This is a genomic window from Aliivibrio logei, assembly GCF_001691055.1.
GTDB lineage: Bacteria > Pseudomonadota > Gammaproteobacteria > Enterobacterales > Vibrionaceae > Aliivibrio > Aliivibrio salmonicida.
Window position 1 is genome coordinate 518,525 of sequence record NZ_MAJU01000004.1, and the last position, 57,671, is coordinate 576,195.

The 57,671-nt window shown below is 41.1% G+C and carries 37 protein-coding genes and 1 pseudogene (2 of these 38 running past the window's edge); 20 read left to right on the top strand and 18 right to left on the bottom strand.

Features of this window, described 5'->3' with window-relative positions; translation table 11 throughout:
* From A6E04_RS02605 to A6E04_RS02630, 6 genes are all read right to left on the bottom strand, one after another.
* On the bottom strand, nucleotides 1-156 hold the beginning of the coding sequence (locus tag A6E04_RS02605) for an energy transducer TonB (protein ID WP_065609779.1). Its footprint begins 456 nt before the window's first position; the window shows 156 of its 612 coding nt (coding positions 1-156); it begins with the start codon at nucleotides 154-156; its stop codon lies off the left edge, out of view.
* Entirely contained in the window at nucleotides 156-560 is a 405-nt protein-coding gene (locus A6E04_RS02610; protein WP_065609781.1) for an ExbD/TolR family protein, read from the bottom strand. Before A6E04_RS02610 ends, A6E04_RS02605 begins: the two co-directional genes overlap by 1 nt.
* Nucleotides 557-1,066, bottom strand: a complete 510-nt coding sequence (locus A6E04_RS02615; RefSeq protein WP_065609783.1) for a MotA/TolQ/ExbB proton channel family protein — start codon at nucleotides 1,064-1,066, stop codon at nucleotides 557-559. Before A6E04_RS02615 ends, A6E04_RS02610 begins: the two co-directional genes overlap by 4 nt.
* Nucleotides 1,066-2,421 carry a MotA/TolQ/ExbB proton channel family protein gene (locus A6E04_RS02620; protein WP_065609785.1) on the bottom strand — a complete coding sequence of 452 codons (1,356 nt, stop codon included), beginning with the start codon at nucleotides 2,419-2,421 and terminating at the stop codon, nucleotides 1,066-1,068. The genes A6E04_RS02615 and A6E04_RS02620 overlap by 1 nt, the downstream gene beginning before the upstream one ends.
* 1 nt (nucleotide 2,422) lies before the next feature.
* A complete protein-coding gene (locus tag A6E04_RS02625; protein WP_017021640.1) occupies nucleotides 2,423-3,190 on the bottom strand; it encodes a DUF3450 domain-containing protein in 768 nt (255 codons plus the stop codon).
* A gap of 100 nt (nucleotides 3,191-3,290) precedes the next feature.
* The gene (locus A6E04_RS02630) at nucleotides 3,291-5,393 is read right to left on the bottom strand and encodes a TonB-dependent siderophore receptor (protein WP_065609787.1); all 2,103 of its coding nucleotides are present in this window, start codon (nucleotides 5,391-5,393) and stop codon (nucleotides 3,291-3,293) included.
* A 351-nt stretch (nucleotides 5,394-5,744) separates the two neighbouring features.
* Here A6E04_RS02630 and A6E04_RS02635 point away from each other — a divergent pair, with 351 nt between their 5' ends.
* Nucleotides 5,745-6,836, top strand: coding sequence for a NapC/NirT family cytochrome c (locus A6E04_RS02635; RefSeq protein WP_065609789.1), 1,092 nt, complete (start codon nucleotides 5,745-5,747; stop codon nucleotides 6,834-6,836).
* A gap of 10 nt (nucleotides 6,837-6,846) precedes the next feature.
* Nucleotides 6,847-9,300 carry a molybdopterin guanine dinucleotide-containing S/N-oxide reductase gene (locus tag A6E04_RS02640; RefSeq protein WP_017021637.1) on the top strand — a complete coding sequence of 818 codons (2,454 nt, stop codon included), beginning with the start codon at nucleotides 6,847-6,849 and terminating at the stop codon, nucleotides 9,298-9,300.
* A gap of 88 nt (nucleotides 9,301-9,388) precedes the next feature.
* On the opposite strand, the gene A6E04_RS02645 is transcribed toward A6E04_RS02640, so the two are convergent.
* Both A6E04_RS02645 and A6E04_RS02650 read right to left on the bottom strand, forming a co-directional pair.
* The gene (locus A6E04_RS02645) at nucleotides 9,389-10,774 is read right to left on the bottom strand and encodes a histidine kinase sensor domain-containing protein (RefSeq protein ID WP_065609791.1); all 1,386 of its coding nucleotides are present in this window, start codon (nucleotides 10,772-10,774) and stop codon (nucleotides 9,389-9,391) included.
* Nucleotides 10,775-10,783: 9 nt separating this feature from the next.
* On the bottom strand, nucleotides 10,784-11,449 hold the full coding sequence (locus A6E04_RS02650; protein ID WP_065609793.1) for a response regulator transcription factor: 666 nt from the start codon (nucleotides 11,447-11,449) through the stop codon (nucleotides 10,784-10,786).
* A gap of 236 nt (nucleotides 11,450-11,685) precedes the next feature.
* Between A6E04_RS02650 and A6E04_RS02655 the strand changes: the two genes are divergently transcribed.
* The 3 genes from A6E04_RS02655 (at nucleotide 11,686) to A6E04_RS02665 (ending at nucleotide 14,185) form a co-directional block, all read left to right on the top strand.
* Nucleotides 11,686-12,045: a DUF3316 domain-containing protein gene (locus A6E04_RS02655; RefSeq protein WP_017021634.1), complete on the top strand. Its 360-nt coding sequence runs from the start codon at nucleotides 11,686-11,688 to the stop codon at nucleotides 12,043-12,045.
* Nucleotides 12,046-12,156: 111 nt separating this feature from the next.
* Complete coding sequence (locus tag A6E04_RS02660; protein ID WP_012551588.1) at nucleotides 12,157-12,840, top strand: heavy metal response regulator transcription factor; 684 nt, start codon at nucleotides 12,157-12,159, stop codon at nucleotides 12,838-12,840.
* A 4-nt stretch (nucleotides 12,841-12,844) separates the two neighbouring features.
* Entirely contained in the window at nucleotides 12,845-14,185 is a 1,341-nt protein-coding gene (locus A6E04_RS02665) for a heavy metal sensor histidine kinase (protein ID WP_017021633.1), read from the top strand.
* A 3-nt stretch (nucleotides 14,186-14,188) separates the two neighbouring features.
* Here A6E04_RS02665 and A6E04_RS02670 read toward each other — a convergent pair whose 3' ends face one another.
* From A6E04_RS02670 to A6E04_RS02680, 3 genes are all read right to left on the bottom strand, one after another.
* A complete protein-coding gene (locus A6E04_RS02670) occupies nucleotides 14,189-15,232 on the bottom strand; it encodes an ion channel (RefSeq protein ID WP_017021632.1) in 1,044 nt (347 codons plus the stop codon).
* A gap of 85 nt (nucleotides 15,233-15,317) precedes the next feature.
* Complete coding sequence (locus A6E04_RS02675) at nucleotides 15,318-15,791, bottom strand: methylated-DNA--[protein]-cysteine S-methyltransferase (RefSeq protein WP_065609797.1); 474 nt, start codon at nucleotides 15,789-15,791, stop codon at nucleotides 15,318-15,320.
* 1 nt (nucleotide 15,792) lies between these two features.
* Nucleotides 15,793-16,101, bottom strand: a complete 309-nt coding sequence (locus A6E04_RS02680; protein ID WP_017021630.1) for an ArsR/SmtB family transcription factor — start codon at nucleotides 16,099-16,101, stop codon at nucleotides 15,793-15,795.
* Nucleotides 16,102-16,208: 107 nt separating this feature from the next.
* Here A6E04_RS02680 and A6E04_RS02685 point away from each other — a divergent pair, with 107 nt between their 5' ends.
* Nucleotides 16,209-17,129, top strand: coding sequence for a permease (locus A6E04_RS02685; RefSeq protein WP_023602847.1), 921 nt, complete (start codon nucleotides 16,209-16,211; stop codon nucleotides 17,127-17,129).
* Between the two features lie 210 nt (nucleotides 17,130-17,339).
* On the opposite strand, the gene rtxA is transcribed toward A6E04_RS02685, so the two are convergent.
* Genes rtxA through rtxH form a run of 3 tightly spaced genes read right to left on the bottom strand, consistent with a single transcriptional unit; the run spans nucleotide 17,340 to nucleotide 31,360 of the window.
* Nucleotides 17,340-30,506, bottom strand: coding sequence for an MARTX multifunctional-autoprocessing repeats-in-toxin holotoxin RtxA (gene rtxA, locus A6E04_RS21645; protein ID WP_065609798.1), 13,167 nt, complete (start codon nucleotides 30,504-30,506; stop codon nucleotides 17,340-17,342).
* Nucleotides 30,507-30,526: 20 nt separating this feature from the next.
* On the bottom strand, nucleotides 30,527-30,988 hold the full coding sequence (gene rtxC, locus A6E04_RS02695) for an RTX toxin-activating lysine-acyltransferase RtxC (RefSeq protein ID WP_023602845.1): 462 nt from the start codon (nucleotides 30,986-30,988) through the stop codon (nucleotides 30,527-30,529).
* 24 nt (nucleotides 30,989-31,012) lie between these two features.
* Nucleotides 31,013-31,360, bottom strand: a complete 348-nt coding sequence (gene rtxH, locus A6E04_RS02700; protein WP_065609800.1) for a protein RtxH — start codon at nucleotides 31,358-31,360, stop codon at nucleotides 31,013-31,015.
* A 597-nt stretch (nucleotides 31,361-31,957) separates the two neighbouring features.
* Here rtxH and A6E04_RS02705 point away from each other — a divergent pair.
* The 3 genes and pseudogenes from A6E04_RS02705 to A6E04_RS02715 all read left to right on the top strand — a co-directional run.
* Nucleotides 31,958-34,063: a peptidase domain-containing ABC transporter gene (locus A6E04_RS02705; protein WP_065609813.1), complete on the top strand. Its 2,106-nt coding sequence runs from the start codon at nucleotides 31,958-31,960 to the stop codon at nucleotides 34,061-34,063.
* Nucleotides 34,060-35,421: an HlyD family type I secretion periplasmic adaptor subunit gene (locus tag A6E04_RS02710; protein WP_023602842.1), complete on the top strand. Its 1,362-nt coding sequence runs from the start codon at nucleotides 34,060-34,062 to the stop codon at nucleotides 35,419-35,421. Before A6E04_RS02705 ends, A6E04_RS02710 begins: the two co-directional genes overlap by 4 nt.
* Before the next feature lie 47 nt (nucleotides 35,422-35,468).
* A pseudogene (locus A6E04_RS02715) lies at nucleotides 35,469-37,565 on the top strand (type I secretion system permease/ATPase); the annotation flags it as partial.
* A 155-nt stretch (nucleotides 37,566-37,720) separates the two neighbouring features.
* Here A6E04_RS02715 and A6E04_RS02720 read toward each other — a convergent pair.
* Nucleotides 37,721-39,742 carry an FUSC family protein gene (locus A6E04_RS02720; RefSeq protein WP_083198882.1) on the bottom strand — a complete coding sequence of 674 codons (2,022 nt, stop codon included), beginning with the start codon at nucleotides 39,740-39,742 and terminating at the stop codon, nucleotides 37,721-37,723.
* A 311-nt stretch (nucleotides 39,743-40,053) separates the two neighbouring features.
* On the opposite strand from A6E04_RS02720, the gene A6E04_RS02725 reads away from it, so the two are divergent.
* From A6E04_RS02725 to A6E04_RS02770, 10 genes are all read left to right on the top strand, one after another.
* Nucleotides 40,054-40,578 (top strand): DUF3087 family protein, encoded by a 525-nt coding sequence (locus tag A6E04_RS02725; RefSeq protein ID WP_065609832.1) that lies wholly within the window; start codon nucleotides 40,054-40,056, stop codon nucleotides 40,576-40,578.
* A 362-nt stretch (nucleotides 40,579-40,940) separates the two neighbouring features.
* Entirely contained in the window at nucleotides 40,941-41,531 is a 591-nt protein-coding gene (locus tag A6E04_RS02730) for a chromosome partitioning protein ParA (protein WP_065609834.1), read from the top strand.
* A gap of 581 nt (nucleotides 41,532-42,112) precedes the next feature.
* Nucleotides 42,113-43,660: a pyridoxal phosphate-dependent decarboxylase family protein gene (locus A6E04_RS02735; RefSeq protein ID WP_065609836.1), complete on the top strand. Its 1,548-nt coding sequence runs from the start codon at nucleotides 42,113-42,115 to the stop codon at nucleotides 43,658-43,660.
* Between the two features lie 16 nt (nucleotides 43,661-43,676).
* Complete coding sequence (locus tag A6E04_RS02740) at nucleotides 43,677-45,002, top strand: lysine N(6)-hydroxylase/L-ornithine N(5)-oxygenase family protein (RefSeq protein ID WP_017021623.1); 1,326 nt, start codon at nucleotides 43,677-43,679, stop codon at nucleotides 45,000-45,002.
* A gap of 13 nt (nucleotides 45,003-45,015) precedes the next feature.
* Complete coding sequence (locus tag A6E04_RS02745) at nucleotides 45,016-47,475, top strand: GNAT family N-acetyltransferase (RefSeq protein ID WP_065609838.1); 2,460 nt, start codon at nucleotides 45,016-45,018, stop codon at nucleotides 47,473-47,475.
* A 23-nt stretch (nucleotides 47,476-47,498) separates the two neighbouring features.
* Nucleotides 47,499-49,664, top strand: a complete 2,166-nt coding sequence (gene bitA / locus A6E04_RS02750) for a TonB-dependent siderophore bisucaberin receptor BitA (protein WP_065609841.1) — start codon at nucleotides 47,499-47,501, stop codon at nucleotides 49,662-49,664.
* 79 nt (nucleotides 49,665-49,743) lie between these two features.
* Entirely contained in the window at nucleotides 49,744-50,733 is a 990-nt protein-coding gene (locus tag A6E04_RS02755; protein ID WP_065609843.1) for an iron-siderophore ABC transporter substrate-binding protein, read from the top strand.
* On the top strand, nucleotides 50,730-51,830 hold the full coding sequence (locus A6E04_RS02760; protein ID WP_065609845.1) for a FecCD family ABC transporter permease: 1,101 nt from the start codon (nucleotides 50,730-50,732) through the stop codon (nucleotides 51,828-51,830). The genes A6E04_RS02755 and A6E04_RS02760 overlap by 4 nt, the downstream gene beginning before the upstream one ends.
* Nucleotides 51,820-52,845 carry a FecCD family ABC transporter permease gene (locus A6E04_RS02765; RefSeq protein WP_065609847.1) on the top strand — a complete coding sequence of 342 codons (1,026 nt, stop codon included), beginning with the start codon at nucleotides 51,820-51,822 and terminating at the stop codon, nucleotides 52,843-52,845. The genes A6E04_RS02760 and A6E04_RS02765 overlap by 11 nt, the downstream gene beginning before the upstream one ends.
* Nucleotides 52,846-52,855: 10 nt before the next feature.
* Nucleotides 52,856-53,683: an ABC transporter ATP-binding protein gene (locus A6E04_RS02770; protein WP_065609849.1), complete on the top strand. Its 828-nt coding sequence runs from the start codon at nucleotides 52,856-52,858 to the stop codon at nucleotides 53,681-53,683.
* 106 nt (nucleotides 53,684-53,789) lie between these two features.
* On the opposite strand, the gene A6E04_RS02775 is transcribed toward A6E04_RS02770, so the two are convergent.
* Together A6E04_RS02775 and A6E04_RS02780 are read right to left on the bottom strand one after the other, a co-directional pair.
* Nucleotides 53,790-55,808, bottom strand: a complete 2,019-nt coding sequence (locus tag A6E04_RS02775; protein WP_422614044.1) for a flavohemoglobin expression-modulating QEGLA motif protein — start codon at nucleotides 55,806-55,808, stop codon at nucleotides 53,790-53,792.
* Nucleotides 55,809-56,030: 222 nt separating this feature from the next.
* Nucleotides 56,031-56,354: a MaoP family protein gene (locus A6E04_RS02780; RefSeq protein ID WP_017021615.1), complete on the bottom strand. Its 324-nt coding sequence runs from the start codon at nucleotides 56,352-56,354 to the stop codon at nucleotides 56,031-56,033.
* Between the two features lie 132 nt (nucleotides 56,355-56,486).
* Between A6E04_RS02780 and hdfR the strand changes: the two genes are divergently transcribed.
* On the top strand, nucleotides 56,487-57,350 hold the full coding sequence (hdfR, locus tag A6E04_RS02785; RefSeq protein ID WP_023602828.1) for an HTH-type transcriptional regulator HdfR: 864 nt from the start codon (nucleotides 56,487-56,489) through the stop codon (nucleotides 57,348-57,350).
* Between the two features lie 70 nt (nucleotides 57,351-57,420).
* On the opposite strand, the gene rsgA is transcribed toward hdfR, so the two are convergent.
* Nucleotides 57,421-57,671 carry the final stretch of a ribosome small subunit-dependent GTPase A gene (gene rsgA, locus A6E04_RS02790; RefSeq protein WP_065609851.1) on the bottom strand. 793 nt of this gene lie beyond the right edge of the window, so the window shows 251 of its 1,044 coding nt (coding positions 794-1,044); the start codon falls outside the window, past its right edge; it ends in the stop codon at nucleotides 57,421-57,423.

A 57,671-nucleotide genomic window follows, 5' to 3' on the forward strand; every position in this document is an offset into this window, starting at 1 on the left:
ATCTTGTTCTTGCTCTACCATCACCATATCAAAGCGAATCGTCTCACCACTTTCTGGTTTACCGTTATGACCGTTGTCTACCATCCACGCCATAAACGTAAACAGCCCAACCGTCATAGAAAGTGCTATCGGAATCGCCAATAATAATCGCCACATTAGCTTTTCTCCGCAGCCAATGCGATGCCTTTAACACCAGCCCCTTTTGCCGCATCCATCACTTTCACAACCGTGCCATTGTAAGCATGTTCATCAGCTTGAATAACGAGCGACGCGTCTGGTTGTTCTAATAATAAATGCTCTAATGTGGCTTGAACTCGCTCTGCATCCACCATGCGTTTATCAATGAAAATATCGTTTGAAGCCGTAATAGCAACAAAGATACCCGCGTCTTTTTGACTCGATACATTGCTTGCTTGAGGGCGATTCACTTCTACCCCTGATTCACGCACAAATGAGCTAGTCACAATAAAAAATATCAGCATGATAAATACGATATCGAGCATTGATGTTAAATCGATCTGTGCTTCTTCTTGATTTGAAGAACGACGGCCAAGTCTCATGACTGACTCCTTAATGCTTTTTCTAAATTATGTTCTTTATGACGACACACTTTGGCTAAACGAGCATGAACAAACATACCTGCTAATGCTGCTACCATTCCTGCCATCGTAGGCAATGTTGCCAATGAAATACCAGACGCCATCAATTTAGGCTGGCTGCTGCCTTGATTTGCCATTACATCAAACACAGAGATCATGCCTGTTACTGTGCCTAGCAAACCGAGCATTGGGCAAATTGCCACAAGAACTTTGATAAAATTCAGATATTGATTTAATTGAAGGTGAGCTTCGCTTACCCAACCATCACGGATCGTTTTCGCATACCACGAATCGTGATCGTCTCGCTGTTGCCATTTCTCTAACCATACTTTTCGTTGTGCAGGAAAAGTGAATAATAAGAAAAACACACGCTCAACCACCAATAACCAACACACGGCAACAACTGCGCCCAACCACCATAAAATGGGACCGCCTTGTGCCATAAAATGAGAGAGAAAAGCCGTCATTACGCTGCCATTCCTACTGGTTTATTTATTGTTTCTTTTTCTGCTTGTTCAGCCACCAAACTCAAACCTTGTTTTTCAAGAATGGTACGAATACTTTCCGCTTGAGAGCTCAAAATATTGTGAGTTAATAACAGAGGCATCGCTGCAACTAAGCCCAATACGGTTGTTACCAATGCCATAGAAATACCACCCGCCATCACTTTAGGATCGCCATTACCAAATTGCGTGATCACTTGGAACGTTTCGATCATGCCGGTAACTGTACCTAACAGACCTAACATCGGTGCTAATGCAGCAAGAAGTTTAAGCATTGATAAGCCTTTTTCTAAGCCTTGCTGCTCATCAACAATCGTTTCTAATAAGCGAAGTTCTAATGCCTCTACCGAACGAGTTTTCTCTGCATCATAAACAGATAAAACACGGCCTAGAGGGTTATTACCTATGTGTGCAGGATCTTTTAATTGAGTGCGGATCTGCTGGCGAATAACCAACAATCTTGCACCATTAAATAACGAAATAAGCAAGCCAATTGCCAATAGAGCGATAATGATTTGTCCAACCACACCACCCGCTTGAAGGCGATCTTTTAGCGTTGGCGAATTTGCAAGTTGCTCTAGCATGATGCCACGCGATGGATCCGCTGCCATCATCATCACTTGTTGCTGTTGCATACCAGATAATGTAGCGACTGATGGCGCAAGGTCAGGCTGTTGTGAATAATACGTTGCTACGCTCTTTTTATTATCCCAACGTAAGAAACCTTCATCACCAACAAGCGCCATATTGCCTAAACGGTAAGCATTGATTTCAGAGCGGTGCCCTGCCCCATTGATTACCGTCACCGGCATTAACGCCAATTCTGAACTCGCCTGCACTTGTTGAGTCATTGTTTGCCATAACCCTGTTAACAGAGTCATTGATGGCAATGATTTAGCCTCTACAATGTCATTAATCACTTGTGTATTATTAGCATCAATTGAACCTGTCACTGAGTTTTTCAATTCAGTATTAAGGTCTTTTGCCGTTTGTCTTACCACGCCAAACAACTCACCTAAACTGCCTGTTTCTAAATGCAATTGTTGCTCTAGCATGGCAAGTGATTGCTCATTACTACTGAATACAGAACTCAGTTCATCGCTCTCTTTTTGCAGTTTTTTACGCTCAGCAATCAAGGCGTTCTTTTGTGCTTTAAATTCTTTCTCTGTCAGCATAAAGCCAGCTTCACGTTCGGCATTGTGTTGTTTTTGAACATGGCTTGCTTGCTTTGTTTCTTGAACTAATTCGCTACTTGCCGCTAACGTGTTTAGGGAAAAACCGAATAAAGACATCGCTAAAATAAGTGGTTTGATTGACATGTTATTTCACCTCTTTCAGTGATAAAGACACGGGTAAAGCCAATAAACTCGGTGCGACTTGTTTGTAAGCCACTGAGTAAGCTTTCGCTAAATCGTCATTGAATGAAGAATCTAATAATGCCCATTCGTTACGGTAAGTATTCCAACTCCAGTACTGCGAAGAATCTAAACGGCGAGCCAATAAAGACACTCGACCTAAATGCAGCATATCCGCATCTATCACTTCGTCATTTCCAACCATAATTTGAGTTTGGTATGACCCTAACTTTGTGCCGTAATCCATCTCAACTTGATACGCTTCCAGAATACGGCGGTACTTCTCAGCATCGCTAACATCAGCTCTTGTCATCATGTGATCAAGTTTTTCGATGCGTTGCTGACGTTCTGCAATCTTGATTGGTTTATCTTGTTCAACTAATACCGTAAGGCCAGATAGCATCTTATACATCAAGGGTACTACGCCTTGACGAGTGTCTTTAATGGTTTCAATTTGAGTGTTTAAGTTGGTCATTTCTTTTTGTTGACTATCGACTAAACCAGTCAAATGATCACGATAAACGGCAAGATTTTTGACTTCTTCTTGTAGCTGCTCAATTTCAGCTTTATACGTTAATGTCGCTTCAGCACTCTTATCTATTTTTGTTTGGCTCACAGCAGAGGCTGCATTCGATTTATTTTCGATAGATAGTGCTTGATCAAGCGTAGAGGCTTGAGCGGTTGTGATCATGGTAGCTAGGGCGATACCAATACTGGTTTTTAAAATATTCATATTGTCGATTTCTTAATTATCATGTTTAAAGGATAAAATTCACATTCAAATAAACGCATTAAAGGGAGACCGAAGTCTCCCTTATATTTGCTACGCTAACTTAGTATTTAACTTGTAGTGTCGCCATGTAGTTTCGGCCTTCACCAATAACAACATTTGACGCACCATCTGTTTCATAACCATTTTTACCTGTTGAACCACCACCTGCTAGATAATCTGTATCCAACACGTTTTCAACATTAAAGCGAGCCACAAACGTTAGATCTTGATCATATTTAACGGTATGAGATAAACCTAAATCAAAACGTGTGTACCCGTCTTTCTTAAAAGTATTCGCAGCATCACCGTAACGTTCACCTACATAAATCGCACCTAGGTTTGCGTCCGTATTATTTGTGAATGCATAGCGAGTCCATACTGTTGCTGAGTACTCAGGAACATCCGCAGGACGATTTCCTTGGTATTTTTCATCTTTTGCATATTCAGCATCCAAATAAGTTGCAGAACCACTCATCGATAACTTCTCAGTGATAAAGCCTTGCAGCGCTAATTCGGCACCACGGTGAACACGTTCACCTGATTGCGTTTTCTCTTTCTGACCATTACCTAAATCAACATCAATCGTTGAATTCTCTTGAGTAATATCAAATACGGCACCAGATACGAACAATTGGTTATCCATTAGCTCCCACTTTGTACCTAATTCGTATAGCTTACCGCGTAAAGGATCTAATTTTTGGCCATCATTTACATATTCACTGCCCGAAACTTCACCTTGCATTTCAAAGCTTTCAGAATAGGTTGCGTAAATTGAACCCGTATCTGTTGGGTGATAAATTACCGCAAATTTTGGAGAAGTCGCCTCTTCAGCTAGGCCCTCTTCAACTTGACGATCAAAACGAACACCAACAAGTGCTTGCCACTGATCATTAAATGTAATCATATCTTGGGCATAGAAACCCCAGTTATTATATTCTGAACTTGTATCGCGAGGATCTTTATTTGGGTTACGTACCGGTGCCTCAGCTGGTTCACCAACCGTTGCAGTAGTACTATTAAATGAGTACTCTAAACGATCGTAGCTATAACCTAACCAGTTACTGCCCAATAACATTTGGTGACTTACACCCAACGCATCGAATTCTCCGATAAGATCAATGCTTGCTGTTTGGAATACCCACTTATCAGTACGATCACTACCACCTTGGGTATAGCTACCCGTTGTAGGGTCATAGGTTTCTTCTTTCGGAAAACTCTCTACATCATGACGATTAAAGTCTTGGTAGTTATAACTCGCATTAATACGCCATGTTTCTGTCAGATTTGCAGCGACATCAATACCGATATTTTCAACGTCATTTTCAATTTTTGACCATTGAGCATCCCAGATATGTTCATCGCCAATCACCGTTTTACCATCTTTGATGTATGCGCCTGAATCCACGCTACCATCATCAATAGTACGGTCATAATGTAGCGAAACAGTCACATCCTCCGTTACATCGTAATCCAGAAATAATCCGCCAACAAAACGTTCCGTTGAAGGAACCGTTCCATCACTGTATTCACGCCATGAGTTGTAAGTTTGTTTTGAAACAATCGCACGACCACGTAATGTTTGGGCATCATTTAATGAACCACTTACATCAGCAGTTGTTCGTGAATTATTATTAGAACCCAGATCTTGGCTGATATTTACTTGAGTTTCATACGTTGGCTTCTTAGCCACCATATTAACGAGACCACCAGGAGCTGATTGACCATACAATAAACCTGATGGGCCTTTCAAAACTTCCACACGTTCTAATAATTCAATAGGTTGACGATAATGAGACCAATGTTGTTTTCCATCACGTAAGAAACCAGAACTACTACTTAGTCCGAAACCACGTAGAGTAAATTGTTCACGGTTACGCGTTGTTGCACCTGCACCAATACTCGCATCATTCTTCAGCACTTCACCTAGTGTACTCGCACGTTGCTCATCAATGATTTGCTCATCAATAACCGTTACTTGCCCAGGAGTTTCTAGTTGAGTTGCCTCCATACGCATTGATGTTGAGTTTGTGTCTGCTTTATAACCGTAATCACGACCAGTAACGACCATGTGCTCATCAGTAGTTGATGCGTCTGTTTCAGCGTAAGCAAGAGGGGTAGACAAAACTGCGCCAATAACAAGAGCCAACTGACTTTTAGAAAACATATTCCATTATCTCCAAATCTTTCATTAATAAAACGGGTGATTAAATTCTGAGATGGAATATAAATGATAATCGTTTCTATTTGTATTAAATTTACATTCTTTGCATTCGTAAAGTTTTGTAAATGAAAAGAAATAGGGTGCAACAAAAAAACGTAACCCAACAACAAATAAAGAAGAAACTAACATTAAAAAAACGCCATAAAATGAAGTCTTATTAATAGAAAGATCAATTTAGAAAACAAAGTTAAACTTATTGACATAAATAGCACTTAATTCATAGAAAAATAATACAAAAGTGGTAGGATTCGTGATTGACCATACAAAGAATATGGCTATATCAAGGATCATATTATGAAAAAACGTTATATCGCTTTAATCGCTGCCGTTGGTATTGCCATCGGTTGGATAACTTTGGGGGGTACGCAGGCCGTACTTCACGCTACATCAACCACTGAATTTTGTGTCTCATGTCATACGATGGAAAAACCGTTACATGAATACCAAGGTTCTGTTCACTTTAGTAACCCAAAAGGCATCCGTGCAGAATGTGCAGATTGCCATATTCCAGAAGAACCTATTGATTACCTAATTACAAAGATTCGTGCGTCTAAAGACATCTATCACGAGTTTGTTACTGGAAAAATAGACACTGACGAAAAGTATGAAGAACATCGTTTAGCGATGGCTGAAACCGTCTGGGCTCAAATGCGTGACAACGATTCTGCTACTTGTCGTTCTTGCCATAGCTTTGATGCAATGGAAACCTACGACCAATCAGCAAGTGCACAAAAAATGCATTTATACGCGAAAGAAAATAACCAAACGTGTATTGATTGCCATAAAGGCGTCGCTCACTTTGCACCACAAGCCACATTAGATACCTCTGCGTTTGACCACCTTTTCGACATGGCTAAAAACACCAAAGCTGATGCAGAAAAAGTTTACCCGATCGAAAGCATCAAAATGGCTGACTTAGCAACAATCAATCCAACGGTTGAACTAATAACGGTTAGTAACGATGAAGGCAAGCGTACGGTGACTGTTTCTGGCTACCAAATGAAGGGCGCCGAATCTGTTATCTATATGGGTGAAGGCCAACGTTCTATCATTGCTAGCCTGACTGATACGGGCATCAAAGCACTGGTATTAGGCAGTGCAAATACCGATGCTTACGGCAACGAATGGCGCAGTGCTGATCTAACAGGCACTATCGATGCACCTGTTCTGGCTTCAAACCAACCATTATGGGATTACGCAGAAGAGCTAGATAATGTCTACTGTGCAACCTGTCACGCCAAAATCCCACCAAATCACTTCACTGTAAATTCTTGGGGACCTGTCGCTAAAAGCATGGGCGCTCGCACCGATATCTCAGAGCTTAACCTTGAGATCTTGACTAAATTCTTCCAAAACCACGCGAAAGACGTGGCAACTCATCAATAAGGGAGTGACTATGACTACTATTACTCGTCGCGGCTTTTTAAAAGGCGCAGGTGCATCAGCGGGTGCATTAGCGATCACGTCTATCGCTCCGTTATCTGTGAACGCCTCTACGCTTGGTCGTACAGATGCATTAATTCTAACCTCAAGTCGTATGGGACCATTACTTTGTGAAGTCAAAGATGGTCAGCTTATCGCGACAAAAAGTGGGTTAGCTCAAACCGTACCAAACAGCTTGCAACAAACAGGACCTTCTCAGGTTCACACTAAAGCACGTGTAAAATACCCAATGGTTCGTAAAGGGTATCTAGAAAACCCAAGTAACCCTCAAGGGGTTCGCGGCAGTGACGAATTTGTTCAAGTATCGTGGGAACAAGCGTATCAACTGATCCATGAGCAACATACACGAATTCGTAACGCGTATGGCCCAGAATCGATCTTCGCAGGTTCTTATGGTTGGCGATCAAGTGGTGTATTGCATAAAGCTCAGACTTTACTTCAACGCTACATGAGCATGTCCGGTGGTTACGCTGGTCACTTAGGTGATTATTCAACAGGTGCTGCTCAAGTAATTATGCCGCACGTGGTTGGTTCTATTGAAGTGTATGAACAACAAACGACTTACCCTGTTATTTTAGAAAGCAGTGATGTGGTTGTTCTATGGGGTTTAAACCCACTTAACACTCTTAAAATTGCGTGGTCTTCAAGTGATGGACAAGGACTTGAGTTCTTCCATCAACTGAAAAAATCTGGAAAAACAGTCATTATTATTGACCCGATGCGCTCAGAAACGGCTGAGTTCTTTGGTGATAAAGCACAATGGATTGCCCCTAACCCGCAATCTGATGTCGCGATGATGATGGGTATTGCTTACCAGTTAATCAAAACAGAACAACACGATACTGAATTCCTTGCTAAGTACACGGTTGGTTTTGATCAATTTGAAGCGTACTTAATGGGTAAAGAAGACGGCATTGAGAAAACCCCACAATGGGCAGAAGCGATCTGTGGTGTTCCGGCAAAACAAATGGAACTACTGGCTAAGATCTTCAAAGAAAACCGCACCATGCTAATGGCTGGTTGGGGTATGCAACGTCAACAACATGGTGAGCAACGTCACTGGATGCTAACAGTTCTTGCTTCTATGTTGGGTCAAGTTGGTTTACCTGGCGGTGGTTTTGGTTATTCCTACCACTATTCAAACGGCGGTAACCCAACGCGTGATGCGGGTGTATTACCTGCGATGTCCCCATCGTTAGGTGGGAGCTCTGCCGGTGGTAACGATTGGGCCGTTCAAGGTTCTGTTACTGCTTTCCCTGTTGCTCGTATTGTTGAATGTTTAGAAAAACCAGGCACAGAATATCAGCACAACGGCCATACACTTACCTACCCTGAATTGAAAATGATCTGGTGGGCGGGCGGTGCAAACTTTACGCATCACCAAGACACGAACCGTTTAATCAAAGCGTGGCAAAAACCTGAAATGATCGTCATTTCTGAACCTTATTGGACTGCCGCGGCGAAGCATTCCGATATCGTTCTACCGATTACGACCTCATTTGAGCGTAATGACTTGACAATGACAGGCGATTACTCTAATCAGCACCTTGTTCCTATGAAGCAAGTGATTGAACCTCAACATGAAGCTCGTAGTGATTTAGATGTGTTCGCCGACCTTGCTGAGTACATTAAACCTGGCGGTAAAAATGTGTATATGGAAAACAAAACGGAGATGGAATGGCTTCGTGATTTCTATAAAACAGCACAAAAAGGCGGTCGTAACGCACGCGTACCTATGATGAATTTCTCTAAATTCTGGGAAGCGAACAAGCTTATTGAAATGAAGTGGAACGCGAAGAACGCAGAGTTCATCCGCTTTAGTGATTTCCGTCAAGACCCAATCATGAACCCATTGGGTACTCCAAGTGGAAAAATTGAAATCTTCTCCAAAACCATTGAAGGTTACAAACTGGATGATTGCCCTCCACACCCAATGTGGATAGAACCAACAGAGTGGATGTTTAATTACACTGATGGTGAGTTGCAGTTAATGACGTCCCACTCAGCTCACCGTTTACACAGCCAATTTAACTACGCGGATCTTCGTGAAGAATATGCTGTGCAAAATCGTGAACCGATTACGATCCACCCAGAAGATGCAAAAGCTCGCGGTATTAAAGATGGTGATTTAGTTCGCGCTTACAACCAACGTGGTCAAGTTCTGGTTGGCGCACATGTTTCTGATGGAATCAAAAAAGGCAGCGTCTGTATCCACGAAGGTGCGTGGCCTGATTTAGATCCTAAGACGGGCATGTGTAAGAATGGTGGACCAAATGTACTGACAATGGATATTCCTACGTCTCGTTTAGCCAATGGGAACTGTGGTAATTCTGGTGTTGTGAAAATTGAAAAATTCACAGGCGTTGCTCCAACATTAACGGCGTTTACTCCCCCTAAAAATGGATAATAGTCTTTAATACATTCTGTTCAATCTAAACCGAGTGCATTTATGTACTCGGTTTTTTTATAAGCGGTGTTAATAGCTTAGATGGCAACTAAAGCGGAAATAACAACGAGATCCTTAACCCACCTTCTTTACGATTTTCTGCGACGACCTTTCCTCTCATCACTGACATTGCTTCTTTTACGATAGCCAGTCCTAAACCATAGCCCCCTGATTGCTTATCTCTGGCTGACTCTAAACGAGCAAATGGCGCAAAAATATCTTTCAGTTGATGGTCAGGAATACCAAGCCCATCATCTTCAACAATAACCGCAATATAATGCAGTTCATTCTCTTGATAACGGGTGATCAATAACCGAATGGTCGCGTTATCTCCCGCGTATTTAATGGCGTTGCTAATGAGGTTATTTACACATCGAGCTAAAAGGCGACGATCAACCATCACAACGTCTGTCCCAAGGGAGAATCGTGTTTCTAAGGTTTGATTTGATTTTAAATCTGAACGTAATTGCGTAATTTGAGCTTCACAATAACTGTCTAAAATCAGTGATTCTAATTTTGTAGAATACCGCGCGTTCTCTAATTGGCTAAACTCTAAAATCTCACCAACCAAATTATTCATTTCTACCGATTCATTTTCTAAACGATCAAGCAAATGCACATGCTCGTTATCTGTTCTCTTTCTTAATAAATGCAGAGCTAAGTTATGTCTAGCCAGTGGGGTTCGTAATTCATGAGAGACATCTCTTATCAACCTCTTTTGCTTTTCAGCAAGAGAGTGTATTTCCCCTGTCATATTATCAAAGTCATGTGCCAACTCACTAAACTCGCGCACTGAATGGCCAATTTCATCCGCCACTTTAATCGTAAAATCACCTTCAGAAAGTCGATGGCTCACCTCTCTTAATTTATCTAATGGCTTTTGCAAATAACGAGCAATAACCCACGAGAATAAGCCTAAAATAAGGCCAGAGATGATGATTTTTATAATACTAAAATACAGGGAGAAATAACGAGCAGGGTGATACTTGTAAGGCATTTGCATCACAATCGTCAACCCATCGTTCAATGGTATTCCAATGATCGGTTGATTCACTTTATTATCAAGCTGCGTATTGAGTGGACGTAAATATTTCAACTTGAACTCAAAATGAGGATGCATGTCTCTGTGTGTAATTGGTCGGTTATTTTTATCTAATACAAATAGATAATATTCTTGTGCGTTTGCCCAATCAGCCAGTTCATCCATGTCCCCTTCATCAATGAGAACATTGGCTTGATAGGCTAAATCCAACATTTTTTCTTGAATAGAAGATGGAATTCGTAACATCGATTTCATTAAGGCAATTTCAGCCAAACTTTGCAGTGAAAGTATCACAACAAGAATGATGGCGAATGAGCTGAATAAACGAAACGCGAGCCCATTGCGGTGCTTACGAATAAAAGAAGGACAAGATTGAAACCAACGCAAAGTCATTATTATCTCCTACCCATTAACCATTTTTATAAAGCTATAACCACGGCCACGAACTGTTTTAATGTGTTGTTTAGATAAGCCAGATTTCAATAATTTACGACGAATATTACTGATGTGCATATCTAAATTGCGATCAAACGGACACAGCTCTTTCTTTAAGATATTCGTTTGTAAATCAGCCTTCGACACGACAACATCGGTATTTTTAATCAAATATTGCAGTAACTCTGATTCTGTTTCAGTTAATGGCAAACGCGAGAACTGCTCAGAGAGATCTTCAATTGCCCCCACATAACTTTGACGCTGACGCTCTAACCCAACTCGGCGCAAGATAGCCGTAATACGCGCTAATAATTCAGGTACATTAAATGGTTTAGCAATAAAATGATCCGCACCGGCTTGTAAGCCATCCAACATAGAGGCTTCATCACCTAAGGCCGTTAGCATAAGAATCGGCGTTGCAAAGCGTTGGCAGATACGTCGTGCCACTTGAAAGCCATCAAGCTTAGGCAGCATCACATCAAGCAACACAAGCTCAACAGAATGGTTTTGAATATACTCTAATGCACTTTCACCACGATGTACGCAATCAACATCGTAGCCTTCCTCTTGCAATACTTCTTGTAATAAATTGCACAACGCAATGTCATCATCAACCACTAAAATACGGGACACGTTCACTCACCAATTAAAATGAAAATCGTTCGCATTCTAATCTCAGCATTACCTCAGTGCAATAAAGAATTTCAAATGGCGACAGTTTCTATCTTCTTAATGATATCAGTCATAAAAACACGGCCTACTCCCCCAAAACTAACATGACAAAAATGTCATATACCAGACCCAGTTATGTCACTTTCACTCCGCTATTATGAACCTACTTAAACAAAACCACTCATTAAGGAATCATCATGAAATCATTAAAAACTCTTGCTCTATCCGCCGTTATTATTCTTGCAAGCTCAAATGCGATGGCTAACCCTGCAGTTATTAGCGGTCACTACCTTAATAAAGCAAGCCACACTATTCTTCATACTGATCAAGTAACCACTAAACAAGCAGCCTACAACCAAGCTTTGACTCAGTTAAATAAACTCGATAACAGTTCACCTTCTGAACTACAGAAAACATTAAAAGTCGATTCACAAAACGTCAAATTAGATAACCAGAGCTATATTACAGTTAAAGAAACCATGAATATGCAAGGACAGATACAATACACTGGATTAATACACGCGAACTATCATTACTTAGAACCGATCTCTAACTAATGGTTAATTTTTTTGACCTATTGTTTATTAATAAAGATATCATATAAGAGATATACAACTATATTGTATTGATACCCACTGATTGTTCTCCATATTTAAAGAAGTAACGTGATGAAACTACTTATAATAGAAGATGAAACGAAAGCTGGAGATTATCTAAAAAAGGGATTAACAGAGTCCGGTTACACTGTTGATCTGTCGCGTGATGGCGTTGATGGTTTGTATAACGCAACGACATATCAATACGATTTAATTATCTTAGATGTCATGCTGCCAAAATTGAATGGGTGGCAAATTTTGCAAACGCTCAGAAACTGCGAAAATAGCACGCCTATTATTATGCTGACGGCAAAAGATCAAGTAGATGACAGAGTAAAAGGGTTTGAACTCGGCGCGAATGATTACCTAATCAAGCCCTTTGCCTTTGCTGAATTAAAAGCTCGTATTGAAAATGCACTGAGATCTCAAACTGCAAACTCGCACACCCAAAAAGTAAACGAGTTAGTCTTGTGTGATTTACAACTCGACCTTTTAAAACACACTGCGACAAGAAATCACGATAATATTACGTTAACAGCAAAAGAATTTTCATTACTCGAATTGTTCATGCGAAAGCAAGGAGAAGTGCTATCAAGAACCACCATCGCTTCTCTCATTTGGGATATGAATTTCGACAGTGACACCAATGTCATTGACGTTGCCGTTAAGCGACTCAGAGCAAAAATCGATAAACCTTACGACACGCCATTGATTCACACGGTGCGAGGAATGGGTTATAAAATGGACGAGGTGTGATGCAATGAAAACTCATTATCTTTCAATGAAATTAAAGCTCACCCTCATGTTTTTCTCCACCTCGGTGTTTGTGTTTATTGGTCTTGGTATCGCCATTCAGTATCTCGTTCAATCCCATTTCTATGAAGAAGATCGTAATCAACTAACCTCCAACCGCACTTCCATTTCCGTCTTACTGCAAAACAAAGGGATTACCAGTACCGAGATATTTGCATCATTAAAAAGCAGAGGCATTAATGTATGGATAACCAAAAATAACGGAGAGCAAACCCAAAACACCAACGTAATCGCAAATGATGACGCATTTTCTCCATCAAAAGACCTTAACGAGTGGACGTATAATAACCACACATTTAGAACCTTATATTATCCTCTAAACGCACATGATGAGTACACTGGCCTTCTCATTGGCATTAATATTGATCATCACATTCAATTTAATAAAAAACTCAAAGTTATTTTAATGTGGTCTATTAGCATCGCGAGTTTATTGTCTTTTCTTTACAGTTTTTTGATCGTAAGTATGGGATTTAAACCGCTTAGGTCACTGCAAAATCGAATCAAAGAAGTTCAACCAAATAAATTGCATATCCGATTATCTGATGAGAGTTTACCCACTGAGCTCATTGAGTTTGCTAGGGTGCAAAACCAAATGCTTGAACGATTAGAATTGGGGTTTCAGCGCTTAAGTGACTTTTCTTCTGATATTGCCCATGAGTTAAAAACCCCATTATCGAACATTGTCACACAAACTCAAGTCACGCTATCGCACCCAAGAGCCACACAAGAATATCAAGACATTTTATCGTCTAATTTAGAAGAATTAGAACGGATCAATAAAACCATTAACGATACTCTTTATCTTGCTAAATCAGAAAATGATTTGCTATTAAAGAGTAATGTTCACTTAGATTTAGTCTCATTATTTGAACCTATTGTAGAATATTACAGCATCATTTCTGAAGAGTCCGACGTTACTATTCGGCTTTCTGGTAAGGGCGTGTTATGGGGGGATAAATCGATGATACAACGAATTGCTAATAATCTCTTATCAAACGCAATTCGTCATTCAGCACCAAACAGTTCTATTTTAATTGATATCAAAGACAGCCCAAATAAAGTGCAATTATCAATTTCAAACACAGGTGACACTATCCAAGAAAAGGATCTGCCTTTTATTTTTGAGCGCTTTTACAGAGCCGATAAATCACGAAGACATTCAAGCAGCACAGGCGCAGGGCTTGGATTAACTATCGTTCGTTCGATTGTAAATGCACATAATGGAAAGATAACGGTGCAGTCAGCCGATACACAAACAACCTTTACCGTTTCTTTCCAAAAATAATGATTAATTCGTGATTTTATCCCAATTAAGATCCGTAATACGCTCATCAGCAATGTAATAAATCACATCGCCTGGTGATAATATAGTTTCCAAACTTGGGTTAATTTTGCACCCTTCATTATTTGTTTGTATGGCAATAATGATGGCTTCATACTGCTTCTTAAATGGCGTATACACCGATTCAATCGTAAATGGCGTGATTTCGCTCGGTATCTCAATTGAGTATTGAGTCTGACCTTCATGCGCACTCACTAACTCAGAATGAATAAAGCTTGAGCCTTTATCCATTACAGACTTCGCCACTAACTCTGTCGATAGTGACGAAATACACTCTGAATTTGGGCAATATTTATGCAGTAAATCTCGTTTGATTGGGTCTTCAAAATGCGCGACTAAGTGTGCTTCGCTGTTTTGCTCTGCAACAAATAAGCTCACCGTTAATGTCACATCGTCTAAATCCGTATCGACAATCACCGCACTGGCTTTTGATAAATTAGAACGCTCCATTTCAACCGCATCAGTAAACGAGTTAACGCGCACAAAATGGATATCAGAATCAAAAGGAGACTCTTCATACTCACAAGAGACAACCACCACTTCTCGTCGGCCTTGCTCTTCTCTTCTTAACATTTGAACAAGGTGAGGCGTTCGCCCACTGTTTATTCCAATAACGATAATGTGATTTTCTAAGTTCAAGTTTCGTCTCCCTCTTCTGTTTGTACGCCAAAAATCGGTAAAAAATACCGCGGCACGTCCCACTGACAACGCAAATAAACCAACACCGCATGGAATAATAAACAGTGCTGAAAATAAACGACCATAATCCGTTGTTGGACTTAAATCTCCATAACCGACGGTACTGCTTGTCGTGACAATGTAGTAAAAAAAACTGGATAAATTGTCGGTTAACTGGGGTTCATTTGCATACGATAACCCTAACCAACTTAATAGTGCGTAACTGATAAGAAGAAACATCAGTGTGTACATATTAATCGCCATAAAATGCTTATTAATCAAGTTATTAATGACTTTTAATATCGCGTGCATATCCATCTCCCTTTTATTTCGTTTCCATGAAAATTTTAAGCCAATACTGACTTAAAAAGACAAGACAGTGTAACTGACTAAAAAATTAACGTACACCTTCCAGTTTCAATAGCGCGTCTTTAATATCTAGGCCACCCGCATAGCCCGTTAAACTGCCATTTTTACCAATAACACGATGGCAAGGCACGATAATTGAAATCGGATTTTTACCATTAGCGCCGCCTACCGCTTGAGAGGCTTTAGGGTTACCAACTGCAATAGCGAGATCTTTATAACACCAGGTTTCACCATAAGGAATGGTCGCTAATGCCTGCCATACCTTGTTTTGAAATTCTGTGCCATTTGCCGCTAATGGGATCGAGAACTCACGACGTTCGCCATTAAAGTATTCTTTTAATTGGCTAACAGTAAGTTGCAAAATTGGATGCTCATCGTCTTGCACTCCAAAGTCACTAAGTGTTCTTGCGTGACTTTCATACCACACACCCAGTAGACCATCATCATTACCATTGACCGTGATCAGGCCTATTGGACTATCAAATTGCGTATATACATTCATTTTATTGTTCCTCTTCTTCACACGCTTCATCAAAACAACATTCATCTTGTAAGAAACCAATCACTGACGTCAGTTTCTCATATTCAGCCACACAAAAAAGGGTACGACCTTCACGGCGTTGTGAAATTAGCCCCGCAGACGCTAAACCTGACACATGATGAGACAACGTAGAGCCCGGAATAGCCAGTTTATCTTGAAGCCCACCAACGGCAATACCTTGGTATCCTGCTCTCACCACACTTTTATAAATAGCCAAACGTGTAGGATGACCTAGCTCTTTCAATGCTTTAGCGACAATCTCGATGTCCATAGTTTGATCCTCTTTAAATTTATATTTCGATAATACTAGAAATAACTTGATCATGCTAATACTCAAGAGTATATTTCGACTATTCCAGAAATATAGAGATTTAAAATATGTTTACAATTACACAAGACATGGTGATGGACACCCTAAATATGTTCGCTTTCTTAGCGGCAGAATTAACCGTACTGTTCCTATTAATTAGCTACCTTGTTGGCGTCTTACAGGAATACATTCCACCTGCAAAGATCCAAAGCATTCTTAGTGGTAAAAATGGTCGAGGTTATATTGTTGCAGGCTTATTAGGAGCGATTACTCCATTCTGCTCATGCTCAACCATTCCTTTCTTGAAAGGCCTATTACGAGCGAAAGCCGGTTTTGGTACAATGATGGTCTTTTTGTTTGCAAGTCCGCTACTAAACCCAATTATTATTGGCCTGTTTGCGGTGACATTCGGACTTAAAGTTACCGTGTTCTACTTTGCGATTGCGATGGGCGTTTCAATCATTGCGGGCTACGCATTAGAAAAACTGGGCTTTGAAAAATACGTAAAAGAAACTGCGTATATAGCACCAGAGCCAAAAAGTTGCGGTTCAACCTGTGGCGGCGCTAAAAAAGCGCCGCAAAGCAAATGGGTCAAAATTTGGCACAGCACATGGACTGATTTTAAAAAAGTATTGCCTTACTTGATTGGTGGTATCGCACTTGGCTCTATGATCTACGGCTTTATGCCAACGGAATTCGTTGCTCGTATCGCAAGTGAAAATAACCCATTTGCAATCCCAGTCGCGGCAGTCATTGGTATTCCACTTTATATTCGTGCTGAAGCGGTAATTCCACTAAGTGCTGCACTTGCTGCAAAAGGCATGAGTTTAGGCGCAGTAATGGCATTAATCATTGGTAGTGCTGGCGCAAGTTTAACCGAAGTGATTTTACTTAAATCTATCTTCAAAAACCAAATGATTATCGCATTCTTAGTTGTCATTTTAGGTATGGCGGTAAGTGCTGGTTACTTATACCAATTCATATTCTAAACAAAAAATAGCGGCTAAGGTTCGCCCTAGCCGCTATTTTCATTTCTAATAAAACCGATTTACACAATGTATCCCGTGCTAGATCATCGCAATAGCCGACACACTAATCCGCATTGATTTTACTAATAACAATATCTAACCCTTTAAATGAAAAAAGCCGTCTTCAAAAAGAAGACGGCTTACATTATTGTTGAAATTTTAGATAATTAGTTAAGCAAAAGCTCTTTTCCCTTGAGATACATCAGACCATGCTGTTGTTATCGCTACACGAGATTTACTATTGAGATTGTCGATAAAACCATTGTCACCAGCCTGAGGCTCAAAACCACTCATGGCTTGCACCAGTGCATCAACCGCATTACCAGACAACGAGGTATATTCTCGTTCACCTTCAATATCTTGCTCGCCCATCGCGATAACGACTTCTGCACGATTATCATTGAAGTAATCACTGAAGGTTACAGAACCGATGTGTTCAAACTTCGCTTGGTCAGTATCGCTCACAGGGTCACGCAAGATAGACAGTTTTAGATCATAGCCACTACGTTCAAGCCACAATTTCTGCCAATCAATACCATTAAAAACAATATTGTCTTCACTGCGAATATCTTCAACGAGATTGTCAATGACGTCACCACTCACAATAAAGCTATCTACGTCCGTGCCACCTTTGAAGGTATTTTGGAATCCACCTAATACCATCAAGTCTCGTCCTTCACCCCCATTAAACTGGCTGAATTTAGAAAGCGCGGCAGCCATCAGATGATCGTCCCCTTCACCACCGTTCAACACTGCGTGATAACCCATTAGTTTAATAACATCGTCACCCATGCTTGCATTAATACGGTTGTCATTGCCGAAGACGTTGGCAAAGTCATTACCAGCACCTAACTCAACTTGATTGTTATTACCAATCGTGACTGAGTAATCTTGATCGTCCCCGCTATCAACACGGTTATAATTACCTGATGTGACTACGTAATCGCGGCCAGTTCCAGTATCAATCTCACCACCTTCTCCAAAGACAAATGATTCATCATCACCCGCGCCCAAGAACACGTGATTGATTCGCCCAGCAACGACGGCAGTATCATTGCCTTCGCCACCGAACATCATATTTTCACGTCCCATTAGCACACCCATATCATTGCCTTCACCGCCGGTGAATATATTAGATGTTCCTGTCGCATAGTAGACATCATCACCTCGGCCACCCCAGAAGTTATTGTTATCTCCTAAATACGCGCCGAGATCTTTACCATCACCACCCCAATTGAAATTGTAATTTCCTAAGGATACATTGATATCCCCATCGCCTTGTAAATGACCACTATTACGAAGAAAATCAAATGTTTTCTCCTTCATATTCAGTAGATCAGCCGTCAGGTTTTCTTTTAAGTTACCCACCAACGATTTCATCTCTGTTTGCTTATTTTGGCTAAAAATAGTCGCAAACAAGTTAGGTAGATTTAAAGAGTTAAATCCAAACGCACGATCTTGCGTAGCAGGGCTATCTGACGTTATTCCATCACCGTTATCCTGAGTTCCACCGACATTGGTGCCGTTAACAGAAACGGATGACTGGTCTTCTTCCTCTTCTGTCGCTTTTTCTTTCAAGCCGTGGGTTTCTGCGAACGTCTTAATGCCATCAGCCCCCATATTAACCCCCGACTCTAGGTTGTCTAGCAACTTAGCTGGGTCAACGAAGGCTTGTAATTGATCGCCACTAAATTCACCAACAACTTCCAGCATTTCTTTTAGGATTGCGACGCCATCTACTAATTCGCCAGTACGAGACACAATATGCCCTGCAGCTGTGTAATCCACACCGAAGATATCACCTAGCGTCGTATCTGCACCTACACCGGCTAGTTGGCCTAGAAGCTTGTTTTTTAACTGACGAGGAAGATCTTCGGGGCTGTAAGTAAACGTTGTTTTCGCTTGCCCCGTTGTGGAAAATTGTTGAGTCATAAGACCAAACAACGAACCCAAATTGGTATCAAGAATCGACTGGATATTATCACCGAACATAAAGTTCCAGTTACCCGTCGTCACTTGAATATCAGCACCTTGGCCACCAACAGCAAAGTTAAACGCTAGCTTCTCATTCGCTTGACGGAACTTATCTGCACGACTCATTTTACTTGAGTCAGAGTTATCACTTCCGCCTAACCACTGGTTGTATTGCTTGTTTAACGTCGCTTCAGCGTCATTTTTCAAGCCGCGGCTACTGCGTTCATTTTGAGAATCCAAGTCAACCAAGCTTGTGTAATCAACAGTGCTACTCTGATCTAAGCCAGACATATCTTTAACGAACTTTTTAGCCCCCGATAATGTCCACTGCTGCTCTTGAGCGGCTAACCAATCTTGACCTTCACCTGAACTCGCTATGCTTTTTAACACACCGGAGATTCGAGAGGCACCATCAAACGGATTAACTAGAGGAGGCGTAGGAATTGATTTATCCATCATCACAATAAGATCGTTGCTTTGCCCTAAATTGAAGCTCACGTTGCGATTACCAATGAACATCTGTGCGCCTTCTAGAGCTTGATACCCGCCAATATCAAAGCTGTGTTTACTTTCCCCGTCACCAACATGAACCATCACGTTGTTGTCACCAAAAGCTAGAGACTTAAAGCCCCCTGTACCGACTTTAATGCCAACGTTCGAAGTACCCCAGTTAATCGCAGTAAACTCACCATCACCAACATTAACTTGAATATTGCCAGAGTAGCTGAGCTTATTATTGCTGCTATCAGATGAAGAGGATTCAGTCTCATTCTTACGTTTTTCTGGGGCATTAAACACATCACTGTTTTCAGCAATTGCACCGCGAGCGGTATCATCAACGTCGCTGGTACCTACGCGAGAAAGATCGATGTCTCCTTCTGCAATACCATTCCTGATACGCTCATCTTTTGTCGTCACTTCACCTTGTTCATTCCAGCTAAGTGTGACTTTATTACTTTCAGCCTTCTGTACCCAATCACCATTTTCATCACGGGTATGTTTACGACCAGTGACGTCAACAGCAATATCTGAGCTGCGTACAGAAACATCACTGCGGATACCGTTCGCATCCATCGATTCAATAAACAGTCTTCCAAAGCCTTTCTGTTTATCATCACTGATTAACGAACAACCCACGACACTAATATGCTCAGGTTTGGTATTCACATTTTCCGCTTCGCTAAACTCTTGGTTGAATTTGGCCAGTTTCACGGCTAACTCATCGGCGCTGTAGCCACTTAAATGCGTATTATTATTTTCAGAACCCTCTCGACCATGTCCAACCAATTGCCAACGTAATTTTCCAGATAACGTAGACGGGTCACCGTAAACCACACGATAATTACCGTCTGAATCGAGTTGTACAACCACGCTGCTATCAGGGTGTTTTCCTGCTAAATTTTCCGCTGCTTTAGCAACCGAAGAATCATTCTCCATTTGAACAATTATTTGGCCATCAAAGCGGGTATCACCCCCATCAGATTGAGGAGATACTGCAATACGTTCCCAACGATTAACGTCTTTATCTTTCGGTGTTTCACCCGATGACGTCTTAATTGGCGCGGTATCAAAAACAGGTAAATCAAAAATTCCCTGCAATGTCGTCTTGTCACCTAATGTAGGCTTGTAAGTTGCTAACGTATTGCCGTCCATCACCACAACACGGTTGAAAATAGCTTCTCCAACATCATTTTTTGGTAGTCTGTAACGTTGAGCCATATCCAAATCAGACTTACCAAAGAAGCGAGTTAAATAAGTACTAAACTTGTCTTTTGATGAAAACTCTACAACACCTGCATTCGGATCATAGAAACCGTAAACACGATTTTCTCCATCACCTTTTGCCCAAGCTGCCATTGCGTGTCCAGGTGCATCTAGTTCTAATAAGACAGGTTTGTTGTCAACTGAAACGTCTGTGACCTTTTCAATTACACCCGTAACCGTTAAAGCTTTCTTACCCTCAAGCTTCTCTTGCCATACTTTCATAGAAGTATCATGCATTGGGTTTTTAGCATGGATCGCTGCAAGGCTACTCATTAGTTTACTGGCATTTACCCTCTCCGTTTCCGAATAGAGCGTAGGGTTACTTAAGACTGCAGCTGTTGAATACATCTTTTCTAACAGCTTTCTCGCCACGCCAACCTGACCATCGCTTTCTAGCTGTTTAGCGACAAGTATCAGCTTAGATAGTGGATCACAACGGCCACCAAAACCATCGTTTGATAAATTCAATAACAACAATTGAGGAGCAAGTTGTTCACTGGCTTTAGCGTCAGTGATTCCTGAAGACGCCACGTCACGGAATAAGCGATTATGCTTCTCCGATTTAGCTTGGAACGTTGCCTTCAAACCTCGGCTTTCGACTTCCCAAGCAAGTGCACCTTTCTGTTCTGCACTCCAGTCGCCTTTGACCAATAAATCCACTAACTGCTTGATATTCATATCAGGTCTGAAACCTTCTACAATATCTTTCGCATGGTCAGTTTTGTAACCATTCAAGAAATCTTTGGTAGTGCGAATATCCTTTGATTTACCTGGCACAGTTGTGTCTGGTTTTAGTGCTTCACCGTAGCGAGAAAGGTCGCTTTTGATGCCTTTTAGTACTTCGCTTGCATCAGCTGATACCCGGTCTGCGTCAAACAAACCAGATACGATTTGCTCAGCGTATTGGCTCATTAAGCGATTACTCGCCTCGTGTCCATAAAAGGTTTGCTCACCGGTTACGTTAAAGCCAGATACCGCTAACTTGGCACGAAGCTTCTCACCTTCACCGCCTAAACCTTCATTATCCGTTAAGAGCATGATCGGCGTATCTTTCGGTAAACCTTTCAAGTTTTTCTCTACGGAGAACTGGCCATTAACCGCCTTAGACAAAGATCCAACAATTCCTGCCGGATTCACCACTTCATGTGCAGTGATCGCTTTGGTCATGCTTGGCATAGGTCTATCCAATAATAAGCCAGAGACAGCTTGACCATTTTGTGCAGCAAAACGCACGAGATCGGCGGCAATTGGACCGCCCATTGAATAGCCGTGAATAATAATGTTACTTGGATCGATACCCTTATCATTCACGAGATACTTGAACATAGTGCGAGCATCTTGATAGAGACCTTTTTCACTCGGTCCACCGTCGCTTTCGCCATAACCGCGCATGTTAACAGCTAACATGTCAATATTTTGCTTGTGATAATGACTGCGAATCGCACTCGCTTGCTCTTCTGAGGATGAACCAGAGCCGTGTAGGAACAGCACTACTTTGCCGTTTCCTGTACTCTCTTCGCCTTCTGGTGCTTTCGCTCCCTTATGGAAGTATCCAGACAAACGACCGGCTTCACCTTTCAGAGTCACTTTTTGAGACTCGCCTTTTTCGACAGCAAGCCCTAGCAATGTTTGGGTGATATCACCAACCTTACGACGAGCATCTTTAGTTCCGAACAACTCATTGTTTAGGAAACGAGTTAACGGACTTAGAGACTCTTTGTCTCTAGGTGGCGTACTATCATTTTCGATTGCAACTGTTTCACTCTGCTTATCTTTTCCAGATAGCAAATCAAGCTCTTCCGTTTCTTTACGACTCTGCTTTTTAGTCGTAATTTCAAGTTGCGCTTCTTGCAGTGCTTGACCAAAGTTAAATAATTCGGTTGGAGTCCAAACACCAAACTTAGGTCGCCATGTATGACCAATTAACTTATCGGCACCACCGGCTTTAAGCACTTTCGCCACGGTACTCGAGCAATTTTTTGTTAGCAACTGGTAACGAGCATCAGGATCGTTACTTAAGCGATGCCATTCTGCTTGCATCGCTGAAGAGTCCAGACCTTCTAGGTTAATACGGAATACGCGACCTTGATCCGCTTCGCTCATTTGGAACGTTTCAATCTGCTCCAGTGATCTTTCCGCAAATTGGCGAATCACATTTTCGATACGTTTTTCCATCATCGCGGGGTCGCTGGTTGCTTGCGCTTGTTTCTTCAATTCTTCAGAAAAACGGTTCGCAACGTCCGTCATTTCGTAACTGGTGTCATTCCACTGTTCAACAAAAACCTGAGACACATGTGGAGGAATACCTGCAGATTCCAACATGTCCGGATTCATCAATGCTGACATTGCGTACGCTTCAGACACATCTTTAAAGGACGCATCAATACCTTTGGCAGCCTTGAGTTTCTCGATAAAACGTTTCAGTTTCAGAGCCCCATCTTCCAAGCCGAACCCATCGTTTTCTTCTGATGCCATATCATGTTCAAGCGTGCCATTTTGATGAGCTGGTTGGCTCAAATCGCTCCAACGGAGTTTCAGATCCGGTTGGGCATTTGTTGCTATATCGAAGAGACGGCTGATGTTGGATGACTTACTTCCCAAAGGCCACCAACTAACGTAATTTTTCTCGTTAGAATCAACAGCAGATTGACCTTCAAGTTGTGTTCTTCCTTGGCCAATTTGCAACGCAGCATGACCAAGAGAGCTGTGTTTACTGGGCTTCCAAATGAACATAGTGCCGCTAACGGGGGAAAGATGTTGCTCAATCGCTTGGTGAACATTGTTTAATCCCGCGATATCAATGCCTTTACCATTTTTAGCCAATTCATTAGGCGAAAAATCAGTAAATACTGCATCCGCAACCGCTTGACCATACTCTTTACTTACAGTCGCTTTCACTTTCTCTATTGCCAAGCTGCCACTTTCAAGCTTATTTACGTTCGTTAGATTTTCTTTACCTTTAGTAACCAGATCACCATTACTATCAACATACAGATGTTTACTTAATGTCAAGTTGGCATTTTCAAGCTGGTCATACAGATGACTAAAACTGTCTTGGGCTTTAACTATGTGCTCAGAAACAGCAAGAACAGAGACTTCATCTACACGTGCATTTACTTGACTAAGCAACGAGTTAATGGCCTCAACTCGACCTGAATCTGGATGGCCTAATACGTAACCTTCAGCCTGTTTTTGCAAGTTCACCAGTTTTTCTACTGACTCAAGTTCATAATCAGCATGATCTAAAGTGCTCGCGTGATACTCAGCCAGAGCATCAATCACCTTTTGGTAACTTTCGCCACGGATCTTACCGCTAACACTGGCTTTATCCAGAAGAACAGACACAGACATAAGTTCCGTTTTTGCACTGTACTTCCACTCACCATCTTCTTTTTGAGCAAGAACTCGAGTGTACCCTTCTTGGTGTGAGATCACCTTGTCATCGACTAAAAAGAGTTCATCTGGCATTTGTTCAAAATTATCAAAATTCGCTAAAATGAATCGTTCAATGGTTTTTAGCTGATCTACACTTTCCGGGTCAGCAACAATAATAGTCTTACTATTACTATTCTCATCCATATCCGTCCAATCACGCACTTCAAAACCTTCATCGCCTTCTTGTACCAATAAGTTTCGTTCAGTACGAAGTGCGTAGAACGGTAAGGCCTCACGTAACATCCCATCAATAGCGCTCTGTTTTTTGAAAGTACCATGTGAAACTTCACCTAGCCCCTCTAGCCCAACACCTGAAATACGAATATCTTTTCGGTTTACATCCTGTGATGTTCGATCTGCAACAATGATGCTATCGACATTGCCCTCAGTGAACAGAGAAGTGATTGAGCTTCCGGTATTTTTAGAACGAATACCTGCGTTGATTTGTAGTCGATTTACGGCTTGAACCGCACCGTCTAGCGCTTCTTGCTCTTGATCGGTTAATCCTTCACTAAATCGACCGTCCGCATCCTGTGGATTTATCGTATCGACATGGCTACTTGTTGTCTCTTCACTTTGAATAGAGTGATTTTCATTGGATAAGCCACTGCCTGAGGCACCTTGACGATAAGGGCGGTCATTTTCGTTTTGCTTAGAACCTTTCGCGTTTGCTTGTGCTTGATTCGCTTTGTTTTCAGCATTTCTTGCATCACTATTACCACGATCTTCAGCGTCTCTAGCGGCATCACTTGCATTCAATTCAGCTTGTTTAGCTTCATTGGTTTTAGTGGTAGCGCCAGCTTTACGCGCATCAGCATCGGCTTTAGCGTCCGCAATATTTTGCTCTGCACTAGAGCGATTATCTTCGCCTTTCGCAACACCTGCTTCTGATTTAGCCACCGAATCTTTAACATTCTTTTGATTATCTTCGTGGGTCTTTTTCGCAGCAGTGATCTGTTCGCCAGACACTTCTTTAGCATTGTCTAATTGGGTTTGAACATCCTTTAGAAGACCGTCAGCAAAACGATCACGCCAATGCTCACCAGATTCACCCGTGTATTCAGCTTTATTGCCCAGTACATCAAGGCCTTGAGCCATTGCCGTTAGGTCTTTAGTTACCGCTTCAGACTCTTCTTTCACAGCATCGCGCTGCGCTTGACCATTACTCTCTAGTGCTTCTTGATCGGTTGATTCTAATTGAGCCTGAGAACCCGATACAGCTTCAAGTTGTTTCTGCTTTTCTTGCTCTAAACGCTGGCGATCGGCTTCCGCTCGTTCTTTGTCAGACATTGCATTCTTTGCAGCTTGATTTTGTTCCGCATTATCGGCAACAGCATTAGCTTGGTGTGACGTTTCAGATTTCGCCACCACATTATCTAAAACATAGCCCAACCCATCATTATGGCCTGTGCCTTTGAATTCTATTCGGTTACTGCCAGAATTTGCAGTCAACTTCAGTGTTTTTTGTTGCCAAGCAGCTTCATCACCAGAGGTTGAAAATACAACATCACCGTTCCAGAGAACCTCTATGCCTTCGCTATTTGAAAGACCAGCACGTTTTGCAAAATCAAAACTAACCGCAATGACTTCACCTTCCGCTAAATCCGTTAAATCTTGAGAAAGACTTGTATTAGTATAAGTATCTAGCTCTGTTACACGTGAGCCATGGCCTTCGCCACTTACGCCATAAGCGCTACTTGAATATGATGCTTCTACGCCATGAGTAGATTCCCAACCGTCGCCACCTTGTTCAAAATCGCCATTAACGATCAGGTTAGGTGCTTGCGCTTGATCTAAAGACTCTTCGATGTTGAGTTCATTTTCCATGCTGCTGAGATCAGGCGTTTCAACGTTAGTCACGCTTCCACTTAGCCCGTCTCCTAGATCGGAACCTACTTCTTCGATTTCATCCAGAGCGAAACCATCAAGTTTCGTGATTTCAGGCGTTGAAATAGCACCTCGCCCTTTCTGAATTCCTGATGACGAAGCTTCATCACCTTGAACTAGGTAATTAATCGCTTGGCTGCCACCCACTCCAAGAAGCGTTTGTTTAATATTATCAAACAGTGCAGAAAGCTTATTGCTGCTAGTGTTACTTGACGCGACGGCTAGGCTATAGAAATCACCGTTACCCACTTTGATAGCAACGTTATTTCTGGCATAAGAAGCATTAATCCCTAAGCCATCACCTACGTGAATATTCACGTTTGCTTTGCCTTTCATCACCGCAACATTTAGACCGTCACCCACTTTGGTGTTGACGTTATATTTGCCCCATGCAACGTTAACTGAAATACCGTCACCAATTTTGGTGTTGATATTCGCATCACCATAGGCCGCTGTTACACTCAGGCCATTACCCACGGTTGTCGTAATGTTGGCTTTACCTTTCGCCGCCGTGACCTGCATACCATCACCGACTTTAGTGACAATATTGCCCTTGCTCCAAAGTGCGTTGAAGCTATCTCCGTCCCCCACTTGAGTAACGACGTTCGCTTCACCTTTCGCTAAAACAACATTACGGCCATTACCCACTTTCGTAATGATATTCGCTTTGCCCCAAGCTCCAGTGTAATCATCACCATTACCGACGTGAGTAATGACATTCGCCTTACCTTGAACCACAGAGGCTTCTTGGCCATCACCAACTTTGGTAATTAGGTTCGCTTCACCTTTCGCGAAATTGTATCGATCACCGTCACCGACATGAGTGAAGATATTCGCTTGCCCCCAGGCCGCATTAACGCCTAATCCATCACCCACTTTCGTGATGATGTTGGCTTTACCTTTGGCCAAACCGATAGTCGTACCATCACCAACATGGGTCATGACATTACCCACTTTTGATATCAGTAAACCAACCGTGGTTCCTTCACCAACTTTGGTTAAGATATTACCTTTACCCGCCAACACAGCTGCGGTTGTTGCATCACCAACATGGGTCACTACGTTTGCTTTCGCAGCTGCGACAACACCCATAAAGTCATCACCGACTTTAGTTATGATATTCGCTTCACCAAGGGCTAACACGCCAGTAAGGCCGTCTCCTACGTGAGTCATAATGTTTGCTTTACCAAACATTGCGGCCAGCGTTGTTCCATTGCCAACTTTGGTCATTACGTTTAGCTCGCCAGCAAATAAGCCTAAGCTTGTGCCGTCACCTACGTGAGTATAGATATTCGCTTTACCGATCATTAACGCAGCAGTGAGGCCATCACCCACTTTCGTCATGATATTAGCTTGACCAAGCATTGCGGAAAATGTGCTGCCATTGCCCACCTGAGTGAATATATTTGCGTTACCTACCATCGCGGCTATCGAGGTGCCATTCCCCACTTTGGTCGCGATATTACCTTTCGCTACCATTAATGCAACGGTTGTGCCGTCACCAATATGCGTAAAGACATTCGCTTCTGCGACCATAAGCGCCAAAGCATCACCATGACCGACTTTGGTAAATACATTGCCTAGACCACCCATTAGTGCCCATGCATTCCCTTCACCAACGTGAGTGAAGATATTACCTGCTCCGATCATAGCGGCTATTGAGGTGCCGTCGCCGACCTTGGTAAAGATGTTACCCACAGCACCCATTACGCCAAGTGTTTGGCCATCACCAACATGAGTCAGTACATTGCCAATACCCAACATAATGCCAGTTGTATCACCATCGCCCACCTTGGTTAGAATGTTCGCCCCACCAACCATAACACCAGTTGTCGAGCCATCGCCGATATGCGTCAGTACGTTAGCACTTCCTCCCATGACCGCAAGTGCGTTACCTCTGCCTTTTTTGGTCAAGATATTTGCACCACCAAGTGCGACTGCTATCGTATTTGTTGCCTCATTATTCCCGCTAATATGGGTAATGATATTTGCACCACCAAGCATACCCGCCGTTAGGTCACCGTCACCCACTTTAGTCATGACATTCGCGCCACCAACAAGCACTGAAGCAATGTCCCCCTTACCAACCTGAGTCATGACATTAAAGCCGCCAACCGCTAACCATAAACCGTTGCCCGATCCTATTTGAGTATGCGTATTGTAGCCGCCAAGCATAGCTACACGACTATCACCGTTACCTTTGTGTACAGAGATATTGCCATAAGCAAGCATGTGCGCGAGGTATTTTCCATCACCGATACGAATTAACACATTAGCTGCACCACTAGCGGAAACATCCATTTCCCCTTGCTTACTTTGATGAACAAGCACGTTAGCTAAACCAGCACCACGGAACGTTAGATCGCCTTCATCGCCACTTTTAACAATAACGTTAGCAGCACCACCACCAATAAATTCGGTATCACCAAACTTAGAGCTGTGAAGGATAACGTTCGCAATGCCTCCGCCATTAAAGTAAACATTACCGCGTGTAACATTGGATTTGATAACATTACCACCGCCCATACCAGTAAAGCGCACATCCCCTGAACTTTCACCACTATCGGTCGCTGATGTGATCAATGCTTGTTCACTATACTCATCGATATCTGCAACAATCTCGCTGGTACTTCTCATCGCATTCACACTGTACTGCAGATCACTCAGAGAGTAGCCACCGATGCCCATTGAGTGATAGCCATTTCTTGACGAAATATCCTCATTAGCCAAATTATCGATGTGATTGCCTTTTTTATACCAAGAACGAGCTTGGTATTTTAATGCACCCGTTTCCGAATCATTCGCAAGTTCAACCTCGACAACTTTTGTATAAGGACCAAGTACTTTTGCATACACATACGTGTTTGATTTTCTATTTGACTTTACACCGTTCACATCAACAGTTGTGCCATCTGTAGAAATGGCGTGACCACCCATTTTTGCATCTGACAAAGTGACATCTTCGACATCAATCAATGCACCATTGGCATAAGTGACCCACTCATATTCGGTAAGGTTTTTTTCAACCGCATGAATCGTTACTGCTTGTTGATGCTCAAGCTTAAGATCGGAAAGAGTGTAACCTCCATTGATCGCATTAGACTTAAAACCACCCGAATAAGACACGTCTGAACTGGCTAAGCTTTCTAAATGATTGCCTTTCTTAAACCACGCTTCAGAGAAATATTTGAGTTCCCCAGTTTCAGCGTCGTTATAGAGACGAATTTTGTTGATTTTGGTATAGGCGCCATCAACGATGGCAAACAAATAGGTATTCGGTTCTTGTTGTGATTTTATCGCTTCAACAGAATGGAACTTATTGCCATTATCAATTGATGTTCCATGCATCATCGCAGTGGTGAGTAGGACCTCATCAGCATTAGCATATTCAACACCTTGTGCATTGAAGTGATTACCTGATCCTTTTCGAGTGATTTCGTTATAAGCACCCGTTCCAGAGAAATGAATATCACCGTGTGCCACATCAGAGTAAATACTGTTGTATCCACCAACACCTTCAAAACGAATGTTGCCACGTGTTTCAACATAAACATCATCCGATTGTCGCGTACGTTCAATGCGGTTTGATGCACCCGCTCCCAGTAAAGTGATATCACCGACTTTACCTTTGCGAACGAGATGGTTATCGGCACCAGCTCCTCGAAAGGTAATATTGCCAGTTTCCACTCGCGAGCTAATACTGTTAGCTGCACCAACACCATCAAATGTCACATTACCGCGAGAGCCCTGGTATTGATTGAACCAAGTTCGATCAAGTTTGTTGCCGGCCCCTGAACCAGTAAAAGATAAGTTACCTTGGTTTGTTTCATGCCAAAGACTGTTGTAGCCGCCAGCGCCACTAAATATCACATTTCCACTTAGGCCTTTGCGGGTTATCCCGTTATATGCAGCAGCACCGCCATAATTTACGTCACCGCGATTACCTAGGTGGTCAATAACAACTCCGCCAGCAGCACCAGCGAATGAAACGTTTCCATCTCCACGTTTATTGATACCAACATACCCGGCAGCACCTTTTACATTTAGGTTGCCAACAGAGTCTTCTACTCTTAGATATGCCGCACCACCCACTACCGTATCATTGCCTTGACCCGTATAAACCGTCGCCCCGATTGAACCGACAGTGACATGGTCATCACCTCCACGAGCATGTATTTCGCCGCCAAAACCGATAGCAACAATGTTGTTGTTACCATCATCGGCGGAATAGTTCCCTGTAAAGAAGTATTCAACACTTCTCCAAAATGGTTTTCCCATAAAAAAGCTCTTAATTTAGGTTAAATAGAAAACCACTGTACTTTTCTGATACAGCGATCATTTTGAGCATCAACCTTGCCGCGGACAGTACAGACTTTCTGCCCCTGCCACGGAAGGAATACACGGCGTCGAAGGTCATTTACGACCTCCCGCCCATGCCCGAATGGAGCAATCATCTCTGGAATATAAATATGCTGACCGGATCGCCAGTCGGATAAAGAAATTTCTCGATCCCCTGATAGCAATTCATCTCGGCTCTGCTCAGACAAAAACGCCCAATTACAAAATGCAATTGGGCGACCTTGTTCATCTTCGTAATAGCAAAACTGGTTTAGCTCAAGCGCAGGCATAATACGCTGCTGCCATTCAGCAACAACGTATCTACGATGAAGTGGAGAATACTGACTTAGTAACATCACCCCACCTATCATTTTTTGAAATTGCGCTAAGGTAAGATTTGCTGGTTGATGCGTAATAGACATATGCCTTATATCACCGATATACCGCTATTTTTTAGCTTGGGAAGCACGCTTTTTTGGCGCAGATTTTTCTTCTGTTTTTAGTTCTTCTACTTGATTAGCATCCGCTCCACCCGCAGGTAATAAACCCGCAGTAACTAGCTTGTCAAATTCTGCCGACATACGCGGATCTTCTAGCATATTCTTAACCATTGATACCATATACATAAAGCCAGAAGCGGGCATATGAACCACTTGTTTAAGCTCAAGATCATTATCATTATCAGCCATCACACCGTTAGACATTTTTGTTTGATCTTGACCTACGAAATAAAGAGAAAAAACACCTTTATTATAATTAACACTAGATACTGTTTGAACAAATTTCTCTGTCATAAATTCCTCGACTTGTTTTATATTAGAGAGCGTCGGCACTATTTCCAGCAAGAGAAACAACCCCAACAACAAAGGGCTCAATATTAGAGCCAATACTTTAATTATATTTTTTATTGCACGTATGTTCTGTTTGCTATTTTTATTCACTGTTCTATTTACAGTTTTATTTATTGTTCTATTTTATTTTTATAACATTTCCATTTACTGTCTTATTTTTAGGAGTCTACATTCTAAAAATAAAACTATCAACATTAGTTTCATATAAAAATAACGTAAACATTTAATTTATTAATAACCATTACCCCATCAATTACACAACAATTAAACTACTGAATTAATTAGACTTAATAATGATTAAATATCAGCAATTAGACATAAAGAGACTTAATTATACTTATCTAGTATTAATCAGTCTTACTTGGCATTAATTACAGCTAACTATCATAAAAACCATCAATCAAAACAAACAAACAAAAATCAGTATTAATATATTTACAATAAAAATTAATGTTAATTCGTAGTTGAACGTTATAACAAGCAGTGATAGCATTCTGAACTTTAAAAAATACTGTAAAATATTAGCTAAGAAATATAACCATGACAAAAAATGAAAGCTTAACGCTGATATGCATACAGCTTTGTTTAAGTATTATTAGTGGAAATAGAAAAGAAAAGAAAGATAGCTCTAATTTATATAAAGCAAATACCTTCAAAGATGAGCTAGGCATAATACAAAAAGAAAATAAGGTTAAAATATCCATAAAACAATCAAAATTAAAAAGAATAGATAAAGTAAAAACACCATCAATTTTATTTGATATTCAAGGGGCTCCATTCATTCTAGCAAAAGCAAATAAAGATAAATGTTTAATACAAAGACCGAATAAAGAAGCTCCGGAAATCATCACCTACAACCAGCTAGATTCAATCTGGAATAAAAAGTGGATTGAAATAAAACAATCTCAATCTCGTTTTGATATAACTTGGTTTATTCCTGAGTTTTTACAACACAAGAAAGTACTATGGGAAATTTTATTATTTTCGTTTGTGTTGCAGATTCTCGCCTTAATTTCTCCTCTTTTTTTTCAAGTTGTAATGGATAAAGTGCTTGTACATCAGGCTTGGTCAACTCTTGATGTCCTCGTTTTTGGACTTGTTATAACGAGCATTGTAGAGGTGATACTACGCGGTTTACGTGAATATCAATATACGCATACCGCCAATCGTATTGATATTCAGCTTGGACTAAAGCTGGTAAAACACTTACTTGGTCTTCCACTAATGTTTTTCAAAACACGTCAAGTGGGAGCCATTGTCACTCGGGTTCGCGAATTAGATACCGTCCGAGAATTTTTAACTGGCTCAATGTTTACTTTAACGGTTGAATTTTTGTTTATATTTGTATTTATCTACGTAATGAGTTTACTTTCGGCGCCCTTAACTTTGCTATTTATCGCAACTATCCCCCTTTATGTATTACTCGCTTGGTGGATAACTCCCCGAATGCAAGCAGCGATAGAAGAGCAATTTACACACGCTGCTGCAAATACCTCATTTCTAACTGAGACCGTTGCTGGCAGTGAAACTCTTAAAAGCTTAGCCGTAGAGCCCACATTCATTCGTCGCTGGGATGACCAGACAAAAAATATGGTTTCTACTGGATACGCGGTTCAACAACTCAACAACCGTTCAAGTCATGTCGTTCAGCTCATACAGAAAGTGACGAGTGTCTGTATTCTATGGTTAGGTTCCACAGAAGTGCTGTCATTAGAGATGACCATCGGCCAATTAATCGCATTTAATATGATGACGAACCACATCGCTCAACCTTTATCACGCATGGTTGAACTGTGGGGTCAGTTCATTCAAACCCGTGTAGCACTAGAAAAATTAGGAGATATGCTCAATCTGCCTGTAGAGCAACATACAGGTGAAGATATGGTGACAATCCAAGGGGCTATCTCTTTCAAAAACATTTTATTTCGCTACCAACCGGATGATCCTCCTACGCTCAATGACTTATCGCTAGATATCCAAGCAGGTGAAACTCTGGGAGTTGTGGGAACATCAGGATCCGGAAAAAGCACCTTAGCCCGATTACTGTTGCGGCTATACAGCCCAGAAAAAGGGGTGATAACCGTAGATAACACCCCACTGAACCAAATCAGCATTCAACAGCTACGACAACAAATCGGCATCGTGCTACAAGAAAACTACTTATTTAACAAAAGTGTTTGCGAGAACCTTGCTCAATCAAAACCTGAAGCTAGTTTGGAAGAGGTGATTGAAGCCGCAAAACTCTCAGGAGCCCACGAGTTTATTATGAAACTACCAATAGGCTACGACACGATATTGGCAGAAGGTGGTCAATCTCTTTCAGGCGGACAAAAGCAGCGACTTGCGATTGCACGAACGCTTCTTTTAGACCCAAAAATTATTATTTTAGACGAAGCCACTAGTGCACTTGATGATGAGTCACAAGCATTGATTCAGTCCAATATGGCGAAAATTTCTAAAGGCCGTACGGTTATCACTATCGCCCATCGATTGTCCACTGTACGTGATTGCGATCGAATTATCGTTCTTCACCAAGGAAATATCGTCGAGCAAGGTTCCCACCAACAGTTATTAAAGCTGGGTAAACAATACAAACAATTATGGCAGCTTCAACAAGAACTCAAAAAAGAGGAATACACCTCATGAACAGCATAGTTACACGATTATTGAACAGGTTTAAAACAAACAAAACAACAGAAAACCATTACGAATTTTTGCCTGCGCATCTCGCTTTATCACATCGTCCCCCATCACCGTTTGCTCGTATAACAGCCATCACTCTCAGCGTCGGCGTCATTGTTGTATTACTTTGGGCTTATTGGGGAAAACTGGATGTCCAAGCTACAGCGACAGGTCGTTTCGTTGTCCATGGCCGATCACAAGTTATTCAGTCTTATGAACAAAGCCGAGTTTTTATCATCCACGTTAAAGACGGTCAACGTGTTAAAAAAGACGAACCACTTCTTACGCTTGATACCTTAGGCATTAATCAAGATATTATGCGTTTGATCACTCAATCAGAATTTCAAACTAATGAGCTCATCCGATATCGAACGTTAAACAACGGCCAGCCCCTATCTCAAGACCTCATGTTTGCAGCATTACCACAGGAACAACAAACGTTGATCAAAGAAAACCATTTCAGTGAGAAGCGCGAATATGAGTCAAATCTTTCCAGCATCAATGCTGAAATGCAGGTAAACACAACATCACAGGATGCTCGCCAAAGTGATATCAACGCCTTAATTAAATTGAAAAAAAATATTAATAAGAGACTCGCAGCACGGAAAACACTAAGTCAAAATAAAGTCATTGGGCACGTCGAATATCTAGAACAAGAAAAAGAACTATTAGAAACAGAACGTCAAGTTTCTCAACAACGAGCTGAATTAAAAATTTTAAAATCACAATATTACAGCCTCGAAGAAAGACGAACCAATTTCACAGCACAAAAGCAAAGAGAATGGCTCGAAAAACGAAAACAAGCGAAGTTGCAATTAGTAGGATTAGATCAAGAACTGTCTAAGGTTCGTGAACGTGAACAATTAGAGATCATCCGTTCCCCTGTTGATGGTACGGTTCAACAGCTCAGTATTTACACATTAGGAGCAGTACTTCAACCCGCGCAAAACTTAATGATTATTGTGCCAGAGAATCTCGTACAACAAGCCGAAATACAAATTCTTAATAAAGACATAGGGTTTGTTTATCCTGGACAGTCAGTGATGATCAAAGTAGATGCGTTTCCGTATACCCGCTACGGTACTATCGAAGCCGAACTGTTAAGTATTTCTCGTGATTCAACTACAGATGAACGCTTAGGGCTCGTTTTCCCAGCCCAAGTAAAACTCAAAAATAACAATATCGCAATTAATGGCCAGCACGTTGAACTAACACCAGGTATGTCCGTTGTTGCCGAAATAAAAACAGACAAACGCCGCATTATCGACTATTTACTTAGCCCGATACGTGAATACCAAGCGGAATCGCTAAGAGAGAGATAAGTATGGATACAACCTTATCAACAACAAACGGCGCTTCTGTCGCTCTAGATAACTACGGAATCGAAGCCGTTGTTTATGCTGGCAACCATTTTCACAAAAAATCGACGGGTACACAGCTTAAACATGCATTAGGTGTGAATCATGCCAATTTAAGTGATATGGAAATAAGGGAAGCAGCAGAATACATTGGCTTAAAAAGTCAGGTAACAAAGGTACAAGCAAACGACCTAAACACGCTTCCTTTGCCTGTTCTCATTGAAATCGACGGTGGTTGGAAAGTACTCACCAAAACAACTGATGGTTCTTCTTTTTTATACGATCCAGCCACTCAATCAGAACAGCCTAAAGAACTCAGTTCGAATAACCACTTATCGACTTATAAAGTGATGCTAGTAGCCGATGAAAGGCTAAGCAGCAAAGAAGTCAAATTTGGCCTTAGTTGGTTTACACCATCTATCTGGCGACAAAAGAGCCAGATGCGTGATGTGTTCTTCTATGCCATTGCACTTCAAATATTCGCATTAGTAAGTCCAATATTATTTGAGAATGTCATCGACAAAGTACTGGTAGGCCGAAGTCTATCCAGCTTGCATGTACTCGCAATCGCCATGCTCGCATTAGCCATCGCGGAGCCTGCATACAGCTACTTACGTAATACCGTTTTTGGCCATCTTGCTAGTCAAGTTAATGCCGAGTTATCAGGGCGGCTTTATCGTCACTTAGTCGGCCTACCGCTCACTTACTTTAAACAGCGACAAACAGGGCAAATAATTGCACGAGTTCGTGAAATGGCACAGATCCGTCAGTTCTTGACTGGTTCAACGTTAATGCTATTACTCGATTTGATTTTTGTGACGGTCTTTATCGCCGTCATGTTTCATTATGCCAGCACTCTGACTTGGTTAGTTATAGGCTCATTAGTAATCTATTTCTTACTTTGGCTTATCGCAGGGCCCTTGATAAGAAAGAAAGTGGAATCAGAATACGAATCAGATGCAAGCGCCACAACCTTTCTAACCGAAGCGGTGACTGGCATTGAAACAATTAAGACCACAGCAACTGAACATCGATTCTTACATCAATGGCAACGTATACTCAGCCAGCAACTAAACCGTAGTTTTGAGGCTCAAAAATCAGGATTAATCGCAGGGCAAGGCATCGCACTTATCCAAAAAATCACGGCGGCATTACTGCTGTGGTGGGGAGTCACTGCAGTACTAAATGGAGAATTAACACCAGGGCAATTGGTCGCTTTCAATATGTTAGCTGGTCATGTAACTCAGCCGGTTCTTCGACTAGCTCAAATTTGGCAAGATTTTCAACATACTCTCATCGCCCTAAGGCGAGTGGGTGATATCCTTGACGAGCCAAAAGAAAACAGTAAACAAGGATTGGCTTCCGTCCCAGAACTCGATGGTGGCATAGAATTTAGCAACATTCGCTTCCGTTACCATGAAGATACTCCAGAAGTATTAACCAATCTATCACTCAAGATTAAACCAGGTCAATTCATTGGTATTACAGGGCCATCCGGCTCAGGGAAAAGTACGCTCACCCGTCTACTACAACGCTTGTATGTTCCTCAACATGGTCAAGTATTAGTCGATGGAATGGACCTTGCTATAGCCGACCCTATCTCTCTACGCCGCAATATGAGCGTGGTTTTACAAGAAAGTATTCTCTTCTCTGGGAGCGTGGCAGACAACATTCGGCTAAGTAAACCACAAGCTTCTGATGAGGAGGTTCGCTACGCTGCACAACTTGCCGGCGCTCTAGAATTCATTAAAGAGCTTCCTCACGGTTTTAATCAGCCAGTTGGTGAGAAAGGCGCTTCTCTATCAGGTGGTCAACGTCAACGTATTGCATTAACAAGAGCCTTACTGGTAAACCCTAAAATTTTGTTACTTGATGAAGCTACTTCTGCACTCGACTATCACTCTGAAGCCGCCATCATGAGCAATATGGAAGAAATCTGTCGAGATCGCACCGTAATTAGTATTGCACACCGCCTCAACACCATTCGTCATGCAGATAACATTATTGTCCTTGATAAAGGCCAAGTATGTGAAAGCGGAACTCACAATGAACTGGTAGAGAAAGACGGGCTTTATGCCAAGCTATGGAAGCAACAAATAGGCGCCTAATTAGAAAACAAAAAAGCCGATAACACAAATAATAACGTCAACAGCGCTTGGGTTAGGCTTGTTGCAAATGATTGCAACAAGCCTACTATCTTCATTTCTAATAAAACCGATTTACACAATGTATCCCGTGCTAGATCATCGCAATAGTCGACACACTAATCCGTATTGATTTTACTGATCACGATATCATTCATACCTTCAATCATCATCAAAGATAACCACACTAGCTCATAAATAGATTGTTCTTTCGTACTTAGAGATCCGGTATCCATTTTCATCTCATGATTAATCATCGGATTAACACTAAACTCACCCGTCTTAATGGCACTTAGCAGTTCTTCTGTCGCTCGTTCAATAACAGGATGTAAATGAGATAAAGCCTCACACTTAACATCATGACGAACTAATGGAACCAAGAGACAAAGGTAATGGCTGAGCTGACGATACAACACAAGTAACTCTTCATAATATTCAATATCGATATGCGTATATTGAGGTTCTTTTTGCATCTCAGAGAACACCAACTCTAAATCACTTTCTGCCGTTAATAAAGCAGCTCGTTTAACGCCAAGCATTGCAACATCGTATTTTTCATCGGCATTAAACAACAAGTGATTCGCATACAATAAAAAATCTTGGGCGCTTTCGATTCCTTTTATGGCCTGCAATCGGATTTCCTTTCCTCTCCATTGTGGCCAAAGAATACTAGACCCTATTAATACCACTAAGCTACCTAACACCGTATCTTGCAATCGAGGGAAAACGATGTCTAACCCTTGGTGAGCTAAAAGTTGATACGTAATAATCAGCAGCATGGTTATACCACCAATAGCCAATGAATAGTTCTTCATGATGTTCAACATCGAGAAAGGAAGCAAAAACAAAACAATGCCACCCAATACAAAAACAGGAAGTCCTAATTTTAAAATTAAGATAGCCAATCCTCCCCCTAAGATCGTCCCTAAACAGCGCTGCCAAATACGGCTTTTAGTGGCAAGAAAACTAGGTTGCATCACCATTATCATCGTCAACACCACCCACTCAGGTTTTGTTACATCATAATATTCTGCAATACCAGTACCAACACTAAAAATCACCCCTACTCTAAAAACATAACGCCAAATAGGATGAGTGAGTGTCGGCCAACGCCACGTAAATTCAAACGGTTGGATTTGGTAAGAACGATCATAAACGGGCTTATCATCCACAATACGCTGCGATATATGAACGATAGTATATGCCCAGTGCTCAATTCGTGAACTGCCCTCTTGTTTCACTAAACCCGCTAACTGTTCCGCTTTTTCTAAGAGAGAGGATGATACCGCTTCTCTTTTCGCGTTTGATAATATTTGCAACGATTTAGTCTGCAATAACGCTTGGCATTCTTGGCTCCAATTCACTAACGCGGCGTGTTTCTCAGGATCCGTTTTAAACTGTTCTAACAAAGCAGGGTTAGTTGTGTGGCTACTCAATATAATTTCAAACAAATCTTGAGCTAAATACAGGTCAGTAAATATAAGGGCTTCATTATGCTTTTTTGACATGAACGCTTCAGATTGAAAAGCCTGTCTCAGTAGCCCAACAAGTGCGTGTTTATTATTTCGAATTTCGACGTCATCGTACTGCTTACCAGACAATACGTTTTCACGTAATTGAATGTAATTAGCTAAATCATTATAGATGGCAGAGACACATACTTTTAATGCAAAATTCTTCCACACCGCAAACCATAACCAACTGCAGAGTGAGAAAATAAGAGGACCAAAAATCAAAAATGGATATTGATACCCTGCAGCATCGGAGCGATACAACGAAAACGTCATGGCAGCAATAACTAAGCAAGACATCCCAAGCCGAGCCCAGAATGGCCCATTAATCGCAGGAATTGAAAACAAAATTGCAGCGATAAAAAAGACAACCCAATACGGGATCTGCAATTGAAGTAAACCATACGTGATCACTAAAGCCAGAGACCACATCGCACTGGTAATAAAGAAACGCTGCCAGCGCTTAGAGCCTGCGGTATCTAATCCACTAATAAAAGCCGCAGCAAATGTCATAATAAGCGTCACCGCAACACTCATTTGATTACATAAAAAAGCGACCAAAAATATGAAGATAATGATGGTGGTAATACGACAACCAAGGTTAATTGACGGTGAATACCACAGTCGCACGATGGGTTTCTTAAAAGAAATAATAGACTCCTTACCCTTTGAACAAAGACCGATGAGAGGTATTTATTTAAAGCAACATTAGTAACAGTGGCGATTAAAATATCTCATTGAAAAATAAGTATAATGCCTTTTCATTCATTATCAATATCCGTCATCAAGGGTAACTAGAAAGCCATCACATCATAAAGGAGAACCCCAATCATAAAACAAGTGTGACCAATACAGTCATTATATAGAGAGTTCATGTTCATTTAATCAAAAGAAAGTACACTGTCCTTTCTCTAAAATGATAGGAAATACAGTCTGATCCCATGAAAATTTTAACTATAAATAAAGAGAGTTACCGTAAGAAATCAAACCTAGTCATGGTTGGATTTATAGGATGCCTTGCAGGATTAGCCTTATTGTTTGGGGCACTTCTTATTGCTTTATTTGGAGCGACACCAGACATTGATTCAGCATCAACGGGAAACTTTCATCTTAATTTTATCGGTGTGGTCCTCGCGGTAATCACAAGTGTCATACTCATTAATAAGGTGAAAACACACGAGTATTTCACCGAGATAATGTACGTTTGGCACATCAAAAAATTGCACAATCTTATCTATCGTAAATTCGCAAAAATTAAAGCAGCGGCAGAGCGTAACGATGTTGATGCATTAACCATTCTTGCGTTTTATTACACCACCCAAAAACAAGTGTTCGACTTAGACAACAATACGCTGACCATCACTTCAGTACAAAAAAACTTAAACGAACTGTATGAACAAGCCTCAGCAGTAAACTTAACGATTAATGCAGACAACTTTACCACCACATTAATTGATAAATTTTAGAGAAAAAAGCCTGTTTTTATCTCGATAACAGTAAAAGCAGGCTATTATTTTGCCGATATTCCACAATTCAATAGCCTCATCAGTTCATTGCACCCTTTTTCCCGTAACATCATTTGTAAATTATTGAATGATTGCTCAAGCCCCTTTCTTAATTTAAAACCACTTGTAGCCACAATAGTCTTTTTAATTAGATAACTCTGTCCAATGCTATTCGGGGGTGTGAAATTTTAATTGACATAAATGTGACCAACTCTACACGTAATTTGTCATCGTTATCTCACAATTAAAATTTTGCATCACAAGCCATTGATTAACAAAAAATACCATGTGAGCATGCCTTTTTTATAAAATAAGAGCTAGTCATGAAAAAGTACCTATTCATTCTTCCGTTATTACTTGTAGGTTGTGATGACGATGATATCAATGCGAATAACAATACGGATGATGACGTTCAGTCTGTAATAGAAAAAACGCCAGAACTCATTGGGTTACTGCAATCACAAGAGACCATTAATGACCAATTTGGTGTGCTTTATGAACAATTTGAGCCTTTGTTAGATCGCAGTGATTCATTGACAGGGGTCGATGTCAATAATGATGGCATCAGAGATGATATAGAAGCGTTTATAGAGGCATTAGAAGTGGAAGAGCATGTCCGCAACGCATTAAAACAAAATGCCCGTTATACTCAAGAAAACCTCTATTATGATTTTACCGAAAAGACCGATACCAACATCGACAAAGCCATGACAATGGGGGCTAAATACGTCAAAGTTATAGCTTGTAAGGATTTTGTTGGTATTCCCGTTCGTGACGCAACCAACACAGGAAGAACCATCAGAGCGCTCACCTACAATACCAAAGCCCGTACCATGGCCTACCTTGCTTATAACCATTTGCAAAATGGTTCAGTAAGTACACTCCTTTCGGCAGAGGCACAATACTGTGAATAAACTAACCGTATCGATCATGATAGGCGCCTTACTGCCATTAAACGCAAATGCCAACTCATGCAACAATAATTAACTTTCCTATTTATTCACTTTTCTTCTTATTTAATTACATTCATTGTTATTTTTAAAATTACGTTATACCTAGATCATAATCACATGTTTTTATATTAAACTTATTGATATAAAGGACAGTATATTGATCGTCACTAGAAAATAAAATTAATAGTCCATTCGTTTCCGTTTAATTTGAAAATAAAAGTAATTCATCCTCTTTTAACGGAGGGTTAGTAATTATTATCGTAAATTTAAAAAGGTATTAACTCTTAAATTCACCTCATTTTTTTAATACAAAAAAATATTTTCAAATTAAATTTCACTCATCAATTCCCGCTCAAGCCTTACTCTAACTAGGTAGAAGTTAAAATTAACAAAAACCACAAAACAACCATGGAAATGATAATCATTTTCATTTGAGTTTTATCATGATAGATTCCAAACACTCTCAGAAACAAAGATAAATGATACATCTCAGTTAATTACATGGGATTTCATTCAACATTGATAAATGCACAGAGAAAAATATGGATACTAAATATTTTGAAAAAAACGCCAATAACGATACTCTCTTTAACCAAAGTAGTCTCTTAAGTAATGTGAATTTTTTTGATTCAAGCTCTTTAGAACATTATAAAGAAATCACAGAGTTAGGACTCAACACGCTTATTAAAACAGTAAAAGAAACATCACACCCTAATTCTGGGATCTCACCAGAAGAATTAAAGAACGCCTTCAAAAATATAGATTTAGATTCTCCTTTAATTGATATTAATGATGTTGTAGATGAATTGGATGAGCTTTACCTTAAACATGCCGTCTATTTCCATCATAAAGATTACTTAGCGCATTTAAATTGCCCTGTATTATTAACCTCATTATTAGCTGAGCAAATTAGCTGTGCGATTAATACCGCGGTTGAAACCTGGGATCAAAGTGCCGGTGGTACATTCATTGAACAGAAAGTAATAGATTGGCTTGCATACCGTATAGGTTATCTAAAGTCTGCCGATGGTGTATTTACCACTGGAGGCACACAATCTAATCTAATGGCACTGTTACTGGCCAGAGAGCAATGCAACACTAAACTTGATGACACCAAGAAAGCATCATTACCTACCAATACCAGTAAATTCCGTATTCTTTGTTCTGAATACAGCCATTATAGTATTCAAAAAGCGGCATTCGTTTTAGGCTTAGGTCAAGAGGCGGTAATTAGTGTTCCTGCTAACGCTCAGCGACAAATGGATCCGACTGCGCTTTCATCAACATTGGCATCACTGGTAGAGCAAGGATTAATTCCAATGGCGGTGGTTGCTACCGCTGGCACCACCGATTTTGGTTCTATCGATCCTATCGAAGAGATAGCTTCTCTTTGTCAGCAGTATCAATGTTGGTTGCATGTAGACGCGGCATACGGTGGCGTATTACTGATTTCAAATAAATTTCCTCACTTATTGAAAAGTATTGAACAAGCCGATTCTGTTAGCATCGATTTTCATAAATCATTTTTCCAACCTTTATGCTGCTCAGCCCTTATGGTGAGTAATGGTCAATCTCTTTCTCATCTTACCTATCATGCCGATTACTTAAATCCAAAACACCAAGCCGATAATGGTATTCCTGACCTTGCCAACAAAAGTCTTCAAACATCACGACGATTCGACGCTTTAAAGATTTGGCTTACTTTACGAGCTTGCGGGCCAGAAGCCATCGGTAAGTTATTTGATGACTTAATCCTTAATACTCAAGAGGTCTATCAACGCAGTCAGCACCTAACCGATATTAAGTTTGTTCAAGAGCCACAACTGACCACATTGGTATTTAGATTCGTCGACCAACGCCTTACCCCGACAGAACAGGACACCTGCAACAGGGCGATTAGAGAGGCACTTTCTAAATCAAGAAGAGCGTTAATCGCAGCAACCGTGGTTAAAGGTCGTCAATATCTCAAAATAACGATGTTAAACCCTCAAACCCCCGTGGACAGCATCGTTGCCGTATTTGAAGCCATTAATACGTGTGGTCATTCAATCACAAAGCAACTGCTTACCAACGTAAAACAAAGCGCCTAATAAAAAAGGATATCCAGTGAATAAAAATATATACGATATTTTAGGTGTCGGTATTGGTCCGTTTAATCTTAGCCTTGCCGCCCTTTCTTCCTCTGTTCCTGACTGTAAAAGCATTTTTCTTGATGCTCGCAGCCACTTCGATTGGCATCCGGGGATGATGTTAGAGGGTACAAGATTACAGACGCCTTTTATGTCTGACCTTGTCACAATGGCTGATCCAACCAATGAATACAGTTTTCTTAACTACGCAAAATTAAATGATCGTCTGTACCCTTTTTATATAAGAGAAAACTTCTTTTTAGCCAGAGAAGAATACAACCACTATTGCCAATGGGCTTGTAACCGCCTATCAAACCTAACGTTTAATCGCTGCGTCACCCATATTGATTATGATGAAAATGAGGCGATATATTGCGTAAAAACACAAAACACTTTACTGGATCGTGAAGAAACTTATTACTGCCATCATTTAGTTCTCGGCACTGGGACACAGCCTTACCTGCCTGATTTTTGTAGTCAACAGGAACCGAAAGTGACCCACTCAGCTCACTACCTAATGAATAAAGCAGAATTAAAAGCGTCTACCTGCATCACGGTTGTTGGTAGTGGTCAAAGTGCGGCTGAGATTTTCTATGATTTATTAACCGACATCGACGTAGAAAAGTACCGTCTTCGTTGGCTAACGCGTTCTCCTCGATTCTTCCCATTGGAGTATACAAAACTCACATTGGAAATGACGTCACCAGAATACATCGACTATTTCCATCAACTTGAACCAGAGCAACGCCGAGTATTAATCCAGAAACAAAAGCATCTATATAAAGGCATTAACGCCGATTTGATTAATGATATTTATGATCTTTTATACATTAAACAGTTATCACATGACTTTACTGTTGAAATGATGACGAACGTTTCTGTTCACTCTTTATCAAGTGAACAATCACAGGTAACGCTTAATTGTCTGCACACTGAAACTCAACATAATTTCGAACTACAGACTCAACACATTGTGATGGCAACGGGTTATGTATATCAATTACCTCAATTTCTAGATGGCATTTGCGCGCATTTACGCTTTGATTCACATGGAGAACTTGATGTTCAGCGAAACTACAGCGTTGATAGAAACAACAAAATCTTCGTACAAAACGTTGGCTTACATACTCATGGGCTGACTTCCCCAGATCTTGGAATGGTGTGCTATAGAAACGCGACCATTTTGAATCAGGTACTTGGCAGAACCCACTACAAAGTAGAAAAATCCATCGCCTTTCAGCAATTCTCTCCTCCAAATTGCGAAAGTCATTTATATAACGCAACCACTGAACACTCACTCTAATAAAGAGATAACGATGACAGATTTCACAGCCAAAGCTCAATGTAGCTTTACGGATCGTTACGCGCCAAAAAAAGACCAATTAATCAATATCTCTGAATTTGAGTTCAGAAATTACAACGAAGACACCGATTTTAGCGTTATTAATCAATGGTTATCTCAGAGTTATTCCTCGTATTGGGGAATGAATGAACTTACCGAAGATCAGCGCAAAGTTGAGCTAAAAAACACAGCCCATAAATTTGGACTGGTGGGACTAAAACGCGGAAAAATACTGTTTTATACCGAGCTATATCATCCAGCGAAAGACGAAATAGGTGAGCATTACCCAGTTCAAGAAGGTGACTGTGGCATGCACTTGATTATCGCTCCCGTTGATATTCCAGAGCATCGTTTAAGTCAAAACGTCATTACCGCAATCTCGTCATTAATTTTAGAACACCTACCTTTTACAAGGCTCGTTGTTGAACCGGATATCCAAAACGAGAAAGTGCACCGTTTAAACCACTCAATAGGTATTGAGTACAGTCAAATCGTTCCACTTAACAGCAAAACCGCAAAATTAGGGTTTGCTACTAAGTCACAATTTTTGCAGTCACAAGGGAAAGTATCTTCAATGAAAAATAGCAGTAAAAATCCATCATTATCACTCGCCACTTCTCATTTAACGACAGAGTATTGGCATAAAGCGAATCAACATTTAATCGCGAAAATGATCACCGAGTTGAGCCATGAGCAAATCATCACACCGATAAAATTAGATGATGCATCAAATGCGCAAGCCGCCTCTTGGTGTATCACCTTCAACTCAGATACGGGAACGTCTGAATACCTCTTTCGTGCACGCCAATATCAACTCGATCATTTATTTGTTGAGCCACAATCAATCGCTTGCACTAAAGATGATAAAAACCAACCTCTTGATGCCGTCTCTTTTATTCTTTCTTGTCGCCACCTTCTTGAGATCAGTGATGCATTGTTACCTACGTATTTAGAGGAAATCACTAGCACGCTATACAGCAAAGCCTATAAACTCATGCACCAAAATAAGACCTCAGCTCAATTAGCGAATGCAAGCTACCAAGAGATTGAAGCTGCCATGACAGAAGGTCATCCAGTATTCATTGCGAATAACGGCAGAATTGGCTTTGATATGTTAGATCATATTGAATTTTCACCAGAAAGTGGACAATCATTAAATTTACAATGGATTGCAGTGCTGCGTGAAAAAACAAGCTTTGCCGTCATCGAATCATTAAGCTACGACCGCCTAATTTTTGATGAGTTAGGTCAATCACAACTGAATGAATTCAATCAACAACTCTCTATGCAAGGGCTTGAACCATCACATTATTACTTAATGCCTATCCACCCATGGCAATGGCGAGAAAAAATATCACGTATCTTCGCCGCTGATATCGCCAATCAATATGTAGTTCCTCTTGGCACGACGGAAGATAAGTATCAAGCACAGCAATCTATTCGAACCTTTTTTAACCTTTCTTCGCCAGAAAAGTGTTATGTGAAAACCGCCTTATCGATTTTAAATATGGGCTTCATGCGTGGGTTATCTCCGTACTACATGAGCCGAACACCGGCTATCAATACGTTCATTGCAAACCTCATTGAAACCGATCCCTACTTTGCTAAAAAGCAATTTTTTGTTCTTAAAGAAGTCGCGGCAATTGGCTATCACCACAGCTACTATGAGCAAGCCACTCGTACTGACAATCCTTATAAAAAAATGCTTTCTTCTTTATGGCGTGAAAGCCCATACGCACCAGATAAACATGGCAATGTATTGGTAAACAAGCAGCAAAAACTACTCACAATGGCTGCATTACTGCATGTTGATGACCAAGGAAAAAGCCTGATATCAGCGTTAATGGCCGATTCGCCGTTGTCTGATCATAACTGGCTTAAGCAGTACATGGATCTTTATTTACAACCTCTTCTGCATAGCTTTTTTGCTTATGACCTTGTCTTTATGCCACACGGTGAAAACTTAATTTTAGTACTTGAAGACAACACCCCAATCAAAATAATCATGAAAGACATCGGGGAAGAAGTGGCTATTTTAAATGGAGAACAACCCCTACCAAATGACATGAATTGCTTGGCGGTTGATCTTGAAGACCCAATGAAACTTAACTACATTTTGCTCGATATTTTTGATTGTATTTTCCGATTCATCGCTCCATTGCTTGAGCAACAAACTCAGGTTAGCGAATCTGATTTTTGGGAGATAGTTGCCGATTCAGTCAAAGACTACCAACAAGAACACCCACAATTTGATGCGAAATATCAACGTTACGATCTGTATTGCAGCTCGTTCGCCCGCACTTGCCTAAATCGAATTCAACTAAACAATAATCAGCAAATGATTGACCTTGAAGATAGAGAAAAGAACTTACGTTTTGCTGAGGATATTGCAAACCCTCTCGCTCTATTTGCTAAGACTCATCGCATTATTTAGTCCACTGACTTTTAGGCCAAACAATGACATTGAATACGAACATGACATCAACAAAAATACCGACATACTCACTTTTCTATGGGTTATCTTGTGTTTTAACGTTGCCAGTAATGGCAGAGGAGAATGATAACGAGGCAATGGAAGTAATGACCATTACCGCGCATAAACAAGAGATTGCCAGCTATAAAACAGGTGAAACCTCAACCTCAACAGGGATGGATTTATCCTATTTAGAAACACCACAATCTGTAACTGCCGTGAACGAACAAGCCATGAAAGATCAGCAACTAAACAGTGTTGTTGATGTAATGAACAGCGTATCAAGTGTTTACGCTCGACCTATGGATAACGACAGATACACCGTCTCTGCTCGTGGTATGGAAGTAAGCACCATTCTTTATGATGGCGTTCCTATCACCTATGACACCCGTTTCAATTACGGTGATAACCTAATGGATACGGCGATTTATGATCGCATTGAAGTGGTTCGCGGTGCGAACGGATTAATGATTGGTGCAGGCGAGCCTTCAGCCTCTATCAACCTTATTAGAAAACGTCCTACTCACGATTTTAATGCCAATGTTAGCGTAGGCACGGGATCTTGGAATTTAAAACGAGGGGTCGTTGATATCTCTGGCAGCGTAAATACTGATGAAAGTATTAGAGCTCGTCTTGTTGCTGTCCATCAAGAGCGTGAGTCCTACTTAGACAGATACGAACAGAAAAGAAGTACATTATATGGCGTTATTGAAGCCGATTTAACCACTGACACTTTACTAACGGTCGGTACCGATTATCAATATAACGAACCAAAAGGCACCATGGCGGGAGGACTTCCCCTTTTTCATAGCGATGGTACGAGAACGAATTACAGCACATCAGCAACCACCGCTCCTGACTGGGCATCCGCTGAAACCACAGCATTAAATTTATTTGTCAGTCTAGAGCATAGCTTTAACCAAGATTGGGTAATAAAAGGAACGTATACCTATGGTGATAACAGCTTAGATTTCAATTATTTATGGCCGACAGGTTTTCCTGACCCAAAGACAAATGAAGGTATGGTTCCTGGCAGTATTAATTATATTGATGGAAATCGAAAAATTAATAATCTTAACCTAACTCTCAAAGGTCATTTTTCTCTGTTTGGACAAGATCACCAAATGATCGCGGGTTTCAACAATCAAAAAATGACGTTCGAGAATACTTACTATAAAGGGCTAAACGCACAATCAGAGGTCGGTGATTTTACTGACCCAAATTGGTCTTATCCAGAACCGGAATGGAGCAGAGAAAAAAGCTGGGAATCGACAGGAGAAACCAAACAACAAGGGATCTATGTCGCCTCACATATCAAGGTAACTGACCAGTGGTCTTTCGTTCTTGGTGGACGATTGAGTGACTGGGAAACCGATATGAATGACTTTGGAACCCTTCATAAAAATAAAATCAGTAATGAATTTACCTCATACGTTGGGACGACTTATGCAATAACGCCCATTGTTGCGGTATACGCCAGTTACTCTGATATTTTCACACCGCAAAACGTAAAAGGTAAAAATAATACGTATCTCGACCCTATTAAAGGAAAGAACTATGAAACAGGAATTAAAGCAAGCCTCTTGGATGATCAGTTAAACCTTTCTCTTAATGGCTTCAACACGTTACAGGATAATTTAGGAATAAAAACTGACGACGTCGATCCAAATACAGGGATGCCTATTTATCGTGGTGTTGATGGTACAGAAACCAAAGGGTTCGAGTTTGAAACCAATGGTGCCATCACAGATGACTGGAACTTAACGCTTGGCTATACCTATTTCAAAATAGAAGATCCACAAGGAAATAGATTAAAAACAGACATCCCTAACGAACAACTCAAACTCTTCACCACTTATGAATTAGGTGACGTTTTAGAGGGCCTCCAAATTGGCGGAGGGGCTCGTTGGTACAGCAGTATTTATAAAGAAGTAAGCGGTATACCTAATGTTGGAGATACCAAAGTAAAGCAAGACAGTTACGCGATATACGATGTAATGGTGCGATATGAGGTAAACAAAAAACTTAACGTCAATGCGAATGTGAAAAACCTTTTTGATAAAGAATATTACAGCCAGATGGGGATCTATAACCAATATCACGCAGGCGAGCCTCGTAATATAAGCGTGAATGTTGACTACCAATTTTAAGACCAACGCTGTTCATTAATTTATCTCAAATTTACTTGGAGGCCCCTACCGTAAGGTAGGGCGACATTTTATAACTATATTGAAATGGCCAAAAGCAATCTCTCTGCTGTTTATATTGCTGAGTAGCCACAGTGCTGCCATCCCCTTAAACCAAATAAGCAGCTCCCCATTCCCTGTCACCATTAAAACCGCGCATGGAACCGCGGTTATTCCTACTCGTCCGCAACGCGTCATCACTCTAGGCGCAACAACCGAAGATTGGTGCTTACTCTTAGGCATTGTGCCTATCGCCATTGAAGCTCATTATTGGGGTGGTGACAGCAAAGGTTATCTACCTTGGTTTAAACAAGCCGTCCTAGAACAAGAGAAAGCCTTACCCTCAGTACTCAATAGCTACCCTGAACTCGATATCGAGTATATTTTATCATTAAAACCCGACCTAATTTTAGCGCCACAATCTGGGATCACACTCGAAACGTTTAACCAATTAAACAATTTTGTTCCTGTTGTTGCTTATCCAGATCAACCTTGGCTTACCCCTATCGATAAGCAAGTTACACTCATTTCAACGGCTTTAGGAAAAACAGAAGAAGGAGACGCCCTGCTTGTTAAATTACACCAATACCTTGCTTCACTTGCCGATGAAAACCCTCAATTTAAAGGTAAAAAACTGGCGTATATTAATGCAGGAAGTCGATTCGGTAATCTTGCGTTGTATGTACCTGGCGATCCACGTATCGACTCTCTACTCGCTCTCGGCTTTATACAACTTCCTGAAGTCAAAGACATAAAACCAACTCGTGGACATTTCACGGCCAACATTGGTTTAGAGCACTCCGATATATTTAATGATGCCGATCTCATTATTAGTTGGTATGAGTCTGAAAAAAGCAAACAAACCGTTGAAAAAATACCGCTTTTCTCACACATCAACGCCGTTAAGCAAGGACGATATCTTGCGATAACCGATCCCTCAACTGTAATGGCAACGTCCTATGGCAGTTTGCTCAGTTTGGAATGGGTAATGCCCGCGTTTATTCCAAAAATCAAAGAGGTTATGGGTAAATGAATAACGCAGATAACCAATTAACTAGTACACCTGACTTGGCCATTCCCCCTTCTTTAATCAGCAGAAATAAAAAGGTCACTACCACATTAATATTGCTAATTATATTAAGTTTTTCTGCAATTATTTCTGGGCTTCTTTTAGGAACAACAACCCTATCTCCCTTTTATCTACTGCGCTTATTTAGTGAAAATAATCTCAATCACGATACTCTTATTATACAAGCTCGACTCCCACGAGTTCTGATTGGTTTATTGGCTGGAATGTCATTAGCAATGGCAGGGGGCGTCATGCAAGCCTTAACTCGAAACCCTTTGGCGGATCCGGGTTTACTCGGTGTGAATGCGGGAGCGAATGCCTCAATAATAACACTCAGCTTATTATCATTTAGTGCCAACTGGCCTCTTTTTTGGTTAGCGATTCCTGGTGCGTTACTCACGAGCGTGATGGTCTACTTATTGTCACGAGGCCACAATCAATCCCCAACAAGACTTATCCTATCTGGTGCCGCCATTAGTGCCGTATTAGGTGCTTATGTGCAAGCAAGAGTCATCGTAAACCCATCGCTTTTTAGTGACCTAAAGTATTGGATGTCGGGGTCATTATCAGGACTCCAACTGTCTGATATTAATACGATATGGCCTTACTTTATTATCGCTACTGTCATTCTTCTTCTATTAGCCCCTGCTTTAAATTTACTCTCTATCGATAGAAACATTGCGATATCCTTGGGGGCGAATTTACGATGGCAGCCGCAACTAGGTTGGCTTGGCGCTACGATTTTGTGTGCGGCCTCAACCGCCACCGTCGGGTCACTGACTTTTGTTGGTTTAGCGTCCGCCCACCTTTCTCGATTTATTGCCCCACTGGATTTTCGCTGGCAACTGCCCATATCGGCACTCATTGGCGGTAACCTTGTTGTCATTGCTGATGTGATCGCTCGAACACTCATGCCTCCGACAGAGCTTATTACTGGCATCGTTGTCGCTATGCTCGGCGCTCCTTTTCTCTACCTCGCTGTGAGAAGAGACCAAATGAAAAAGTCGTCATCAGTAACACCTTGTAAACGACGTCTGAAGAGAAACTCAAATGAAAACTAATTTAGTCTCAACATGGCAGTTAGGGTCAATCGTAATACTGGCCCCAAGCAAAAGGACACTCAACGCCGCAATCATGGCGATGATATTAACCGCCCTATTTCTAACTTTTAGTTTAATGTTAGGCAAGCATGGCATGACACCTGATGATTTTATAACGCTATTTAAAGGTGAAGCGACCCCATACCAAGATTGGCTATTTTGGCAATCCAGATTACCAAGGGCTTTGTGTGCCATCGGAGCCGGTGCCGCGCTCGGTATTTCTGGGGCAGTATTTCAAACGTTAACTAAAAATCCATTAGGCAGCCCTGACATTATTGGTATAAACGCCGGAGCAAGTGCTGGCGCAGTATTGTGGTTATGGTTTTTGCCAAATCAACCAATAGCTATTGGTGCGTTACTCGGTGCCGTCTCTGTTTTAACGATCATGCTGCTCGCATTAGGGAAATCGTGGCAATTATCACGACAACTGGTTCTGCTTGGGATCGCCATCAATGCCTTTGCTGTCGCGACCGTTCAACTCATTTTAACTCTGGTTCAACGAGAACAAGCTCAGCAGCTTTTTGGTTACCTTAGTGGCAGTTTAGCCAACCGAAATTGGCAAGACGTTTCCGTCATCTTCATGACTCTTATTATTTTTGTTCCACTGCTTCTTCTGCTCGCTCGTCGCCTGTCTCTTCTTACCCAAGGTTATGACAGTGCAATCGCGCTAGGAAGCCGCGTCGATACAACACAATGGCAAGCGCTTCTTCTTGCTTCTGGACTTGCGCTTGGTGCCGTACTGACTGTTGGGCCTGTTGCCTTTGTTGCTTTAGTCGCTCCGCATCTTGCACGTTTTGGTCACAGCCGATTAGCGCTCTTAAGATCAGCCATTTATGGCAGCCTACTCCTTCTTGTTTCTGACACAATAACCCTCACCCTACCCGGTTTATTTCGAATGCCAGTAGGCGTACTCACCGCATTGATTGGTGGACTTTATCTCGTGGGTTTATTAAGCCGACAAGTCACCAATAAATAAGGATGAATACATGCAAAACAATAACGAAATAACCAAAACATTATCAGCTCATCACGTTTCATTAAGCTACAGTGAAGGGCAAATAATCAACCGTATGCAACTGGCTATTCCAGCTAAAAAACTGACAGTGATTCTTGGTCCAAACGGCTGTGGGAAATCGAGCTTACTCAAAATGTTAAGTCGCATAAAACACCCCGATGAAGGGTGCATTCTTTTAGGTGAAGAGAACATTTTAAAAATGAACAGTAAGACACTCGCGCGTGAACTTGCTCTATTAGTTCAAAAGCCCGAATTACCTGAGGGGATAGAGGTTATCGAACTCGTCAGCCGCGGGCGTTACCCACACCAAAAAATGTGGCAGCAATGGTCGCTAGATGATGAAACCGCCGTTCAAGAAGCGTTGATCGCCACAGGGTTAACCGAGTTAATACACCGTCCTGTTGCCAGCTTATCTGGCGGACAACAACAGCAAGTTTGGTTAGCAATGGTACTCGCTCAAAAGAGTAATATCTTAATGCTTGATGAACCGACCTCTTTTCTTGATATACGTGCGCAACTTTTAGTGATGAACTTTTGTCTGTCTCTACGAGATCAAGGAAAAACATTGGTGATGGTGCTGCATGATATTAATCAGGCCTTTAGATACGCAGACAATATCATCATGATGCACGAGGGGAAAATAGTGGCGGAAGGAAAACCTGAAGACCTCGCGAACCCCGACATTATTCACACGGTCTATGGGGTAAACACCACCATTATCACCGACCCAGAATCTCAAACCCTCATGATTATCCCCAAAAAAGATCCTTCTATCGAACCACTCTATTCCTTTTCTTAATAAGCCTGCTGGTTGAATTTAGCATTCATCATTTAAGAAAAAATAGACAAAAAAAAGCCTGCCTTTCATTAAAGAATAAAGGCAGGCTGTATCGTTCGTTATTTCACTATCGAATCGATTTCATCAACCAATCCAATACGGGATCTTTTTCGCGTGAAATTGAAAGCGCTTTAGGAATAAACTTAGGAGCAGGTAATATATTACGAGCAATCAATTCATCCAAAATAGGTTTAAATTCAAACCCAGTTTTGCCTAAGAATAAAGACGTTAAATCTTCTTTCTCGTACATGTGCAATGCATCACGTAGACCTTTTAGATACAAGTAATCTTTGGTAAAACCGCCACCACGATAAGCCCGAGCCGTTATCGTAAACGCACTGTCATCATTTTGATCATAATCGTGTTTCAAGCAATGGAATGTTTCAGAAAACGAATCCCCTTTCACCATTTTATGAACCGCAATAACGCGCAATGCCAGCGTTTTTAAACGTCCTAAATTGAAGCTACCCGATAAGTGCTCACATAAAATAGCGAGCCCTTCTTGAGTGTGGGTATTGCCTGGTAGACCTAATGTTAAGATCTTCAATGGTTGTTGCTCGGCATTAATGCTCGTCACCATGTGCACACCCAATTCGTGATGAATTAAGGCATCCAAATCTTTCTTGCCAAACATCACACCCGTATTCACTTTCAGTGTTTTTCCGCTCACCATTGCTCTTGCAATTAATTGTGTTGAGCCGATCACTTTACACTTAAAGCCATACTCGTCAGCCGCTTCATGAAACGCTGCCATCGCCTCTTTCGGTGTTACCGTCTGCGCTTCTGGTTCGTCATACTCTTTTGCGTGAAGAATAAAGTTAGCGTTAGCAATGTCTTGATCATCTGGCTGACCGTAATAGCGAAGCGAATTATACAAGAAATCGTCCGTACCAATACTGGTCAACAAATCGATTCTCACCGCAAGCTGATCGATCACTTTACGGTACAATTTCTGCAAATCAGCATCACGAATGTCATCAACGGGTAAACGATACAATTGCTCTCTGAACAAGTACGGATCGATGTCTAATTGTTTATACGTAAAATTCGGTTCATACGTAAACGGCTTCGTTAAGAAACGGCGTTTTTCTTGACGTAAATTACTTGGGTTAATGTAACTCAGCGTATTGATGCCTTTGGCAATCTTAAATAACGCGCGGTCTACCTTGTACGCTTCTGCTGATAAAGTAGACGCTAATATTTGCCCTGGCGTTACTTTCTTTTTTGCACCTGAACGACGAGAAAGCATGGCGGCAACGTGACCACTGATCACTGTTTTTAGCTCTTCTTTCAGTTTCTCAATCACCAAAGGAAAACTTTCTCCTCGGCTTTCATCCATATAAATTTTCTTCACGCCTAATGGGAAGATAACGGTTTTTGAGAAGTGTTCTTTAACAAACGTCGCTTGATAGCCAAGACCGGTGCATACGCTGTTTTCTTGTGCATCAACATCAATATTTGGTAATTCAACATGATTCAAACGATCCAATAAATCGTTAATTTTTTTACGCCAGCGACGCGCATTAATTTGTTTTGTTCCCACATTAAACGTAGGGATCGCTTCATCTGTGCTTTGATAATTGTACGAACGAAGATCATACACAGAACAAATGCCAAACTCATTTTCTAACGTGGTGAGTAAGCAATGTAAAATTCGGTAATACGTCGCGTGTTTTGACTTACTCAGTTCACTTTCTTTTTCTGCTAATGGCGATGTCCATACGTTATCAATGCACGTCGCTTCCGTTTTATCTATATCGTATTCATAGCGAGAATCTAGTGCCAATAATACGATTGGTAATGACGAAATAAAATCACCAGAATACGGCGATTCTTGCACATAGCGCTCGCTGTCTGACAACGTACATAGCTCACTCAATGACGCACGCATTTCATGACCGTTATGCACCGCAGTCGCAAGGTAAGGCTGATATTCGCTGATTCGAAGGGTAAGGCCACCATCCGATAATGTCGCTTCAAAAGGAATTAGGTTTTGAATTTTATTTACTATTTCACTCTCAGAAAGAATCTGCATCATTAATCCTTTTTCTACATCCATTTTATTGTTGTTTATTTCTTCTTTCATACTCACAACATGTTCCCCAAATTAATGATTTACGTTGCAGTCTGATCCGATTTTAGCGATTAACTGACTGTATTGCTTTATTCAATATATTTACCTACCGCTTTTAGTTAGCCATAGGATTGCGTATTTATAAAGCGACCTTTAAGCCGCCTTATAAAAATGGCCTCTCGATGAGGAGAAGCCATTAGAGTTTATGTTTGGTTTGCGATCAGAGATCACAGACTAATCGTCATCACCATCGGAGTGACCATCTGTATTATCTGAACGCTGTGTACCACATAATGTGTACAATTTTGGTTTTGTGTTACTTAATTTTAGATATTTAAGCCAACATAGAGTAAATTCAGAGGTAGACTTCTGTTCTGATGCTACTTCTTGAAGAAAAATGCTCTCTCGATCACTAATAGGTACCATAGAGCCTTCAGATAAGGCTTTCATCGTACGGCCGTAACTTTCAAGAATTGCCGCTTCTTTAATAGTGAAACCACTGCGGCTGAACCCTCTTTTAAAGCGGGCATCATCATAGAATTTTGAACTTGTTCTCATCGCTTATTCTTTAATTATAGGAGATAAGCGTATATTTAGTTCAGCTGATGGATTATGTAAAACGAAAAAATTTCGTCCTTTCGATAAAACTTTTTTATGGTCAGGCTAACCTTTAATTATGGGATGAATTCTTTGGACACTGATTTACTTAAAACCTTCTTAGAAGTGACAAAAACGCGTCACTTTGGCCGTGCTGCTGAGCACTTATTTCTCACTCAATCCGCGGTCAGTTTTAGGGTTCGACAATTAGAATCTCAGCTAGGTAATCCTCTGTTTACTCGTCAGCGCCATAACGTTCAGTTAACGGCAGCCGGAGAGCGATTATTACCCTATGCTGAAGCCATTTTGCAAACGTGGGGCAGGGCAAAACAAGATGTCGCATTAACTGAGGATTACAATTCTCAAATCGCCATTGGAGCGAGCCCACTGTTTTGGGAATTTGATGGTATTTCCGATTGGATCAATGGCATTTATGCATCTATTCCCGGCCTTGCTTTGCGCTTAGAATCGATTCGTCGCCAAGATTTATCAAAATCTTTACTTGATAAGAATGTCGATCTATTTATTACCAGTGAACCTCCGAAGATTGATGGTTTAGGCGTATTAAAGATCCGTGATTACCAATTACAACTCGTTTCTCATGATCCAGATTGTCAATTAAAAAGCAGTCAAACGCTTCCTTTGGTGTATCTCGATTGGGGAGCTAAGTTTGCGATTCAGCACAGTAAGATACCCGAGCTACAACGCACGCCAATTTTGCATACACACTCTTCTCGAATGGCGTTAGATTATTTGATAGCAAACTCTGGGGTTGGTTATTTGCCTGCGCCAGTTGTGAACCAGAGCATTGAGGATGGCGATCTTTACGTCGTTGATAACGCCCCCATCATGGAGCAGCATCTGTACTTAGTATGGAAAGAGAAAAGCGAGAAATCAGAATTGATCGAACGAATTTTAAATATAAAGCCGAATAATGTCGCGGAAAGTGTTCAATAACAAAATAGATAAAATGAAAGCAGTGACATCGCACTGCTTTCTTTTCGTTTGATACTATTTGATTTGTCTTTTAGTATCCTTTCTTACGTTGGCGAGACTCTGTTTGAACAGAGTGAATCATTCTACCAAGCGCTCTGTCTTTTAAGCGTTTTTCCGCTAACGTTTGACTGTTCAACGCTTGCTCACGCATTAATTTTTGATAGCTGACAAAACGACGAGACTCTAGCTCCCCCTCATTCAAGGCTTTTTGGATTGCACAACCCGGCTCATTATTATGAGTACAGTTCCCAAAACGGCATTGGTCAATGAAATACGTAATTT

Excerpts from the sequence above, each read along its gene's own strand:
- A6E04_RS02635 (WP_065609789.1), top strand. The coding sequence starts at position 5,745 with ATGAAAAAACGTTATATCGCTTTAATCGCTGCCGTTGGTATTGCCATC.
- A6E04_RS02640 (WP_017021637.1), top strand. The coding sequence starts at position 6,847 with ATGACTACTATTACTCGTCGCGGCTTTTTAAAAGGCGCAGGTGCATCA.
- A6E04_RS02745 (WP_065609838.1), top strand. The coding sequence starts at position 45,016 with ATGACAGATTTCACAGCCAAAGCTCAATGTAGCTTTACGGATCGTTAC.
- A6E04_RS02630 (WP_065609787.1), bottom strand. The coding sequence starts at position 5,393 with ATGTTTTCTAAAAGTCAGTTGGCTCTTGTTATTGGCGCAGTTTTGTCT.
- rtxA (WP_065609798.1), bottom strand. The coding sequence starts at position 30,506 with ATGGGAAAACCATTTTGGAGAAGTGTTGAATACTTCTTTACAGGGAAC.
- A6E04_RS02705 (WP_065609813.1), top strand. The coding sequence starts at position 31,958 with ATGACAAAAAATGAAAGCTTAACGCTGATATGCATACAGCTTTGTTTA.
- A6E04_RS02610 (WP_065609781.1), bottom strand. The coding sequence starts at position 560 with ATGAGACTTGGCCGTCGTTCTTCAAATCAAGAAGAAGCACAGATCGAT.
- A6E04_RS02775 (WP_422614044.1), bottom strand. The coding sequence starts at position 55,808 with ATGAAAGAAGAAATAAACAACAATAAAATGGATGTAGAAAAAGGATTA.
- A6E04_RS02765 (WP_065609847.1), top strand. The coding sequence starts at position 51,820 with ATGAAAACTAATTTAGTCTCAACATGGCAGTTAGGGTCAATCGTAATA.
- A6E04_RS02625 (WP_017021640.1), bottom strand. The coding sequence starts at position 3,190 with ATGAATATTTTAAAAACCAGTATTGGTATCGCCCTAGCTACCATGATC.
- A6E04_RS02660 (WP_012551588.1), top strand. The coding sequence starts at position 12,157 with ATGAAACTACTTATAATAGAAGATGAAACGAAAGCTGGAGATTATCTA.
- A6E04_RS02615 (WP_065609783.1), bottom strand. The coding sequence starts at position 1,066 with ATGACGGCTTTTCTCTCTCATTTTATGGCACAAGGCGGTCCCATTTTA.
- A6E04_RS02735 (WP_065609836.1), top strand. The coding sequence starts at position 42,113 with ATGGATACTAAATATTTTGAAAAAAACGCCAATAACGATACTCTCTTT.
- A6E04_RS02780 (WP_017021615.1), bottom strand. The coding sequence starts at position 56,354 with ATGAGAACAAGTTCAAAATTCTATGATGATGCCCGCTTTAAAAGAGGG.
- rtxC (WP_023602845.1), bottom strand. The coding sequence starts at position 30,988 with ATGTCTATTACGCATCAACCAGCAAATCTTACCTTAGCGCAATTTCAA.
- A6E04_RS02655 (WP_017021634.1), top strand. The coding sequence starts at position 11,686 with ATGAAATCATTAAAAACTCTTGCTCTATCCGCCGTTATTATTCTTGCA.
- rtxH (WP_065609800.1), bottom strand. The coding sequence starts at position 31,360 with ATGACAGAGAAATTTGTTCAAACAGTATCTAGTGTTAATTATAATAAA.
- A6E04_RS02685 (WP_023602847.1), top strand. The coding sequence starts at position 16,209 with ATGTTTACAATTACACAAGACATGGTGATGGACACCCTAAATATGTTC.
- A6E04_RS02665 (WP_017021633.1), top strand. The coding sequence starts at position 12,845 with ATGAAAACTCATTATCTTTCAATGAAATTAAAGCTCACCCTCATGTTT.
- A6E04_RS02670 (WP_017021632.1), bottom strand. The coding sequence starts at position 15,232 with ATGCACGCGATATTAAAAGTCATTAATAACTTGATTAATAAGCATTTT.
- A6E04_RS02620 (WP_065609785.1), bottom strand. The coding sequence starts at position 2,421 with ATGTCAATCAAACCACTTATTTTAGCGATGTCTTTATTCGGTTTTTCC.
- A6E04_RS02675 (WP_065609797.1), bottom strand. The coding sequence starts at position 15,791 with ATGAATGTATATACGCAATTTGATAGTCCAATAGGCCTGATCACGGTC.
- bitA (WP_065609841.1), top strand. The coding sequence starts at position 47,499 with ATGACATTGAATACGAACATGACATCAACAAAAATACCGACATACTCA.
- A6E04_RS02680 (WP_017021630.1), bottom strand. The coding sequence starts at position 16,101 with ATGGACATCGAGATTGTCGCTAAAGCATTGAAAGAGCTAGGTCATCCT.
- A6E04_RS02760 (WP_065609845.1), top strand. The coding sequence starts at position 50,730 with ATGAATAACGCAGATAACCAATTAACTAGTACACCTGACTTGGCCATT.
- A6E04_RS02645 (WP_065609791.1), bottom strand. The coding sequence starts at position 10,774 with ATGACTTTGCGTTGGTTTCAATCTTGTCCTTCTTTTATTCGTAAGCAC.
- A6E04_RS02770 (WP_065609849.1), top strand. The coding sequence starts at position 52,856 with ATGCAAAACAATAACGAAATAACCAAAACATTATCAGCTCATCACGTT.
- A6E04_RS02730 (WP_065609834.1), top strand. The coding sequence starts at position 40,941 with ATGAAAAAGTACCTATTCATTCTTCCGTTATTACTTGTAGGTTGTGAT.
- A6E04_RS02725 (WP_065609832.1), top strand. The coding sequence starts at position 40,054 with ATGAAAATTTTAACTATAAATAAAGAGAGTTACCGTAAGAAATCAAAC.
- A6E04_RS02710 (WP_023602842.1), top strand. The coding sequence starts at position 34,060 with ATGAACAGCATAGTTACACGATTATTGAACAGGTTTAAAACAAACAAA.